This is a genomic window from Paenibacillus tepidiphilus, from assembly GCF_008635795.1.
In the GTDB taxonomy this organism is placed as follows: domain Bacteria; phylum Bacillota; class Bacilli; order Paenibacillales; family Paenibacillaceae; genus Paenibacillus_AQ; species Paenibacillus_AQ tepidiphilus.
Genome location: NZ_VWRQ01000021.1, coordinates 56,145 through 113,815, shown reverse-complemented (window position 1 = coordinate 113,815; position 57,671 = coordinate 56,145). Strand labels below are relative to the sequence as shown.

Annotated in this window: 36 protein-coding genes (2 of these 36 cut by a window edge); 21 read left to right on the top strand and 15 right to left on the bottom strand. The window is 53.4% G+C overall.

What is annotated here, in order from left to right; all coding sequences use genetic code 11:
* Positions 1-9,608 carry the 3' portion of a calcium-binding protein gene (locus tag F1379_RS30585; RefSeq protein ID WP_162551262.1) on the top strand. The gene continues 4,747 nt to the left of window position 1, outside the view, so 9,608 of the gene's 14,355 nt are visible here — the last part of the coding sequence; its start codon lies off the left edge, out of view; the stop codon is at positions 9,606-9,608.
* A 190-nt stretch (positions 9,609-9,798) separates the two neighbouring features.
* On the opposite strand, the gene F1379_RS23100 is transcribed toward F1379_RS30585, so the two are convergent.
* The 3 genes from F1379_RS23100 to F1379_RS23090 form a co-directional block, all read right to left on the bottom strand.
* On the bottom strand, positions 9,799-11,838 hold the full coding sequence (locus F1379_RS23100) for an ATP-dependent DNA helicase (protein WP_150274477.1): 2,040 nt from the start codon (positions 11,836-11,838) through the stop codon (positions 9,799-9,801).
* 124 nt (positions 11,839-11,962) lie between these two features.
* Positions 11,963-12,493: a PadR family transcriptional regulator gene (locus tag F1379_RS23095; protein WP_150274475.1), complete on the bottom strand. Its 531-nt coding sequence runs from the start codon at positions 12,491-12,493 to the stop codon at positions 11,963-11,965.
* A gap of 131 nt (positions 12,494-12,624) precedes the next feature.
* Positions 12,625-14,559, bottom strand: a complete 1,935-nt coding sequence (locus F1379_RS23090) for an FAD-dependent oxidoreductase (RefSeq protein WP_150274473.1) — start codon at positions 14,557-14,559, stop codon at positions 12,625-12,627.
* Between the two features lie 280 nt (positions 14,560-14,839).
* On the opposite strand from F1379_RS23090, the gene F1379_RS23085 reads away from it, so the two are divergent.
* From F1379_RS23085 to F1379_RS23075, 3 genes are all read left to right on the top strand, one after another.
* Entirely contained in the window at positions 14,840-15,232 is a 393-nt protein-coding gene (locus tag F1379_RS23085; RefSeq protein ID WP_150274470.1) for a zinc ribbon domain-containing protein, read from the top strand.
* Positions 15,233-15,579: 347 nt separating this feature from the next.
* On the top strand, positions 15,580-16,005 hold the full coding sequence (locus F1379_RS23080; RefSeq protein ID WP_338046798.1) for a MarR family winged helix-turn-helix transcriptional regulator: 426 nt from the start codon (positions 15,580-15,582) through the stop codon (positions 16,003-16,005).
* On the top strand, positions 15,977-16,861 hold the full coding sequence (locus tag F1379_RS23075) for an SDR family oxidoreductase (protein ID WP_239004775.1): 885 nt from the start codon (positions 15,977-15,979) through the stop codon (positions 16,859-16,861). The genes F1379_RS23080 and F1379_RS23075 overlap by 29 nt, the downstream gene beginning before the upstream one ends.
* Positions 16,862-17,037: 176 nt before the next feature.
* Here the strand turns inward: F1379_RS23075 and F1379_RS23070 are convergent, their stop codons facing one another.
* The 4 genes from F1379_RS23070 to F1379_RS23055 all read right to left on the bottom strand — a co-directional run bounded on the left by F1379_RS23070 (position 17,038) and on the right by F1379_RS23055 (position 21,740).
* Positions 17,038-18,114 (bottom strand): hemolysin family protein, encoded by a 1,077-nt coding sequence (locus tag F1379_RS23070; protein WP_150274463.1) that lies wholly within the window; start codon positions 18,112-18,114, stop codon positions 17,038-17,040.
* 61 nt (positions 18,115-18,175) lie between these two features.
* On the bottom strand, positions 18,176-19,480 hold the full coding sequence (locus F1379_RS23065) for a hemolysin family protein (RefSeq protein ID WP_150274461.1): 1,305 nt from the start codon (positions 19,478-19,480) through the stop codon (positions 18,176-18,178).
* Positions 19,481-19,859: 379 nt separating this feature from the next.
* Positions 19,860-20,804, bottom strand: a complete 945-nt coding sequence (gene manA / locus F1379_RS23060) for a mannose-6-phosphate isomerase, class I (RefSeq protein ID WP_150274459.1) — start codon at positions 20,802-20,804, stop codon at positions 19,860-19,862.
* A gap of 18 nt (positions 20,805-20,822) precedes the next feature.
* Positions 20,823-21,740 carry an ROK family protein gene (locus F1379_RS23055; RefSeq protein ID WP_150274457.1) on the bottom strand — a complete coding sequence of 306 codons (918 nt, stop codon included), beginning with the start codon at positions 21,738-21,740 and terminating at the stop codon, positions 20,823-20,825.
* Between the two features lie 160 nt (positions 21,741-21,900).
* Between F1379_RS23055 and F1379_RS23050 the strand changes: the two genes are divergently transcribed.
* The 9 genes from F1379_RS23050 (at position 21,901) to F1379_RS23010 (ending at position 37,566) form a co-directional block, all read left to right on the top strand.
* Complete coding sequence (locus F1379_RS23050; protein ID WP_239004774.1) at positions 21,901-22,923, top strand: LacI family DNA-binding transcriptional regulator; 1,023 nt, start codon at positions 21,901-21,903, stop codon at positions 22,921-22,923.
* A 61-nt stretch (positions 22,924-22,984) separates the two neighbouring features.
* Positions 22,985-24,133 carry a GntR family transcriptional regulator gene (locus F1379_RS23045; RefSeq protein ID WP_239004773.1) on the top strand — a complete coding sequence of 383 codons (1,149 nt, stop codon included), beginning with the start codon at positions 22,985-22,987 and terminating at the stop codon, positions 24,131-24,133.
* A gap of 271 nt (positions 24,134-24,404) precedes the next feature.
* Positions 24,405-25,658, top strand: coding sequence for a glycoside hydrolase family 125 protein (locus F1379_RS23040; RefSeq protein WP_239004778.1), 1,254 nt, complete (start codon positions 24,405-24,407; stop codon positions 25,656-25,658).
* 102 nt (positions 25,659-25,760) lie between these two features.
* Positions 25,761-27,140, top strand: coding sequence for an extracellular solute-binding protein (locus tag F1379_RS23035; protein WP_150274449.1), 1,380 nt, complete (start codon positions 25,761-25,763; stop codon positions 27,138-27,140).
* A gap of 67 nt (positions 27,141-27,207) precedes the next feature.
* Entirely contained in the window at positions 27,208-28,074 is an 867-nt protein-coding gene (locus F1379_RS23030; RefSeq protein WP_150274447.1) for a carbohydrate ABC transporter permease, read from the top strand.
* Positions 28,075-28,096: 22 nt separating this feature from the next.
* The gene (locus F1379_RS23025; protein WP_150274445.1) at positions 28,097-28,918 is read left to right on the top strand and encodes a carbohydrate ABC transporter permease; all 822 of its coding nucleotides are present in this window, start codon (positions 28,097-28,099) and stop codon (positions 28,916-28,918) included.
* Between the two features lie 17 nt (positions 28,919-28,935).
* On the top strand, positions 28,936-31,716 hold the full coding sequence (locus F1379_RS23020) for an alpha-mannosidase (RefSeq protein WP_150274443.1): 2,781 nt from the start codon (positions 28,936-28,938) through the stop codon (positions 31,714-31,716).
* Positions 31,717-32,988: 1,272 nt separating this feature from the next.
* Positions 32,989-34,044, top strand: a complete 1,056-nt coding sequence (locus tag F1379_RS23015) for a LacI family DNA-binding transcriptional regulator (protein ID WP_150274441.1) — start codon at positions 32,989-32,991, stop codon at positions 34,042-34,044.
* A 327-nt stretch (positions 34,045-34,371) separates the two neighbouring features.
* On the top strand, positions 34,372-37,566 hold the full coding sequence (locus F1379_RS23010; RefSeq protein ID WP_150274439.1) for an alpha-mannosidase: 3,195 nt from the start codon (positions 34,372-34,374) through the stop codon (positions 37,564-37,566).
* Between the two features lie 101 nt (positions 37,567-37,667).
* Here the strand turns inward: F1379_RS23010 and F1379_RS23005 are convergent, their stop codons facing one another.
* Entirely contained in the window at positions 37,668-38,468 is an 801-nt protein-coding gene (locus F1379_RS23005) for a helix-turn-helix transcriptional regulator (RefSeq protein WP_338046797.1), read from the bottom strand.
* Between the two features lie 231 nt (positions 38,469-38,699).
* On the opposite strand from F1379_RS23005, the gene F1379_RS23000 reads away from it, so the two are divergent.
* Positions 38,700-39,737 carry a glycoside hydrolase family 88/105 protein gene (locus F1379_RS23000; protein ID WP_150274437.1) on the top strand — a complete coding sequence of 346 codons (1,038 nt, stop codon included), beginning with the start codon at positions 38,700-38,702 and terminating at the stop codon, positions 39,735-39,737.
* 444 nt (positions 39,738-40,181) lie between these two features.
* Entirely contained in the window at positions 40,182-41,063 is an 882-nt protein-coding gene (locus F1379_RS22995; RefSeq protein ID WP_150274434.1) for a beta-1,6-N-acetylglucosaminyltransferase, read from the top strand.
* A gap of 85 nt (positions 41,064-41,148) precedes the next feature.
* Here the strand turns inward: F1379_RS22995 and F1379_RS22990 are convergent, their stop codons facing one another.
* Entirely contained in the window at positions 41,149-41,904 is a 756-nt protein-coding gene (locus F1379_RS22990; RefSeq protein ID WP_150274432.1) for a DeoR/GlpR family DNA-binding transcription regulator, read from the bottom strand.
* Positions 41,905-42,102: 198 nt separating this feature from the next.
* Between F1379_RS22990 and rhaM the strand changes: the two genes are divergently transcribed.
* Complete coding sequence (gene rhaM, locus F1379_RS22985) at positions 42,103-42,417, top strand: L-rhamnose mutarotase (protein ID WP_150274430.1); 315 nt, start codon at positions 42,103-42,105, stop codon at positions 42,415-42,417.
* Between the two features lie 143 nt (positions 42,418-42,560).
* On the opposite strand, the gene F1379_RS22980 is transcribed toward rhaM, so the two are convergent.
* A complete protein-coding gene (locus F1379_RS22980; RefSeq protein ID WP_162551261.1) occupies positions 42,561-42,959 on the bottom strand; it encodes a cytidine deaminase in 399 nt (132 codons plus the stop codon).
* Between the two features lie 198 nt (positions 42,960-43,157).
* Here F1379_RS22980 and F1379_RS22975 point away from each other — a divergent pair, with 198 nt between their 5' ends.
* Entirely contained in the window at positions 43,158-43,793 is a 636-nt protein-coding gene (locus tag F1379_RS22975; protein ID WP_150274425.1) for a serine/threonine-protein kinase, read from the top strand.
* Positions 43,794-43,804: 11 nt separating this feature from the next.
* On the opposite strand, the gene F1379_RS22970 is transcribed toward F1379_RS22975, so the two are convergent.
* From F1379_RS22970 to F1379_RS22955, 4 genes are all read right to left on the bottom strand, one after another.
* On the bottom strand, positions 43,805-44,440 hold the full coding sequence (locus F1379_RS22970; RefSeq protein ID WP_162551260.1) for an ABC-2 transporter permease: 636 nt from the start codon (positions 44,438-44,440) through the stop codon (positions 43,805-43,807).
* A 1-nt stretch (position 44,441) separates the two neighbouring features.
* Positions 44,442-45,305, bottom strand: coding sequence for an ABC transporter ATP-binding protein (locus tag F1379_RS22965; protein ID WP_150274421.1), 864 nt, complete (start codon positions 45,303-45,305; stop codon positions 44,442-44,444).
* A 2-nt stretch (positions 45,306-45,307) separates the two neighbouring features.
* Positions 45,308-45,685, bottom strand: a complete 378-nt coding sequence (locus tag F1379_RS22960) for a GntR family transcriptional regulator (protein ID WP_150274419.1) — start codon at positions 45,683-45,685, stop codon at positions 45,308-45,310.
* A 210-nt stretch (positions 45,686-45,895) separates the two neighbouring features.
* On the bottom strand, positions 45,896-46,786 hold the full coding sequence (locus F1379_RS22955) for an AraC family transcriptional regulator (protein ID WP_150274417.1): 891 nt from the start codon (positions 46,784-46,786) through the stop codon (positions 45,896-45,898).
* Positions 46,787-46,965: 179 nt separating this feature from the next.
* Between F1379_RS22955 and F1379_RS22950 the strand changes: the two genes are divergently transcribed.
* A complete protein-coding gene (locus F1379_RS22950; RefSeq protein WP_150274415.1) occupies positions 46,966-49,623 on the top strand; it encodes a glycoside hydrolase family 78 protein in 2,658 nt (885 codons plus the stop codon).
* A gap of 103 nt (positions 49,624-49,726) precedes the next feature.
* Positions 49,727-50,626, top strand: a complete 900-nt coding sequence (locus F1379_RS22945; RefSeq protein WP_150274412.1) for an alpha/beta hydrolase — start codon at positions 49,727-49,729, stop codon at positions 50,624-50,626.
* 100 nt (positions 50,627-50,726) lie between these two features.
* Here F1379_RS22945 and arfA read toward each other — a convergent pair whose 3' ends face one another.
* Positions 50,727-52,238 (bottom strand): arabinosylfuranosidase ArfA, encoded by a 1,512-nt coding sequence (arfA, locus tag F1379_RS22940; protein ID WP_150274409.1) that lies wholly within the window; start codon positions 52,236-52,238, stop codon positions 50,727-50,729.
* Between the two features lie 143 nt (positions 52,239-52,381).
* Here arfA and F1379_RS22935 point away from each other — a divergent pair, with 143 nt between their 5' ends.
* Entirely contained in the window at positions 52,382-53,284 is a 903-nt protein-coding gene (locus F1379_RS22935; protein ID WP_150274407.1) for an ArsR/SmtB family transcription factor, read from the top strand.
* Between the two features lie 367 nt (positions 53,285-53,651).
* Positions 53,652-57,671, top strand: the 5' portion of a protein-coding gene (locus F1379_RS22930) for a rhamnogalacturonan lyase family protein (RefSeq protein ID WP_150274405.1). 2,373 nt of this gene lie beyond the right edge of the window; only the first 4,020 of its 6,393 coding nucleotides appear in the window; it begins with the start codon at positions 53,652-53,654; the stop codon falls past the right edge of the window.

The following is a 57,671-nucleotide window of genomic DNA, read 5'->3' as shown; positions in this document are numbered from 1 at the left end:
TGGTCAGCGGCGGGAAATATGCAGTTGAACGCATCCAGTTTGCAAACGGAACGATCTGGGATCTGGCGTATATCAAGGATGCCACCCGCACGATCACAGGAAGTTCATCCAATGATACGCTCATAGGTAATGCGGACAATGATACGATAGATGGCGGAATGGGAAGTGATACCTTACAAGGCGGGGCCGGGAATGATACCTATATCTTTGGCCGCGGCTATGGGGTGGATACGATTTATGACAAAGACAGCACAGCAGGAAATGTGGACGTCATTCAGTTCAAGGACGATATCTTGCCGGAGGATATTACCTTGATTAAGAACGGAGACCATCTGGAGCTGAGAGTGAATGGAACGACTGACAAGTTGGTCGTGAATAACTATCTGGTCAGCGGCGGAAGTTATGCAATTGAACGTATCCAGTTTGCGGACGGTACAATCTGGGATCCGGCGTATATCAGGGAAGCCACACGTACGATCATAGGAAGTTCATCTGCTGACACACTGACTGGAAATACCGACAATGATACGCTGGATGGCAGAATGGGAAGTGATACCTTACAAGGCTGGGCCGGGAATGATACCTATATCTTTGGCCGCGGCTATGGGGTGGATACGATTTATGACTACGATAACACAGCGGGAAATGTAGACGTCATTCAGTTCAAGGATGATATCTTGCCGGAAGATATTACCTTAATTAAGAACGGAGACCACCTGGAACTGAGAGTAAATGGGACGACTGACAAGTTGGTCGTGAATAACTATCTGGTCAGTGGCGGGAAATATGTAATTGAACGCATCCAATTCGCAAACAGAACCGTCTGGGATTCAGCGTACATCAAGGAAACCACGCGTACGATGCTCGGAAGTACATCCAATGATACATTGACGGGTAATGCAGATAATGACACACTGGATGGCCGCTCGGGGAATGACACCTTACAAGGCGGGGCCGGGAATGATACCTATATCTTCGGCCGCGGTTATGGGGTGGATACAATTTATGACTACGACAGCACAACAGGAAATGTGGATATTATTCGGTTCAAGGACGATATCCTGCCGGAGGATATTATCCTGACCAAAAACGGTGACGATCTGGAACTGAGAGTGAGCGGAACTGCCGACAAGTTAGTCGTGAATAACTATCTGGTCAGCGGCGGGGAGTATGCAATTGAACGCATCCAGTTCGCGAATGGAACCGTCTGGGATTCAGCGTACATCGAGGAAACCACGCGCACGATGCTCGGAAGTACATCCAATGATACATTGACGGGTAATGCAGATAATGACACACTGGATGGCGGCTCGGGGAATGACATCTTAAAAGGCGGGGCCGGGAGTGATACCTATATCTTCGGCCGCGGCTATGGGGTGGATACAATTTATGACTATGACAACACAGGAGGAAATGTGGATATTATTCGGTTCAAGGACGATATCCTGCCGGAAGATATTATCCTGACCAAAAACGCTGACGATTTGGAACTGAGAGTGAGCGGAACTGCCGACAAGCTGGTGGTGAGTTGCTATCTGGCCAGCGGCGGGAGATATGCGATCGATCGCATCCAGTTTGCGAACGGAACCGTCTGGGATTCAGCGTACATCAAGGAAACCACGCGTATGATGCTCGGAAGTTCATCCAATGATACACTGACGGGAAATGCGGATAATGACACGCTGGATGGTGGAATAGGAAATGATTCCTTACGAGGCGGGGCCGGGAATGATACCTATATCTTCGGCCGCGGCTATGGTATGGATACGATTTATGATTACGATAGCACAGCAGGTAATGTGGACGTTATTCAGTTCAAGGACGATATTCTCCCGGAGGATATTATCCTGACCAAAAACGGTGACAATCTGGAACTCAGAGTGAACGGAACTGCCGACAAGCTGGTTGTGAGCAACTATCTGGCCAGCGGCGGGAAATATGCGATAGAGCGTATCCAATTCGCGGACGGAACCGTCTGGGATTCAACGTACATCAAGGAAACCACGCGTACAATGCTTGGAAGTGCATCCAATGATACGCTGACGGGAAATGCAGACAATGACACACTGGATGGCCGTTCGGGGAATGACAGCTTACAGGGTGGGGTCGGCAATGATACCTATATATTCGGCCGGGGCTATGGGGTGGATACGATTTATGATTACGATAGCACAGCAGGTAATGTGGACGTTATTCAGTTCAAGAACGATATTCTCCCGGAAGACATAAAAGTGCAGAAATACGGGAATGACCTGGAACTGAGCATCAACGGTACTGCCGACAAGCTGGTTGTAAGCAACTATCTGGCCAGCGGCGGGAGCTATGCGATCGAGCATATCCAGTTTGCAAACGGAACAGTCTGGGATTCAGCATACATCAAGGAAACCACGCGTACGATGCTCGGAAGCATATCCAATGATACGCTCATCGGTAATGCGGACAATGATACGCTGGATGGCCGCTCGGGGAATGACAGCTTACAGGGTGGGGCTGGCAATGACACCTATATCTTTGGTCGCGGCTATGGGCTGGATACGATTTATGATTTCGACAGCAAGACAGGTAATGTGGATATTATTCAGTTTAAGGGCGATATTCTTCCAGAAGATATTATCCTGACTAAAAACGGTAACAATCTGGAACTGAAGGTTAGCGGAACTGCCGACAAGCTGTTTGTGAGCAACTCCCTGGCCAGCGGCGGGAGCTATGCGATCGAGCGCATCCAGTTCGCTAACGGAACCGTCTGGGATTCAGCGTACATCAAGGAAACTACGCGTACGATGCTCGGAAGTACATCCAATGATACATTGACAGGAAATGCGGATAACGATATACTGGATGGCCGCTTAGGGAATGACAACTTACAGGGCGGGGCCGGCAATGACACCTATATCTTTGGCCGGGGCTATGGGGTGGATACAATTAATGACAACGACAGCACAGCAGGTAATGTGGACGTTATTCAGTTCAAGGAAGATGTCCTGCCGAGCGACATCCTTTTGAAGAAAAGCGGGGATGACCTGGAACTGAGCATCAATGGAACCACAGACAGGGTGTTCATACGGGATTACTTTAGCGCTGGCGGAAGATACACCATCGAGCGCATTCATTTTGCAGATGGTACACAATGGGACTTCGCGTATATCAAAGAGATAACCCGCCATATGATAGGAACCGGATCGAATGATATTCTTACAGGTAATGCATTTGATGATATACTGGATGGCCGCTCAGGAAACGATTACCTGGATGGAAGAGCTGGCAATGATACCTATATCTTTGGCCGGGGTTACGGTTCTGATCGGATCTATGATAACGATAGTACAGCAGGAAATAGGGATATTATCCAGTTTAAAGACGATATTCTCCCCGAAGATATTATTCTGACTAAAAACGAAGACCACCTGAATATGAGAATTAAGGGAACCGAGGATTCATTATTTGTTAATAATTACTTTTCCGGCGGTGGAAATGATGCAATTGAACAATTTCAATTTGGAAATGGAACCGTTTGGGATTTCGCGTATATCAAGGAAAAAGCACGATATATCGTGGGAAGCGAAGTCATGGATGATACGCTGACGGGGAACGCGGACAATGATCTGCTATTTGGGCTCGGCGGCAATGATAATCTCATTGGTAAAGCTGGAGATGATGTTTTAGACGGGGGATCTGGAGAGGATGAGTTACATGGGGGGGACAATTATTGGGCGGATGAAGTCGCCGGGAATGACACTTATATCTTTGGCCGCGGTTACGGGGTAGACACAATCTATGACAACGATAGTACAGCAGGGAACATAGATGTCATCCGGTTCAAGGACGACATCCTTCCGTCAGATGTTGTCCTACAGAAAAGCTCAGATAATCTGCTATTAAGCATTAATGGTTCGAGTGACAAGTTGATTGTCAACAACTTCTTTTACGGCGACGGTAACCATATGATAGAACGCATTGAGTTTACGGATGGCACCGTATGGGATCTTGCGTTTATTAAGACCAAAACTGCCCGCATAGTAGGCAGCGATCTGGATGATGAATTGTATGGTAATGATGATAATGACAACATTGTTGGTCTCGGTGGCAATGATTTGTTGTTTGCGGGAGGAGGAGATGATGTGCTGGAAGGAAGTTCCGGCGATGACACTATCGTGTTCGGTACCGGTAATGACCTTATGATTTATAATGTCGGAGATGGTCATGATACGGTAGAGAATTGGGATTATCAGGGGTGGAATACGCTTAGTTTCGGGCGAGGGATTACTCCAGAGGATGTTTCCATTATAAGAGAAGGCTCAAATTTAATTTTCAAGGTATTGGGGAATACTGGATCGGTTACGATAGATAATTTTTACTTTCATCCCCAGTTAAACCAGGTTAAATTTGAAGACGGTACTTTATGGACCTATGAGGATATATATGATCGGGGATTAACCGTGCTCGGTACAAGCGAAGACGACCAAATAGATGGGTTGTATGGTATCAATGATAAGTTATATGGCTTGGGTGGCAATGATGAGCTAAACGGTCATGGCGGCGATGACGTACTGGACGGGGGGGCAGGAAACGATACATTATACGGCGGAGAAATGGGTGCTGTCCAATTTGTCTTCGGACGAGGATACGGTAAGGATACGGTTGTTATTAGTGATTGGGATAATAGCAATATTGCTACCATTAAACTATTGGTAAATCCTGCAGATATTGAGGTGGGGGTAAACAATAACTCGCTTGTTCTTGCCATAAAGGGTACAAATGATCAATTGATTGTAGATTCATACTTTACAGGTGAAAGTAAAAAAATAGAACAAGTGGTCTTTTTGGATGGAACAGTGTGGACTAGAGAAGATACTTTAGCTCAATTGTATGACTTTACTGTTCTTGGGACTGTAGACAGCGAGATGCTGGAAGCCTGGGAAGATGAAGATAGTCTGCTGTATGGGTTTAATGGAAATGATAACTTAATCGGTAAGGGTAGAAATGATGTTCTGTATGGAGGAAACGGGTACGACAATCTTTATGGTGGCGCAGGAAACGATGTGCTCGATGGAGGTAGCGGTAATGATCTGCTATATGGAAATCAAGAGTCTGCAACTTCTCCTGTTCACTCCGGAAATGATACTTATGTATTCGGTAAAGGTTATGGAAACGACATCGTCTATGATTATGACGTTAGTACTGGAAACATCGACACCATTCAGTTACTGGTCGATCCAGAAGAAATTGAAATATACCGGGAAACAAATAATTTAATTTTTCGGATAAAAGAGACAAACGAACAAATGACAGTTAATTATTATTATTCCAGCGGCAACGATTACAAAGTTGAAAGAGTTTTATTCGCCAATGGAACAGAATGGTCTCAGGCAGAACTGGAATCAAACTTAATTATCCGCGGAACGCAGAGCGATAATTGGTTGTACGGTTATTACGGGATCAATGACAAAATTTACGGTTTGGAAGGGAATGATACTCTATCCGGATACAGTGGCCATGATGTATTGGATGGGGGTACAGGTAATGATACATTATACGGAATGGATGACAACGATACATTATATGGAGGTGCGGGGACTGACCAATTAGATGGCGGCGAGGGAGATGATGTACTCTTTGGAGAAGCAGGAAATGATCTGCTGATCGGAGGGAAAGGTTCTGACATTCTGAACCCTGGAAAAGGAACAAACCGGATTATTTATAATCGCGGAGACGGAATAGATACAATAATAGCCGGTGACAATACCGGCGTTGATGGCGATACCGAATACTTTAATTATAACTGGGGCTGGAAGGCGACGCAGGATTGGAATGGATCCTATTGGTCTGACGGCGGTAATGATGCTTTTGACAATTTTGGATCAACTACTATCCGGTTCGCAGGGGTATCCTCCGGAATCTACTTCGGAGCTGCGGACGGAGTTACTCGGGAGACTGTTGTCGCAGGCAATACGTTCGCAACACGTGCCCGTTTTCTAAGTGACAACATCCTGGAGCTGTTCATTAAGCAGAACACGGAGAATGCACTCTTTTCAGTAAGCACTGGAGGTAATTTGGGTTCGGATGGTAGAGAGCAGTTTGAAGTAAGGACGGTAAATATTGGAGGAAATGAAGTTCGATATGCCCACTCCAAAGACTTATCCGGTTCTGATCCAGATGTATATTTGTTTATAATTCCTGAAAGTAGTGTTGGCAGCGCAGTAAATTATACAAGAAATAATGACAATATTTACGGGTCGACAGCTGATATGTCCGGAGCAGTCAGGATTTTGATAATTCCTACTTATCTTGGCTTTCAGACCATACAAGATTTGCTGCGGGATAACCTTTTCAATAATAAAGCAAGGAACTCTTTAAGTTTCGGTGAAGGGATTACACCGGAGAATGTTTTAATTGTCAGAAGGGGGAACGATCTGGTATTGATAACCTCGGCTGAAGGGGAAGTCGCGGTTTCAGATTGGTACTCCGGAAACGCTCTTGAAAAGGTTGAGTTCTCCAATGGGACTGTATGGAGCGCCTCTGAGGTGGAAGCTAACGTTAAACAAGAGATACGTGGAACAGAAGAAGTTAACGAAATTATGGGTTCCGATAACGATGAGATCATATTCGGTTTAGGTGCAGACGACATCATTTATGGGAATGGCGGCGCGGATATAATTGACGGCGGAGGAAATGAGGATGTTATTTATGGTGGTGCCGGAAACGATAAGTTAAGAAATGGCGCATACTTATTTGGCGATCAAGGGGAAGATTACTTGGAAGCCGTTGAAGATGGCTCTTCTCTTCACGGTGGGGATGGAGAAGATATCTTAATGGGTAAATCCTCAAACGACAGTATTTGGGGAGATGCCGGCGAAGACTTTATTGATGCCGGCGCCGGCGATGATAATCTATACGGAGATACCGGAAACGACACCATATATGGCCAGGATGGAAATGATCTGCTAACCGGCGGAGAAGGAAATGATTATTTATATGGTGGAAAGGGAAATGATTCTATTTCAGGCGGAGACGGGAATGATATTATTTTTGGGGAGGCAGGCGATGATATCCTTGCCGGAGGCAAAGGGTCTGACATTATAAACTCTGGAAAAGGAATAAATACATTCATCTACAATCTCGGAGACGGGAAAGATACATTAATAGTAGGTCACATTCTTGACTCCGGACTCCTTCAATATAACTGGGGCTGGAAAGCGATACAGGATTGGAATGGATCTTATTGGTCTGATGGCGGTAGAGATGCTTTTGATAGTTTTGGAGTTACTACCCTCAGTATCGGGGGGGTATCATCCGAAATTAACTTTGGCCTTGCGGATGGAGTTACTAGAGAAACAGTGGTCGCAGGTAACACCTTCGCCACACGTGCCCGTTTCCTGAGTGACAATATTTTAGAGCTTTACATTAAACAGAACGATGAGAATGTCCCATTTTCAATAATTGCTGGAGGCAATTTAGGGTCGGATGGAAATGAGCAATTTGAAGTAAGGACTACAAGCATCGGGGGGGTTGAAGTTCAATATGCCCATTCCAAAGACTTATCCGCTTCTGATCCTGATGTGTATTTATTTATTATTCCTGAAAATAGCGTTAACGGCACAGTGAACTATACAAGAAACAGGGACAATATATTCGGATCAACGCAAGATATTTCCGGAGCGGTCAGAATTTTAATTATTCCCACGTATCATACCCCTCAGGAGATAGACGATTTATTGTGGGATGGTCTGTATACCCAATCAAATAATACACTTTGCTTGGGGGACGGAATAACACCTGATAGCGTAAGTATATACAGGGCAGGATCAGATCTAGTCTTGAAATTTCAGGATGACGGTGAAGTTAAACTGGAGAAATGGTATGACGGTCACCAATTGGAATCCATAAAGTTTAGTAACGGAACGGTGTGGGATGCCGCAAACGTTGAGTCTAATGTGGAGTTGCCTGTTACGGATGGTCCAGATGAACTCTATGGTACGGATGGAAGTGATACCATTGATGGATTGGGCGGAGAAGATGTGATTTATGGTCTGGCCGGTGACGATACTCTTAAAGGTGGAGAACAGAATGATACCCTTTATGGCGGTAAAGGGGATGATACTTTGTTTGGCGGCAGTGGAAATAATACCTTTATTGGTGGACTTGGGAATGATACCATTGTTGTCGAAAGTGGTGATAATTCAATCGTCTATAATTTGGGTGATGGAACGGATACCGTTATTTCGGCAGAATCGACTCTAGTTCGAAATTATCTGAAGCTCGGTGAAGGCATATGGCAATACCTGCGTATCTTAAGAAATGATAATGATTTATCCATAGTTATCTCTGAAAATGAAAAGATTATTATAAGCGGATGGTACTTGAATAATGCTCTCGCAGGTATTGAATTCGCTGACGGGATAGTCTGGACCAAAGAGATTATTGAAGGAAAAGTAAGGCTGCCCGGGGAGATTTACGAATTCTGGGGAACCGACGAATTCGATGTGATGCACGGTACTGAAGGAAAAGATGAAATGCATGGATTAGGGGGCTTTGATGTATTTTATGGTTATGGCGGAGATGATACGATAGACGGCGGGGGAAACGGGGATGTGGTGTATGGCGGATCCGGGAACGATTTGTTGAAAAATGCTGCTGTTCTATACGGTGAAGCCGGTGATGATGTTTTGCACAGTCAGGAAACTGGATCGAATTATATGGGAGGTGGCGAAGGGAATGATATTTTGTATGGCTGCGACTTATATGACAACATTTATGGAGATGCTGGGAATGACCAATTGTTTGGCCGCTTAGGAGATGACTATCTCAACGGGGGGGCAGGAGACGATATGATGGACGGCGGCAGTGGAAATGATGACTTCTTCGGCGGCGACGGCAATGATATTATTTATGCATGGGAAGGAAACAATGATATATGGGGAGACCTAGGCGACGACCTGATTTATGGAGGTGGCGGGGATGATTATATATACGGCGGGGACGGAAATGACACTATATACGGCGGGGACGGAAATGACGTCCTGTACTCCAATGATGGAAATGGCTTCATAGATGGTGGAGAAGGTAATGATACCGTGTATGGAGGATATGCAGGCTCTACTATTTATGCTGGTGCCGGAAACGATACTATTTTCCAAAACAGTGCATCATTAGTTTGCGGCGGTACTGGTAACGACACATTTTTCTTATCTTCTTACGATGGGGATATCATTAGCGGAGGGTCCGGAGACGATCTATATGATGTTTGGACGATCTCCGGTGTTGCACAAATTAACGATTATGATACAACAGCAGGAAATACAGATACCGTTCGGTTGTCATATAATCCGGCAGATATCGTGTTTGCTCAAGACGGCGAAGACCTGGTTGTGAAAGTGGTTAATACCGCAAATCAACTTGAAGTCACTGGATGGTATAACGGTATAGAACAGCAGACTGAGGTTTTTATGGCATCAGATGGAACAAAGCTTCTCAGCACTCAAGTCAACCAACTCATTCAAGCCATGTCTTCCTTTACGGAATCGACAGGAATAGACTGGTCGGAGGCGGTCAGCCAGCGCAGAGAGGAAGCTATGCAGGTGCTAGCACAGTATTGGACGGCAAACGTTTAGCTGGAAACACTTGAATTTAATATGTTGTTAAGGAACGGAAAACAGGCCATCACTTTAGTTAGTGATGGCCTGTCTTCTTCCTAAGTTGGTTCAAGATAGACTTTAGTATCTTGACTAAGCCAAATCTAAGAAAGGTTTGCGCCGCCCCCCAGCCCTGACCCGCATGTTAGTTGGCTCACCGGTCAAGGTACTAATTGCCGGGCCCACGCTTAATCCCCTTCTCCCGCACGAACCGCTCCAGCACCCGGAAATCCTCGGTCACCTGCTTGAACGGCAGCGTTTCCAGCACCTTATGCCGGTAATCCTTGCCCGCAGCGGCGGACAAACGGGAATCGAGAATGCTGAGTACGCCGAGGTCCGTCTCGCTGCGGATCAGGCGACCGGTGCCCTGTCTTAGCCGCAGCAGCATGTCCGGTACGAATACCTCCTGAAGCGGATGCTTCGACATAGAGGCCTTATATTCATAGACCGGATCGGCCGGGACTGGGAAGGGGAGGCGGAACACAATGACCTGCGACAGGTCGGAGCCTTCGATATTGATGCCTTCCCAGAAGACGCCCGTGCTGAGCAGCACGCCATTGCTGCTCCGGAATTCGGCAATGACCTCATCCTGCGACGAGCCTTCCCTCTGCACATGCACCGCCCAGGGAAGCTTGTCTTCCTCGGCAATCAGCTTGCCGTAAACCGCCTTCATATCCTCCTTGGCCGAGAAGAGCACCAGCGTCCGGCCCTCGGTGAGCTTGCAAAGTCTCAGCATTTCCCGGTATGCCGCTTCAAGATAGCCTTTCCGGTTCTCATGGTGATAGTGGGGGATTTCCCGGGCAATGTACATCATGGAATGGCTGTCATAATCGAACGGCGAAGGCTGCCGCTCCATATAATCGCCCTTGTAGCCAAGCGCTTGTGTCAAGTAAGCATACTGCTCCTCCAGCGTTTCTCCGCCCTGGCAGAGCGTTGCCGATGTTAAGATCACAGAGGTTTTGCCGTTAAATAAGGCGGATTTCAGAAACTGGCTGATGTTCTTGGGGCAGATGCTGATGGTGGCTTCCCGCTGGGGCTTGCTTGCCCAGAGCAGATAGCTGTCCTTCGTTCCGCCGAGTACCGCGAAGAGCTCGATCAGTCCGTTTACAGCTTCATAGTCGTCATCGATCTCCCGCTCATTCCGTGAGCTCAGCACGGAGAGGCTAAGGCGGGCTTCTTTGAGGATTTGCACTCCCCGGGTGAACGGTATTCCGTGCATCTCCGAGACTTTGATCCGGTCATTCTCCTGCTTGGCGTTCTGCAGGAGATCGGCTTCCACGTGCTTGAAGATGCCGACGAGGCAGCCTTTTAACCATTTGAATTGCGAGTGCAGCCCCCGGTCTGCCGTTTGCTTGAGCAGAATCTGCAGGGTATCATCCAGCGCGCGGCAGGCTCCGCGGAAGGTGAATTCTAGCGTCCGCGCATCCCTGACCTTCGCCTCCAGATTATGCGCTTCATCGATGACAATCAAGGCCGGCCGCTCCGTAATTAATCCCCTGGTGCCTTCCTTCTTCTTGATCAGGTCGCGGATCAGCAGATCCTGGTTGACGATAATGAAGTCCATGTCGCCGGGTCTGGCGTTAATCTTTGCCCGCATGTCATAGAAGGAGCAGGTGGTTCTGTACCGGCAGTGTTCAAATTTGCAGTCGTTCACACAAACACCCGACCATACCGCATCACTGACGCCGCCCTTGATATCCGCCCGCTCGTCAATTTCATAATTGAGAATACGCTCTGCAAGGCTGGTCAAGGGAGAGCTTGATTCGCTTCCGGCTTCTTCGGGCTTGATCAGGCCTGCTGCCCTGTAACGGCAGGCATATTGTCCCATGCCTTTCCCGACGACGGAACGTACGGTTGTAAAGCCGAGCCGGCTGCCGATGACCCGCAGATCTTTATGGATTTGTTCAGACAGCTGGATGGAGGAAGTTGCAATAATGACCGGCTGCCGCGAGATATGGTTGATGAGCAGGCCGGGGATAAGGTAGGCAAAGGACTTGCCGATGCCGACGCCGGCTTCGATCATGGCATTGCGGCCCTGGATATAAGCGTCCGCGATATCGAGGGACATATTCTGCTGGCCGGTCCGTTCCCGCAGGCCGATCCGCGGGAAGCGGTCATACATCCGGAAGATGGCGTTGACCAGAGAGGCTTCAATGTCCTTGTCCGGCTGACGCTGCCGTAATTTATAGAGCTCATTTAACCCGTTCATGACGATCGCCTCTTTTCCTGATCTATGATCCTCGTCTACAGATTCTTAGCGAAATTATAATTATCTTCGATGCTGCCGGAACAGTCAAGGATGCAGGACAGTTTACCGTAAGATCAATCCTGTTCTATTCCTGTGTCTGCTTCAGGGCTCCTTGCAGCTGCAGGAAGAAATCCAGCTCCGTGCTGGCAAGCAGCATGGAATAGTTATAAATGTAGGGGGAGAACGGCAGGAAATCCGTATCCGCCTTGATCTGATTGAGATTGTCCAGCGACTGGATTTGCTCTTGCAGATGCGCTATGCGGCTGTCCACGAACTTCTTGCGGGTCTCCACTTCAAGCAATTCGAAAAAAGCCAGCCGGTTAAAAATCTCGTTGTTATTGGCGGCATACTCCGGCGGGAAATCATTGAGCATGTCATAGAACATTGTCTGCCCCAGGTCTGTCAGAGAATACATATGCCGATTGGGGCGGCCTTCCTGGGTCTCCAGGCTCTTGGTGATGGCGCCCTTTTCTTCAAAGCGCTTGAGCGCCGGATACAGGTAGTTATTATTGATTGAATTCGATTTGCCGAGCATGAAAAGTACGTTTTTCTTGATCTCGTAGCCGTGTTTGGGGCCGTTCATCAGTTGTGAGAGTATTAAAATATCAATATACAAGCAAATCCCCCGTTCGCGTGTTCACTTACAGAGTAAGTATACTATCCTCCTCCTGATGGCGGCAAAAGAAAAGGATACAGCCCTATGGCGTATCCTCTTCTCCAGGTACAGGCGGTTTAAGCAATGCCTGCTTAAATCATCTGCGCTACCATTGCGCCTTCATAGATCGCCTCCAGTGCTTTGCGGGGCTGGAGGGCGTCGCCGATGATATGGAAGGGCAGGCGCTTCTCCTCCAAAAGGCCGCTTAGCTGATCCAGTGACCTGGAACCTGTGGCCATAACGACCGTGTCGATGTCCTTCAGCTGGAAGCGGGTTCCCGCTTGCTCCAGTGTGATATCTGTCTCGCCGATGGCGATGCACTTGGTATGAACATAGACCGGAACACCCTGTCCGGCGATGAACTCCATGGCATATACCTTCCGGGAGGATACCAGCTCCTTGGCCACTTCATTGAGCATTTCCACAATAATCGGATGCTTGCCTTGTGACACCAGCAGCTCGGCAACCTCCATGCCTACGAGTCCGCCGCCGATAATGGCCACCCGCTCACCGGTTGATCCGCCGCGCAGCACTTCATGAGCCGTCTTCACATGACTGCGCTCATTCCCCGGGATATTCGGAATGAAGGGCACCGAGCCTGTGGCGATGATGACTTCATCGGGCTGCAGAGCCTCAATCAGCGCTGCGTCAGCCGGCGTATTCAGCAGAATTTCTGCGCCGCTGCGGCTGATCTGTCTGCCCATCTGCAGTGCAGCCTCCGCCATTTCTGCCTTGGAAGGCGTTTGTCCGGCAAGATACAGCTGGCCGCCCAGCATATCCGTCTTCTCACAGAGCGTAACCTGATGTCCCCGGTTCTGCAGCCGCAGGGCTGCGGTCATACCCGCTGCACCGCCGCCGATGACCAGAATCCGCTTGGACTCCCCGGCGGGCTCGTCTGTGAAGAGATATTCCCGTCCCGTGACCGGATTCCGCAGGCATACCGGACCGTAATTGCGGTCCGCCTCCGGATCGGGACGCTGGCCGCTGATGCAGGACTGGTTGCAGCCGATACATTTTATGATATCATCGCTGCGGCCTTCCCTCGCCTTGATACAGAAGGCCGGGTCGGCAATCAGGGTCCGGCCCAGCGCCACGAAGTCCGCTTGACCGCCGGATACAATCTGCTCCGCTACGGCCGGATCGTTGATTCTTCCTACGACCATAACCGGAATGCGGACGGCTTGTTTGATGCGTGCGGAGAACCCGGCATTGAAGCCGGCCGGCTTCTCCAGCGGGGCAATCGTCTCATGAACAGTCTCCAGTATGCCGCTGGTAACATGAATCACATCGGCTCCGGCCTGCTCCAGCCAAGGGCTGACTTCAATAATATCCTCGGGAACGAGCCCGCCCGGAACATGCTCGTTAATGGTGACCCGGTAAGACACCGGGAAGTCGGCACCTGCCTTCTGCTTAATGTTCTGTATGACCTCCATGGCAAAACGGGCCCGGTTCTGCAGACTGCCGCCGTACTCGTCCTCCCGGGCGTTGCTGTAAGCGCTCATAAATTGATTCAGGAGATAACCGCTGGCGCCGTGTAGCTCCACCATGTCGAAGCCAGCTTGCTTCGCCCGCAGCGCTGCGTCGCCGAACGCGTTGACAATCTCTTGGATAGACTCCCGGCTCATTTCTTCCGGCATTTCCTGATATACAACGCTCGGTACAGCGGAGGGGGCGATGATCGCCCGGCCGGTAATCCGGCTGCTGGTCTGCCGTCCGGCATGCCACAATTGAACTCCGATTTTACCGCCTGCGGCATGGACAGCTGAGGTTAACTGCTGCATACCCGCAATAAAGCGGTCGTCATACAGCGAGGGGATTCTGGCATTTCTTGTGGTCGGATGAACGGCTGTGTATTCAACGATATTAAGTCCGACGCCGCCTTTGGCCCGCAACACATGATATTGAATGAAAGGTTCCGTAATCATCTCCTGGTCGGCCATGCCGGAGCCCATCGGTGCCAGCACAAAACGATTCTTGAGCGTGAGCGTCCCGATTTGACCGGGAGAGAAGACATGTTCCAGTGCCATTCATAAAACCTCCTAAGATTATGGGTTAAAAATACCTATGTTAAAATAACCTATAAACAGTATAGAGGATGGTATCATTATTTTATGTGAAATATTTCACTAAAAGAATAACAGCGAAGTTGATCCAGTCTAACTTGCTTCAGCAGAGCGGAAATTGACTCTGCTGGAACCGCTAACTTATAATTGGGCTTGCCTGCGTCGGTGAAGTGCATGGGGCGCAAAGGAATGAGATTGTTGCCGCAAAGCCTATTGATCTGTAAAAAGGAAGGGATCCGTAAACATGAAAGAACGATTGCGCCACTGGATGTCGGGCCGCTACGGAATGGACAAATTCGGGCAATTTATTAATATTGCTGCAATGATTGTGCTGATATTGGGAATATTGTTCTCCGAGCTGCTGGTTTCTATTGCTTTTGCGGCGGTCCTCTATCAGAACTTCAGAATGTTCAGCCGTAAAACTGGTGCACGCAGCCGGGAGAATCTGGCTTTTATCTCAATGCAGCGGCGGCTCAAAGCCCGCTTTCAGTCAGCCGGGCAGCAGACCCGGCAGCGGAAGACCCACCGATTCTACCGGTGTCCCTCCTGTAAGCAGCAGCTGCGGGTACCAAAGGGCAAGGGGCAGATCAGACTCACTTGTCCGAATTGCAAAACGCAGTTTGAGAGAAAGAGCTGAACCGGCAGGGTGGGCTGCGACTGAAGATGCTCCCTATTTACGGTAAAGGAACAGGTCCGGAAATTTGGCGTGAAAACGGAAGAGAAGGTTATCCTCGCCGAAATGTCGGAGGATTTCCAGGTATACATAGCTGTCAATATCGGAAAAGGTAAACCCTTCGACGGATATGCGATCCGGACAGTGATAAGTCCAGCCCCCGCTATCTGAGGGGGGGTTGTTATGAAGAGAGGCTGGTCCGTCTGGCTTCCGTGGTGTGGGGTGACCCGCCTGCCCATTGACAGACCCTGAAGGCAGATGCCAAAATATAGTTAGCTAGGCTAACTATATTTTGGGGGTTATTCACATTGATGTATGAGAGGTTAAGCGACAGCGCCGATACCATCGGTTTATTTTGCCGCTTGCATATGAACGCCAAGAAGAATTTACCGGTCAGATCCAGTGAAATGGGCGTGCTTATTTACACGGACAAACAGGAAGGGCCCGTTACACCCTTGATGGTCAGCAGCTTCTTCAAAGTGTCCAAGCCTACCATAACCGCCTTAATTAACTCGCTCGTCCAGCAGGATTACCTGTCCAAAACCATGTCGACCACCGACGGAAGAAGCTATACCCTCTCGTTGACCTCTAAAGGCAGCGAGCTGGTCAGAACAACAGCGTCTGTGTTTTTTGGTAATCTGGAAACGCTGGAGGAGCAGATGGGTACCGTGGAGTTTCAAACGTTCATCTCGCTGATGAAGCAGGCGAATGAGATCCTACTTAAAGAAGAGGGATGATTTCATGGAGGTGCTGGTTACCGGGGCGTCCGGCAATGTCGGTGCTTATGTTGTTGAAGAGTTGAGCCGCAGGGGCGAGCGGGTGGTGGCCGCCGGAACGGATGTGGACAAGCTTAAGCGCAGATTTGGCGAACAGGCCAGGCCTGTTGTTCTTGATCTGACCGATCCGGGCACATACCCCGGTGCGCTTGCGGGTGTTGACCGGGTGTTCCTGATTCGCCCTCCCCATCTGGGGAAGCCCGAGGATTTGTATCCGTTCATTGATGCGCTTAAGGAACACGGCATTCAGCTTGTCGCTTTTCTATCCTTGATGGGCGTGGAGAAGAATCCGTTCCCGCCGCATCACAAAATAGAGAAATATATTGAGGCCGCCGGCCTGCCTTATGCGCATATCCGCCCGGGCTTCTTTATGCAGAATCTGTCGGGGATTCATGCTGCAGAAATCAAGGCAATGAATCAGGTGTTCATCCCTGCGGGGAAGAGCAGGACCAGCTTTATCGACGCGGCCGATATCGGGCTGGCGGCAGCGACGGTATTGCGTGACCCGAAGGTCTACACGAATACATGCTACACTTTAACCGGCGCTGAATCGCTTGATTACGACCAGGTAGCGGAGATTCTCAGCCGGGTAACCGGACGGAACATTACATATGCCAGACCCGGTTTATGGAAATACAGACAATACTACATCCGCCAGAGAAAGCTGGACCCGTCATATGTCAACGTAACAGTCGCGCTTTATCTGATGACACGGCTCGGAACGGCTGCGGCGGTGACCCCCGATTTCACCCAGTTGACCGGACGGGAGCCGCGATCCTTGGAGGATTTCGTTCGGCGTCATGTGGATTGCTTCTGATCAGGAGAGGAGCGTACTGGGAAGGGAAAGGACGGGATCGGAAGGGAATAGCACACAAACAAGAAACTGTTCCCTCAGCCCTTCCTGGCCCCGAAACGCAAACAAGAAGCTGCCCATCAGCCTTTCCTGGCTTTCGGGGCAGCTTCTTTTGACGTAGCTTGGTTACAGCTACTACTCTAGTTCAATTCACTGTGAGGCGGAGGCACATTCACATTCAGCGACTCGTCGCGGATGTCCCCGACGATCTCCTCCAGCAGATCCTCCATCGTTACAATGCCGATGGTAGCTCCGGAAATGTCCGTAACCTCGGCCATATGGACCCGGGTGTGCTGCATCCGCAGCAGGACGTCGCGGAGGTTCTCGGTTGCCACGAATTTGGGGATTTCGTGCATGAATTTTTGCCAATCGGCAGCTCTTCCTGCAGCAATGCTGGTCAGCATTTCCTTGGTATTAATGTAGCCGGTAAACTGTGTGCTTCCAGGTTGATTGACCACCGGATAACGGGTATAGTCATGTTCACCCAGCACTTCGATCAGCTCCTCCACCGGCATTTCCCATTGCAAGGTCACCACATTGCCCAGCGGCACAATAATCTCGCCGAGCGTCCGCTCGTCAAAAGCGAAAATATTGTTCAGGTAGACAAGTTCGGTCTTGTTGATCTCTCCGCTCTCGTAGCTTTGGTCAACAATCCATTTCAGCTCCTCTTCGGAGTGCACGCTCTCATGTCCGGCAGGCTTCACACCGAAGATGCGGAGAAGCAGGCGTGCAGATCCATTCAGGGCAACGATGAACGGATAGGTGATTTTGCCGAACCAGTACAGAGGCGGGGCAAGCAGCAGGGTCATCTTCTCGGCGAACTGAATCGCCATTGTCTTCGGGGCCAGCTCTCCGATCACGACGTGCAGGAAGGTAATGACCGAGAGGGCAATCAGATAAGACAGAAGGGTGGACACCGCAGCCGGCATTCCGAGCTGGTCGAATAACGGATGGAGTATCCGCTCGACGGTCGGCTCACCCAGCGCACCGAGCACCAGGGCTGTAATGGTTATCCCCAGCTGGCAGGCCGACAAATAGTAGTCCAGGTCATGAGCGACCTTCTTGGCGGTCAGTGCTTTCTTGTTGCCTTCACTGATCAATTGATCAATACGGGACATCCGCACCTTCAGGATGGCGAACTCAGCCCCGACAAAGAATGCGGTAAGCCCGATAAAGATGGCAACCATAATTAAATTGATTGTTATAACTCCGTCCAAAGTTTTCCCTCAAAGCGAGGGATTCACCTCCAAAGTTGATAGTTATGCGCTTTCACGATTTTTACACTTGCGTGTGTTTGAGAATAACCTTCTTGATCTGCAGATTATCTGTCTCTGTAATGGTCCAGTGCTGTCCGCCATCCAGGAATTCATACCCCGGTTGCAGGTCGGTGCCCGCCCGGAACTGAATCCAGCCGCCGATGGTATCAATGTCCTCGCTGTTCTCGAATACCAGACCGAATTGCTCCTCGATATCCTCCAGCAGAACACGGCCGTGGATCACATAGGTCTGTGCGTCAATCCGCTGGATTTCCGGCACCTCATCGGCATCGAATTCATCGCGGATCTCACCGACCAGTTGCTCCAGAATATCCTCCAGCGTCAAAATACCGGCAGTGCCGCCGTATTCGTCGATTACCAGCGCCATATGCATTTGTTCCTGCTGCATTTTCAGCATGGCCTCCTTGATGGGAGTGACAGACGGGACTGCGGGAAGGCTGCGCACAAAATCCTGCAAATGACGCTCACGGCCCGCTATGATATGCGGAAGCATCTTTTTCACATTGACCACGCCCAGCACCATATCCTTGTTGCCGTCCTCGATGACTGGATAACGGGTATAGTTGTTGGCATCGAGTATCTGCACGATTCTCTCATAAGACATGCCGTAATCCAGCGTAACCATTTCAATTCTCGGAATCATAATGTCCTTGGCCATCCGCTCATCGAAGGCAAAGACATTCTCCATATACTCCAGCTTGGTTTCGTTCAGCTCGCCGCCTTCAAAGCTTTGGGCCATAATGATCCGCAGCTCTTCCTCCGAATAGTGCTCCTCGTGGCCGGCAGGCTTGACGCCGAACATCCGCAGAATGACCCGTGAGGTTCCATTCAGCGCTATGATGAACGGATGCATGATTTTGCCGAACCAGTACAGCGGAGGCGAGAGGAGCAGCGTCAGCTTCTCGGCATACTGAATGGCCAGCGTCTTGGGCGCCATCTCCCCGACGACCACATGCAGGAAGGTTACCAGGATAAAGGCGATGGCATAGGAAGCGACGGAAGCAGTGGCTTCCGACAAACGGAGGAAATCGAACACCGGGTATAGAATCCGTTCCACGGCCGGCTTGCCGATGGCTCCGAGACCCAAAGCCGTAACGGTAATTCCGAGCTGACACGCGGAGAGATAATAATCCAGATCACCGACAACTTTCTTGGCGATGACCGCTTTCTTGTTCCCTTCATCAATCAGTTGTTCGATCCGCGACATGCGGATTTTGACGGCAGCGAATTCCGAGGCCACAAAGAATGCCGTCATTATAATTAATACTGCAAGAATAATTAAGTTCGTAATCGTTATTAGGTCCAAGCCTTTCCCTCCGAAAGAGGGGTTCACCTCCAGATTTGAATTGAATTCACTGCATCCATTCGGTCAAAGTTACAAAAGCACCGTCTGAGAAGCGGATCAACTCAGGAGCACAATCCATTTGCAAAATCGCCTTCCCATTATTGTTCAGCCTCCCCTCGCAATAGTTAGAGAAGAGTATAACACAGACGGGTATAAACCATCCAGTTTCACGTTATGGTTTGGCAGAGAATAGCGGTTGGCTGGGGCCGCAAGCTGCAGCCCTTACGAACACAAAAAAAGTATCTCCATTAAATCATGGAGATACTTATATAAGTTCAGCCAGTACAGACACTTCGGCCTGCTGTCTGTGGAATTATGACGCCTGGTGCCGTCAGTCCCGCTACTCCCGCGAAACGATGAGCTGGAGCTCTCCCGCCAAGGTGTAAGGTCCGAACCCGGCGGGCAGGATGAGATGGTCACCCTTGTTCAGCGTATATTCGCCGCTTGCGGTGCGAAGCTGACCGCTGCCCTCGATGACGCTGACGAGGGTGTATTGCGCTTGTTCCGGCTGCTCGGCACTGCCGGACAGGTCCCACTTCTCCACGGTGAAGAACGAATTGGACACAAAGGCGGTAACGCTCAGGCTGCCAAAGGTGGCGGCGCTGTAAGCGGCAGGCTCGTATGCCTGGGGAATGGAGGTGACATCGACAGCCTTCTCCAGATGAAGCTCACGCAGGTTGCCGTCTTTGTCCCGGCGGTCATAGTCGTAGACACGGTAGGTGGTGTCCGAGCTTTGCTGGGTCTCCAGCACGACAATCCCTTTGCCAAGGGCATGCACCGTACCGCTCGGCACATAGAAGAAGTCCCCGCGCTTCACCGGAACCTTGGTCAGCAGCTCCTCCCATTTCCCGTCTTGAATCATCTGCTCAAGCTCAGCTCTGGTAGTCGCCTCATGGCCGTAGATAATGGCCGCACCGGGCTCGGCATCGACAATGTACCAGCATTCTGTCTTGCCCAGCTCGCCGTTCTCGTGCTCGCCGGCGTACTCATCATCCGGGTGAACCTGCACCGACAAGTCATCCGAAGCGTCCAGCAGCTTGATGAGCAGCGGGAACACCGGAGATTCGGAGCGGAACAATTCCGGATGCCTGGTCCATAATTCGCCCAGCGGCAGTCCCTGATACGGACCCTCCTTCACGATGCTCTGGCCGTTCGGATGGGCCGAGATGGCCCAGCATTCGCCGGTGGAATCATTGGGGATCGGATAACCGAACAAGTCTCTCAGCTTGGTTCCGCCCCAGATTCGTTCCTGGAATACTGGCTGCAAAAAGATAGGTTGATTCATAGAAATCACACTCCTGTTCTAATAGTGGGTATGAATAAGCGCGGCGGCACCGATCAGCCCGGCATCCTGCTGGAGGGCGGCGGGAACGATCAGGGTGTCGCGGCCGGAAGGATTCAAGGCATGACGCTTGACATAACTGCGCACGGCATCGAACAAAGGCGCCCCCACCTGGGAAACCCCGCCGCCGATTACCACCATTTCGGGGTCGAGGGTATTGATCATCGTCACGCAGCCGATGCCGATGTAGTTAAATACGCGATTCACGAGACTCTCCATGGCGGCGTCCTGACCGGATAAGGCCAGCTCGAAGACTTCCTTGGAGGTCACCGGACGGCCGAGCAGGCTGCTTGCTTCTCTGGCAATCGCCGTTCCGGATGCGATATATTCGAAGCAGCCGCGCTGGCCGCAGCCGCAGAGTGGGCCGCCGGCATCAATGACCATGTGCCCGATATCGCCGGCATTGCCGGTTGCGCCGGTAATCAGCCGGCCGTGACTGTAAATACCCGCGCCGATGCCGGTGCTGATCGTGATGTATACGAAATGGTCCGCAGCCTTGGCGGCTCCCAACCATTTCTCGGCCAGCGCCGCCGCAGTGGCATCGTTCTCCAGCACAATCGGCGCCTGAAAGTGGCGCTTGAACGCCTCAACCACCGGGAAGTTCCACCAGCTCCGGAGGTTCGGCGGCTCGGCAATCTGTCCCAGCTTCGTGTTCAGCGGGCCGGGAGCGCCGATACCGATGCCTTGCAGGTCCGACTCCTGCAGTCCGCTGCCGGAGAGCAGCTGCTTGGCCGCTGCGGCGATCTTGTAGACCATATCGGACGGCGTCAGCGACAGATCAGTGGTAAGTGAAGTCTTCGATAGTACCTGGCCTCCGGAAGAGACCAGACCCAGGGCGGTCTTGGTACCGCCAATGTCGATGCCGATTGCGTAAGTCACTGAAAGTCCTCCTAGTTCATCATTCATTTTAACCAAATAGTATAGCCAGATGTTACTTGACAAACTTGACAAAAATAATATTTGTAAAGTAAATTTGAGATAAGCTTATCACGGATTGAAGGGATTGAAAAGAGAGATGCCCCGTAAAAAGAAGATATCGATGCAAGATATTGCCGACCGGCTGAATATATCCAAGAATGCCGTATCACTCGCTCTGCAGGACAAGAAGGGCGTCGGCGAAGAAATGCGCTACCGCATTCTGAGTACGGCGAGAGAGATGGGCTACGGTGAATACGCCGAGAAGCCGGCGGCCGGACGGAATGTGCTGATTCTTGTGCCAGAGCGGGTCATGAGCTATCAGGACAACGACCATTTCCGGTTCTATCATGACTTGATCTGGGGACTGGAGAAAAGTATCCGCAAACGCGGCCTCAGTGCGGTGATTGCCCCGATTGACCGTGAGATGGAAGCCCGTCTGCAGCTGCCGCGGCAATGTACAGAAATGGCTTACCTGGGGATTATTCTGTTCGGGATTGTCGACCGGGATTACGCCAGGCTGGTATGGGAGCTGGATACCCCGCTCGTCATGTTCGATTCCTATCACCGTGACCTGCCGTGTCCGGTTGTCGCTTCCGCCAATATGGAGGGAGCTTATGAGGCGGTGACGACGCTGATCCGGTCAGGACACCGGAGGATCGGCTTTATAGGTCCCGCCAATCTGACGACCAGTCATGAGGAGCGCTGGCTCGGCTATTTACGGGCTGTTCAGGAGGCGGGGCTTCCGCTGGAGATGCATCAGGTGCTGGCGTCCTCTGCCGGGTTTCAGTATACGGAGCAGGAAATTGCTGCTTATCTGGATGGGGCGGACGACTATCCTACCGCGTTCTTCTGCGGCAACGATCGGATTGCCTATTTGCTGGCCCGGCAGCTGCGGATGCGCGGACGGCGGGTTCCGGAGGATGTCTCCATTATCGGTTTTGACGATCTTCATTACGAAGAAGAAGAGAGCGGGCTGGCCATGACCACCATGCGGGTTGAGAAAGAAAAGATGTGCGAAGCGGCGGCCGATATGCTGCTTAGTCTAAAGAGCACAAGCAGGGAAATGCTGCGGATGTATATTAGTCCAACGCTCGTATCCCGTAGTTCTGTATCTGCTGTAACAAACCAATCTTTCCATTCCTAATATAACATGGTATATTAGTATGTGTCCCTTTAGAGAGAATGCAGTAATGGAGGTGCAGGATATGGCCAATGATTCAGGCTCGATGCCGATGTATGAAATGATATTTCAGACTCTGAAAGAGCGGATAACAAGGAATGAATATAAAGTCGGTGACCGTGTGCCCTCGGAGCAGGAGCTTTGCACGGAATTCGGCGTCAGCCGGATTACCTCAAAGAAAGCACTGAAGCTGCTGGCCGAGGAGCGGTTAATCATCCGTCAGCCGGGGAGAGGCTCGTTCGTGGCGGATGCCAATTCTATACTCCTGAAGCCGCTGGATACCCCGCAGGCTGTCCGCACATCCGGTAAGAAACGGATCATCGGGCTGGTCATTACGAACTTCAGCGATATGTACGGTACAGAGCTGATCTACGGAATGGAAGAAGCTTCGCGGGAGAATGACTGCTTCCTGGTGGTCCGGCGTTCATTCGGTATTCCGGAGCTGGAGGAGAAGGCCATCCAGCAGCTGCTGGGCCTGGGCGTGGACGGGCTGATTATTTTTCCGGCACAGGGTGAATTCTTCAGCGCAGAAATCCTGAAGCTGGTCATTCAAAAGTTTCCGTTCGTGATGATCGACCGGTATTTGAAGGGGATTCCCGCCTCGTCGGTCAGTACGGACAATATTCAGGCGGCCAAAGAGGCGACCCGCTACCTGTTCGAGCTGGGGCATCGGCAGATCGGATTTCTGGCCCCGCCGCCGGCGAATACAACAACCATCGAGGAGCGGATCGAGGGAATTATCGAGGCCTATGTGGAGCATAGCCTGATGGTCAACCGCGAGCTATGGATGGAAACGATTACTTCGACCATGCCGAATGTATTTGATCCGCAGGCCCGTATCGACGACGTGAACAGGCTGGTGGAGCATCTCCGCAAGAATCCCGATATTACCGCATTGTTCGCCGCAGAGTATAGTATTGCGCTGCTGGTTGAAGAGGCGGCAGGCAAGCTGGGACTGCGGATTCCCGAGGATTTGTCCGTGATCTGCTTCGACAGTCCCGAATCGCAGGAGGGTTGCCGGATCACGCATATGCGGCAGAATCAGTTTGAAATCGGCAAGCAGGCATTCGAGAATGTACTGGAAATGCAAGGTCATGAGCAGCCGATCACCCGGATTCTGCTGCCTGCAGCCTTAATCAAGGGCAGATCGGCGGCGCCGGTCAGAAACAACTGAGCGGGAAGCGCAGCACGCATGTAAGAGGATGGAAATAAAGCAAGGCCTTCATAACGAAGGCTTTTTTTGTTGTTTATTTTATGTGAATTAATATACTTATACCAATATATTAATTAAAAATATCATTCTATTAATATACCAATAATTATATTGACATATTAATATTAATTGTTTAATATGATGAAAGCGTTTGAAGTTGATATAATCCATCATGGAGGTGCAATATTCACCCTTGAAGCTGCAGAATGATATACCTAAGTCAGTATATGATATGATTGGTAAGGTGCAACAAGAGCTGTCCGATTCTCCGAAGCTTGCCAAGATGTTTGAAGACTGCCTGATTAATACGATTGGGACCACGATTTCCCGTAAGCCGGATGGAACGACCTTTGTGATCACCGGTGATATACCGGCGATGTGGCTGCGCGATTCGGCCGCACAAGTCCGTCCTTACCTCCTGCTTGCCGCAGAGGACCCGGAGATGGAGGCTATGATTGCAGGCCTGGTCAGACGGCAGATGGATTACATATTGCTTGATCCGTATGCCAACGCCTTTAACGAAGCGCCGAACGGCAACGGGCATCAGTCCGATCTTACGGAGATGGGGCCTTCGATCTGGGAGCGTAAATATGAAATTGACTCGCTGGCATATCCCCTTCAGCTCAGTTACCTGCTATGGAAGAACAGCGGCTGTGTAAGCCAGTTCGACGAGAGCTATCGCCGTGCTGCCCTGGAAATTATCAAGCTCTGGAGAGTGGAGCAGCATCATGAAACGGAGTCGGGCTACCGGTTCCAGCGGCTGGATGCACCGCTTACGGATACGCTGCCAAGAGAAGGAAAGGGCACGGAAACTGTCTTTACCGGAATGACCTGGTCGGGCTTCCGGCCGAGCGATGACGCCTGCGAATACGGTTATCTGATTCCAGCCAATATGTTCGCTGTAGTCGTGCTTCGTTACCTGGAAGAAATCGCGCAGGAAATCTACAAGGATCAGGAGCTGGCGGACGCTGCCAAGCAGCTGGCGGATGAAATCAACCAAGGCATTCAGGAGTACGGTGTGTATACGCACCCGGTCTATGGAAGAATTTATGCTTATGAAACCGACGGCCTGGGCCAGTATAATCTGATGGATGATGCCAATGTACCGAGCCTGCTGTCGCTGCCTTATCTGGGGTATACCGATGAGAGTGACGAGGTGTACCGGAACACGCGGAAATTCATCCTCAGCGAAAATAATCCTTACTATTATAAAGGCAAGGTTGCCGAAGGAATCGGCAGCCCGCATACACCGGAGGGTTATATCTGGCATATCGCATTGTCCATGCAGGGTCTGACTTCTCCAGAGCGCAGCGAGAAAGCGCGCCTGCTGCAGCTGATCCAGGATACGGATGCAGGCACAGGGCTTACGCATGAAGGCTTCTCCGTTGATGATGCCGGCAAGTTTACCCGTCCATGGTTCTCCTGGTCGAATATGCTCTTCAGCGAGCTGATTATGGATTATTGCGGAATCCGGGTATTGAAATAGCTTGAACTGGCTTTCTGTTTTGCGAAAAGGCGGCTCCGCCGTTCTTTTCAAGGCTGATATGAAAGCGTTTTTGAAATTAACAACAAAAGGGGCAGAGACAAAATGAAGACAAACAAACTGAAAGTATCCATGACAGCAGCGATGGCTTCCCTTCTACTCTTGACCGCGGCTTGTTCGAACGGCGATTCCGGTTCGGGAGCCGCAGCCGAAGGCAAGGAAGAAGTGACCATTACCTTCCGTTCCTCCGGCTCGGAGGACACGCTGACCAAATATTTTGAATCCGGCCTGATTGATAAATTCGAGGAAGCGAATCCTGATATCAAGATCAACATCGCTCCGGTATTGGCCAGTGAGGGCGATTATACCTCCAAGATTGTGCTGCAGATGAAGTCCCCGGATACCGCGCCGGATATTGTAGCCGAAGATACCTCTATCATTAAATCCGATGCGGCTGCTGGTTATCTGGAGCCTCTGGACACCCAGGTTGCCGGCTGGAGCGACTGGCAGGACAAGTTCATTGAGAATCTTAAGGCCGGTGTAACCGGTGAAGACGGCAAGATTTACGGTGTTCCGGCAACCTCGGATACACGGGGCATCTGGTACAATAAAGAGCTGCTGGCAGAGGCAGGCATCGAGGTGCCGTTCCAGCCTGCAAGCTGGGAAGAGGTTCTGGAAGCCGCCCGTACCATTAAAGACAAGCTTCCGGGCGTAACTCCGCTGAATATGATCGTCGGCAAATCGAGCGGTGAAGGCGTGACGATGCAGACGCTGGAAATGCTGCTGTACGGCACGAACGATACGCTTTATAACGAAGAGACCAAGAAATGGGTCGTGAACAGCCCCGGGCTGCTGGACTCCTTTAATTTCATTCATCAACTGTTCAATGTAGACCAGACCGGACCATCCATGCAGGTAGCCCTGAACGGACAAGCGGGCAGCATTGCCTTCCAGCAGCTCTTCCCGCAAGGCAAGCTGGCGATGGCGGTTGACGGAAGCTGGGCAGGCTCGACCTGGTTCGAGAACGGCGCGGCTCCAATCGAGAATGTGGCTGATAAAATGGGCTTCGCCCCATTCCCTACCCAGAACGGACAGGAACCGGGAGCCATCACCATGTCCGGCGGCTGGGCCTGGTCGATTCCGGCGCAAGCGCAGAACAAGGAAGCGGCCTGGAAGTTCCTGGAGTTCCTGATGAACCAGGAGAATGCTACAGCGCGTGTAGTAGCCGAAGGCAACCTGAGCCCGCGCAATGATTCCGTGGATGTAGCCGGATATACCGACCGTACCTTTGTTGCTGAAGCGCAAGCCCTGCTGGATGTGGCCCATTTCCGTCCGGCCAATGACGAGTATGCCACGGTGTCGGCACAGATCCAGAGCCTGGTGGAAAGCGTCGCTTCCGGCAAGCTGGCTCCGGCGGATGCGGTGCAGCAGCTGCAGGATAATGTAACCCGCTCGCTCGGCGCAGATAAAGTAGAAGTAAAATAAAGATTTGAACATCCGGATAAAGGGGAGAAGCCATTCTCCTCTTTCGGATTTGGAGGGGGAGTGACCTATGAAAAGGAAGTCGCGGGGCGCATTTCTGTTTCTGACGCCTTCTGTCTTGCTGCTGCTGATCTTTTTTATCGTTCCGATTATTCTGACCGTTTACTTTGCATTTACGAACATGGCCTTGACGGGGAGCGCCGCCCGGAATCTGGAGTTTGTCGGCTTCCGCAATTTCACCAATATGTTTCAGGACCCGGATTTCCGCATTAGTGTGTGGAGAACGCTCGTCTTTCTGATCTTCTCGGCAGTCATCGGCCAGGTCGTGCTGGGATTCATTCTGGCCCTCCTGATGAAGGAGAAGAATGTCACCTTCCGCCGGATCATCGGCATTATCGTAATCGCCGGCTGGGTTACCCCGGAGATCGTAGTGGCGTTCTGTATGGTTGCGTTCTTCAGCGACAACGGGACCCTGAATCAAATTATCGGGTGGTTCGGCATCAGCCCGGTATCCTGGCTGTTCAGCTTCCCGATGGTCAGTGTCATTATCGCCAACATCTGGCACGGCACCGCTTTTTCCATGATGGTCTACCAGTCTGCACTCGATGAGATTCCCAAGGATATTGAAGAAGCCGCTACGATCGACGGGGCGGGTAATTTTAAAATTCTCAGCTACATCACCATTCCGATGGTCAAAGGATCGATTGTCACCAACATGATGCTGGTCACCCTGCAGACGCTTGGCGTCTTCACACTGATCTATACCATGACCGGTGGCGGGCCGGGTACGGCCACGCAGACCCTGCCGGTATTTATGTACAACCAGGCCTTCGTCAATTATCAATTCGGATACGGTACGGCCATCTCGCTGGTGCTGCTGGTGATCGGAATTGTTGCAAGCTTATTCTACATGAAATCAATGAAAGTCAAGGTCTAGCCCTGAAGGAGGTGCGTCACCAGTGGTCAAGCATAGGCTTCAACGCAATATACAATATGGGATTCTGGTCGTTCTGGGACTCTGTTTCCTGGTTCCGTTATTCTGGATTCTGCTGGCTTCGTTTGATACCCATGCCCAGCAGGGGATCAAAATGCCTAATTTCACCCTCGACAACTTCTCGGCGGTGCTCGGGGACAGCGGCAATCTGCGCTCGTTCGGCGTCGGGATCATTCTCTCCGGCGGACAGGCTACGCTGGTCGTCATCGCATCGGTTCTGGCGGCCTATCCGCTGTCCCGCTATGAGATGAGATTTAAGAAAAGCTTCCTGTTAAGCATACTGTTTATGACCTCGCTGCCGATTACGGCGGTGATGGTTCCTGTCTTCCAGATGTTCCTGTATTTCAAATTACAGAACTCCATCTTCGCCACGATGCTCTTCCTTACAGCATCCTCCCTGCCTTACGGGATCTGGATGATGAAGAGCTTCATGGATTCCGTACCGATTGACCTGGAGGAGGCTGCCTGGATTGACGGTGCATCCGTGTGGGGCGGACTCCGAAAAGTGGTCGCTCCCCTGATGCTTCCCGGGATTGCCACCATTGCCATTTTCACCTTCTCGGGCAGCTGGGGCAACTTCTTCGTGCCGTATATCCTGCTGCAGACACCGGATAAGCTGCCGGCCTCTGTTACGATCTATCAATTCTTCGGCAGCCACGGCCTGGTCGAATACGGAAGACTTGCCGCCTTCTCCTTGCTGTACACCATGCCTTCCGTAGTGCTGTATATGTTCTCCCAGCGGTATATGTCCAAAGGGTTCAGCATGGGCGGAGCAACTAAAGGATAATTGGAGGGAAACCATCAATGGCCAACAAAAAAACGGCGCATATCATCTCGCATACCCATTGGGACCGGGAATGGTATATGCCTTATGAATATCATCACATGTTACTGATTGAGCTGGTCGACAAGCTTCTGGATACCCTCGATCAAGATCCGGATTACCGCTACTTCCATCTGGACGGACAGACGATTATCCGCGAGGATTATTTGCAGGTCCGTCCCGAGCAGCGGGAGCGGCTGGACCGTTACATCGCCGAGGGGCGTATTCAGTTCGGTCCGTGGTATGTGCTGCAGGATGAATTCCTGACAAGCAGCGAAGCCAATCTCCGCAACCTGCTGATCGGGCACAAGGATGCGGGGCCGTTCGGTGTCATTTCCAAGACCGGCTACTTCCCTGATTCGTTCGGCAACATGGGCCAGGCGCCGCAGATTCTTCAGCAGGCGGGCATCACCAATGCGATCTTCGGACGCGGCGTGAAGCCGACGGGCTTCAATAATACCGTAGGAGAGATGGACAGCTACGAGTCGCCGTATTCCGAGATGATCTGGCGTTCGCCGGACGGCTCGGAGGTGCTGGGTGTACTCTTCGCCAACTGGTACTGCAACGGAATGGAGGTTCCGGCCGATCCAGCCGCGGCCAAGGTATACTGGGACAAGAACCTGGCCGACGCCGAGAAGTTCGCATCTACACCGCATCTCCTGTTCATGAACGGGTGTGATCATCAGCCGATCCAGACCGATCTCTCACAGGCGATCCGCACCGCCTCCGAGCTGTATCCGGATGTTGAATTCGTGCATTCGAACTTTGATGAATACCTGCAGGCCTTGCAGGCGAATCTGCCGGAGGATCTGGTGGCGATTGAAGGCGAGCTGCGCAGTCAGCACACGGACGGCTGGGGTACGCTGGTCAACACGGCATCGTCCCGGGTATACCTGAAGCAGCTGAACCAGGCGGGGCAGACCCTGCTGGAAAAAGTAGCCGAGCCGCTGGCCGCATTTGCAGAGCTGGCAGGCGTGCAGGCCTATCCGCATCATCTGTTGACCTATGCCTGGAAGACGCTGATGCAGAATCATCCGCATGACAGCATCTGCGGCTGCAGCCTGGATGAAGTGCACCGCGAAATGATCACCCGGTTCGCCAAAAGCAGCCAGATGGCGGAGGCGATTATCGCTGAAAGCGCCGCAGCGTTGGCCGAAGCCATAGACGTTACCGGCGTAGCAGCCTGGGGCAATGCCCCGGTGCCGTTTACCGTGTTCAATACAAGCGGCTGGGAGAGAAGCGGAACCGTTACGGTCGAGCTGATTATAGCGAAGAAATACTTCCCTGAAGGTCCGAATCCGCAGGCACTTGCGCGTGAGCTGGGCCGGGAGCCGCTGGGTTCCCTGCAGGTATTGGATGAAGAAGGCCGTGTGTACGCAGCCAAGATCGAGGACCTCGGTGTCCATTTCGGCTACGAGCTGCCGAAGGACCGCTTCCGCCAGCCGTATATGGCCCGGAAGGTTCGGGTGACCTTCCCGGCGACAGAGGTTGCCGCACTGGGTTACCGCACATATGCCTTGGTTGAAGGCGCGGCGGACCTGACTGTGGCTGCTCTGGATGCCGTTAAGGTGCAGGGTCATACGATGGAGAACGGCAAGCTGAGCGTGACGGTTGCTTCTAATGGCACGCTGACGGTTACCGACAAGCTGTCCGGTGCCGAACACACGGGACTTAACGTGTATGAGAACACCGGTGATATCGGCAACGAATATGTATACCGCCAGCCGGAAGGCGAGCAGGCGCTGACTACCGAGGGCCTGCAGGCTGAAATTTCGGTAATTGAAGCATCCCCATATCGTGCAGTCATCGAGGCTGTGCTGAAGTGGGAGATTCCGGCCAGTGCCGATGAGACCTTCGTTACGGAAAAGCAGGAGATGGTGCCTTTCACTGAGCGTAAAGCACAGCGTACGGAGCAGACTGTACCGCTGGTCCTGACCACGCGCTATACGCTGGAAGCCGGAAGCGGTATGGTACAGGTCAGCACCAGCTTCAACAACCAGGCCAAGGATCACCGCCTGAGAGCCTTGTTCCCTACGGGTCTGGCTGCGGACCATCATTATGTTGACTCCATCTTCGAAGTGGCTAAGCGCAGCAACAAGCCTGCCGCGGAGTGGGTGAACCCGAGCAATGCCCAGCATCAGCAGGTGTTCGTCAGCGTTGAGGGCGGCACGAACGGTCTTGCCGTGGCCAACAAAGGCCTGAATGAATACGAGGTGCTGCTGGACGGCAAGAACACCATTGCGGTTACACTGCTGCGCTCCTCCTCCGAGCTGGGCGACTGGGGCGTGTTCGAAACACCGGAGGCCCAGTGCCTGGGCGAGCAGACGGTGGAATATGCGATTATTCCTTATGCCGGCGACGGCGCCACCTCCGGTGCGTACGCGCAGGCGTACCAGTACCAGATTCCGTGGACAGCCGTGCAGACCCATGGCCCTGCCGAGCGGGTTCCGGCGGTGAACGGCCAGCCGCTTTCGGGCGGCGTGACATTGCCGGTATCCGGGCAATGGCTGAGCTGGAATGCCGAGGCTTCGCCGCTGGCATTCTCGACCTTGAAGTTTGCCGAGGAGACGGGCGACCTTGTAGCACGCTGGTATAACCTTGGCGGGGAACCGGCAGAGCTGCGGGTGCAGCCGTCTTTTGAAGCGGCTGCCGTGTTCGAGAGCGATGTACTGGAGCGCCGTGCCGCAAGGCTGGACAGCGGGGAACAGCAGGTAGGCGGGTATAAGATTGTGACCCGGGCTTATCAGCTGGGGGACAAATAAGCAAGAGCCTGGAGAGGCGAATTAAGAGCGACTTGAGGAGCGAATTGAGAAGCGAATTAAGAGCGAGTTAAGAAGCGACTTGAGGAGCGAATCGAGGAGCGAATTGAGGAGCGAATTGAGGAGCGACTTGAGGAGCGAATTGAGGAGCGACTTGAGGAGCGAATTGAGGAGCGATGTGAGAAGCGAATTGAGGAGCGAATTGAGGAGCGAATCGAGGAGCGATTTGAGAAGCGAATTGTGGAGCGAGTTGAGAAGCGACTTGTGGAGCGAATTGAGAAGCGACTTGTCTGCGGACGAGTCGCTTTTTGTTATGGACAGGGAGCTGTCGGCTGGCTTGAAGTGGCCCATTACCAAGGAGAGCGCGGACCGCAGAAGTCATTTTAGTAACATTTGATTCATTTGTATGGAGTTAATGCGGAGCTAATATTTTGACGGCATTGAATTGTTGGTATAAACCATCTAACCTGCGAGTAAGGGTGAGAGCTGTCGGCGCATACAGTCGTACTTAAGGCACCCCCTGTTCGCACACCGCAGGTTAGTTGGAAAATCGCCACCTAATTTTACCAATATGAAGGTTTTTCACCAATCTAGTTGGATAATCGCATCTTAATATGGGCGAAAACTGATGTTCTTGCCAATTTTGGCCGAATTAAGTGGCGATAATCGAATTAATATGCTGAAATCCGTAAGAACGGCAATATTAGTGTGCGAAAATCGAACTAATCATGATGAGCTATTGAATTTCAGATGAGAGTTAGCTATGAGTGCGCGAAATGATTGCCTTCAGCCGCTACAGTCTGCCAGCTTCAGCCTCTGCTGTCCGCACCCCTCAGCGCTACAGTCCGCATGCCTCAGTCGCTACAGTTCGCGTGCTTCCAGGCGTTACAGTCCACAGCCTTGCTTCCAGACTTCAACCGCCCATAGCGGCTATGTCGGCAACAGCATATGCTTCCGATACCGGCTATTCTCCGGAAAGCCTTCAGGCAAACGCTGCTCCAGTTCCAAATTTGTTGGATCAAGTGGCACTGGTTCTTTTAACCTGTATACCGGCTAGTGATGTGTTGGACCTCCAGCACCGGAAGCGGGTTTTGAAGGCTAGGGCTTAAAACTTTCCCGCCGTTTTGGAAACAGCGGTACCATATTAGTGGATACATAGCTTGTCTGCCATCATCCGGTCCAATTGATCTGGAGCGAACAGCTGTGTCTCTTGTCATCCAAAAAGACCTACACAACGCGTATAACACGTGTTATACTCTTGTAGAGGTGCTGAATATGAGCAAGAAAAGAGTAACAAGCCACGACGTGGCCAGACTCGCCGGTGTGTCCCGCAGCGTTGTTTCCGCCGTGCTGAACGATACCCCCGGTATCGGAGTCAGCGCCCAGACGCGGGAAGCGGTGCTGCGCGCGATCTCGGAACTGAACTATCATGTCGACGCCCAGGCGCGCAGTATGAAGACCGGCCGAAGCATGACGCTGGCCGCCTTCGGAGATACCCGGCATCCGCTGTTCATCCGCCTGCTGGAAGGCATGCAGCGGGAAAGTGAAGCAAGAGGCTATCATCTCCTGCTGTGCTCGCCCGGCGGGAGGAAGAGCGGCGAAGCGAGAAACGCGCTGCTGGATCTGTATCACCAGCGGAAGATCGACGGGATCGTTACGCTGGACGAGACGAGCTACCGCAGCGCGGATTGGGCGGCCAGGGTGAAGGAGGCCGGCGTGCCCTATGTGTCCGTAGAAGGCTACTCCGATACGGCGGGCGTCTATTCCGTACTGGCCGATTACAGAGGCAGCGTAAAGACGGCGCTGGATTACCTGTGCCGTGACGGAAGTGCAGCGGGCAAGGCGCCGGTGTATGCGGAAATCTACCATGCTTCAGGCGCCAAACGGCTCAACTGGGCGGAGAAGAACCGCCGGAGCGCATATCAGGACTGGTGCCATAAGCACGGAATGGAGCCGCAGCTTCACCGCCTGGAGGAGCAGGCTGGGCGTGTGGAATGGCTGGATTGGCTCATTGAACTGCAAGAGCAGAGCGGAGGGGAGCTGCCGCCGGTTCTGGTGAACTGGTCGAGCGCCGTACCCGATCTGTACCGCGCAGCCTTCCGGCTGGGCCTGACCATCGGCGGAAGCCTGCGAATTATGGCTGCAGACAATACGATTCAGGGGGACCGCCTGAGCGTGCCTACGCTAAGCTGCGTGGAAATTCCTTATGCTGCAATGGGCGAGGAGGCTGTGCGCTGCGTCTTGCAGCAGCTGGAAAAGCAGGCGGTTGAGCCGGTGTCTCCGGGCAAGCTGTGGCTGCCGGCCGTGCTGAAGCCGGGTGAGAGTGCGTAGCCGAGGGCAGGGCTCCGGCGGCTTGACGCTGGGTGCAAGCACGGCCACGGGTACAGTGCGCAGACGCAGGCCACTAGGCCGCCTGCATGTGCAACCCGCAGGCGCAGGTCGCTAGTGCAGTCCGACGGTACAGTGCGCAGACGCAGGCCGCCAGTGCGGCCCACTGGTGCACTCCACAAGCACAGCCAGCGGCCCCAGCCCGCCACTTTCTTCGGGACCGAAGGCGCAGCTTGCAACCAGCGAAGCAACACCAAAGGCATAGCCCTACGGGGGATGCCGTTTCTTTTTAGCATATAACACGTGTTATAACCAGGGAGGATGAAGAAAATGTTCTGGACAGAAGAGAAGCTCGGTGCGCGAATTGCCGAATTGGAGCCTTACCGTTACCGTGATGCCGTGATACTGGAGGAATGGCTGGGATTGGAAGACAAGGAAGGGGCAAACGGTGTGTATCCTCCGCCCTTGGAAGGCGGAGCGCCCTACCGGGTGGGGGATTACTGGACCGGGCGTAACCTGTACCTCTGGCTGCAGCGGGCGGTGGAGGTGCCGGAGCAGTGGCGGGGCCGGCGTATCGTAGGCGTGTTCGACTTTGGCCGGACAGGGAGCGGCAATAACAGCGGCTTCGAATCGCTGCTGTTCCTGAACGGCAAGCCGTATCAGGGCGTGGACTCCAACCATCAGGAGGTGTTCCTTGAGCCGGACACGGCAGGAACGACGGTGGATTTCACTTTCCGGCTGTGGTCCGGACTGGAAGGCGGCGGCAAACCGGTCCTCCAGGAGCACCGGATCAAGCGGGCGGAGCTGGCCTGTCTGGATGAAGCGGCCGACAACCTGTACTACACGGGCCGGGCGGTGCTGGGCGTATCACAATCGCTGGCCGGCAGCGATCCCCTGAAGCAGGAGCTGCTGATGGCGCTGGACCGGGCGTTCCGGCTGCTGGACTGGTCCAGACCGGGCAGCGATGCCTTTTATGCTTCTATGCAGGAAGCGGATGCGCTGCTGACGGCTGCGCTGGCGGCCATGAAGCAGGAGCATCCGGTGACAGTAACGGCCGTAGGGCATACCCACATCGACGTCGCCTGGCTGTGGCGGCTCACCCATACGCGCGAGAAAGCGGCACGCTCCTTCTCCACGGTGCTGCGGCTGATGAAGCAGTATCCGGAATATGTTTTTTTGCAGACCCAGCCTCAGCTGTACGATTACATCAAGCGCGATTATCCGGAGATGTACGAAGGGATCAAGGAGCGGGTAAGGGAAGGACGCTGGGAGGCCGGGGGGGCCATGTGGCTGGAAGCCGATTGCAATTTGACGAGCGGGGAGTCGCTGGTGCGGCAGATTTTGTACGGGACAAAATTCTTCCGTGAGGAATTCGGGGTGGAGTGCAAGTATCTGTGGCTGCCGGATGTGTTCGGCTACAGCTGGGCACTGCCGCAGATCCTCCGCAAATCGGGCATCGACACGTTCATGACGACCAAGATCAGCTGGAGCCAGTACAACCGCATGCCGCATGATACCTTCCACTGGAGAGGCATCGACGGCAGCGAGGTGCTTGCCTATTTCATCACGACGCCGGAAGGACCGGACTCCAGTGCCTGGTACTACACGTACAATGGCCTGATCGAGCCGTTCACTGTGCAGGGAATCTGGGACCAGTACCGGGACAAGAATCTCAACCGCGAGCTGCTGCTGGCATACGGCTACGGTGATGGGGGCGGGGGTGTGAACCGCGAGCATCTGGAAATGCGGCGGCGCCTGGACGCTATTCCGGGTGTGCCGAACGTCAAGACGGGGCGTGCGGACGATTATTTTGAGCGTCTAAATGAGACCATTTCCAGAACCGACCAGTATGTCCACACCTGGGATGGCGAGTTGTATCTGGAGTACCACAGAGGGACCTATACCAGCCAGGCCTACAATAAAAAAATGAACCGCAAGCTGGAGCTGCTGTACCGCGAAGCCGAATGGCTGCAGATGCTGCTGGCAGCGGAATCGGGCAGTCTAGCCCAGTATCCGGGAGAGGATTTCGCCGAAGGCTGGAGGATCATCCTGCGCAACCAGTTCCACGATATTATCCCCGGCTCTTCGATCCGTGAGGTCTACGAGGATTCGCGGCTCGAATATGCAGAGGCAGAGCGGCTGGGAGCCGGTGCGGCGGAGGCGGCGGTGATGGGCTTGACGGTGGCTGTAGAAACGGTCTCTGCGGAAGACGGTGCTACAGAAGCTGTCGCTGCACAAGGTACGAAGTACACCCTTTTCAATAGTGCGTTCTTTGACTGGCGAGGCTTAGTATCTATAACCGGCGGCGGTGCGGAGATTCAGGAATGGCGGGACAGCAGCGGGCGTTTGCTCCGTTCGCAGAAGCTGGAAGGGGAATGGCTGATTGAAGCGCCGGAGCTGCCGATGCTGTCAGCGGCGGTGATTACGGCCTTCGATTCTGCAGACGGCGGGCAAGCAGACCGCGAAGCGCTGGAGACAGCTTTTATATGGGAAGATGGCCGCCTGACAACTCCACATTACATTATGGAATGGAATGAAGCCGGGCAGCTCAGCCGTCTGCATGACCGGGAGGCCGCTCGGGAAGTGCTGGCGCCGGAGGAATGCGGAAATGTGCTGCAGGTGTTCGAGGATAAGCCGAAAATGTACGACGCCTGGGACATCGATCTGTATTATCAGGAGAAAAAACGTGAAATCACCGATTTACGCTCGGTAGAGCTGCTGGAATCCGGTCCGCTGACCGCAGTTGTGCAGTTCTCCTGGCGCTATATGGATTCGTCCGTGATCCAGAAGGTGAAGGTGTACGCCGGAAGCCGCCGGATTGATTTCGAGACGCTGGTCGACTGGCAGGAGCAGCAACAGCTGCTTAAGGCGGCTTTTCCGGTCGCGGTGCGTTCAACGGAAGCCACATATGATATCCAGTTTGGCAACGTGAAGCGTCCGACCCACTGGAATACGAGCTGGGATTACGCCCGCTTCGAGAGCGTCGGCCATCAGTGGGCCGACCTGTCGGAACGCGGCTACGGCGTCAGTCTGCTTAACGATTGCAAATACGGCTACGACATCAAGGACCATGTCCTGCGGTTATCTCTGATCAAATCGGCGACGGCGCCGGATTGGCAGGCCGATCAGGGCGAGCACCGGTTCACGTATTCGCTGCTGCCGCATACGGGAGACTGGATTGCCGGAAGAACGGCGGAGGAAGCCTGGATGCTGAACAATCCGCTGCGGACTATCCCGGGAGCTTTGCAGGGCGAGGCCGGCAGATCGCTGCTGCGGACAGATGCGGAAGGAATCGCCATCGACGCCGTGAAGCTTTCGGAGCAGGGTGACGGCTGCGTAGTGAGACTGCATGATTATTTCGGCGGCCGCCGGAAGGTAACGCTCAGCAGCGGCTATAACGTGACTTCGTGGCAGGTTTGCGATTTGCTGGAGCGTCCGCTGGCCGATCCGGTTCAGGGCAACGAAATCGAGCTGGAGTTCAAGCCATTTGAAATTCACACCGTGCTGGTGAAGTTCTCGGGATAGCCAGGCTGCCAGGGTGAAGAAGGGGAGGTGCGAAGGAACAGAATACTGAAAAGGCCCCCCGGCGAAAAGCCGGGGGCCCTTGGCCTGGCTTCATATAAGTTTCACTTGTGCAGTTTACGATAGTCGCGGGGGGATAGACCGGTATGCACTTTGAACACTTTGCCGAAATGGGTCAAGCTCTCAAAGCCGCATCGTTCAGCTACCAGAGTGATGCTCCAGCCGGTATCCCGCAGCAGCCGCTCCGCTTCCCGCACCCTGGTGATGTTAATGTACTCTGTATATCCGAAGCCGGTAAACTTCCTGAATACACGGCTTAAATGGCTTGCGCTGATGTAGAATTGTTTGGCAATGTCGTCCAGCTGCAGCGGTCCGGCAAAATGATGATTAATATGACGGACGATATCCGTTACCTTGCGGTGGACCGGAGACGGCTCCTGAACCGGCGGAATGCCCCGTTTCTGGATCAGCCGGGAAATATACAGCAGCAGCGATACTGCTGTATTCCGGATGTGCAGCGCATATCCGGGGGGCTGTTCGGTCAATTCTTGCAGCAGGGAGAACAGCAGGTTCTCCACGGCCATTTTTTCCTGAAGATTCAGGGTATGGAGCGGATTTCCGCCAGCAAAGGGTAACAACAGCAGCTCTCTCTCCTCCGGCGCAAAAGCTTCAAAGAAGGATGGCCCGTAGTAGAGCACAATCCGTTCATTCGTTGGCTCAGCCAGTCCGGATGTTCTATGCAGCACATTCGAATCGATCAGCACCAGGTCGCCGGAGCGTATATCATAGACGTTGTCCTTAATGAAGAATCTCCGCTGCCCTTCGAACAGGTAGAAGACCTCCATTTGGTTGTGGTAGTGGCTGTTGTGCATGGAGAAATGACCGTCCCGCCGGTCAAACTCGATTTTGAAAGCATCGTTTCAAGAGTCCAATCGCAGCATCTTCGGAAAAGGTAAGCCTGACATTGCGCACTCCTTTCTGCAGAATGACTTAGCTGTATTCCTTGCTGTATTCATTGTAGCAAAATAAATGGAATTAGCGGAAAAATGATCGAAATTTGCGGAGTATTCCATAATTTATTGTGTTAGTCTGATTAACAAATGTAAGAAATAAATGAAGCAACGGGAGATGAAAGCGTGCGCAAATTTGAAATTGATGAACAAGAGGTCCTGGAGCTGATTGACAGGGTTGTCAAGCGGACGATGAATATGGATTTTACCTGGAACTGGTCCTGCGGGGTCGCTTATTACGGCATCTGCAAAGCCTGGGAGGTGACCGGGAAACAGGAATATATTGATTTTCTGGTCCGCTGGGTCGATGAATATCTGGAGCTCGGCCTGCCGCCGCTCATGGTGAATTCCTGCGCAATGGGGCACACCATGCTGACCTTGCATGAAGCTACCGGTGACTCCAAATATTTGGATTTGGCTCTGCTCAAAGCCGAATATCTGCGCAAGGATGCCATCCGCTTCGGAGAGGGCGTCTTCCAGCATACTGTCTCGTCGCGGAATGATTTTCCGGAGCAGGCCTGGGCGGACACGCTGTTCATGGCGGCCTATTTCCTGCTGCGCCTCGGATTCAAGCTGGACAACAAGGAGTATATCGACGATGCGCTTAACCAGTTCTACTGGCATGAGGAGTATTTGCAGGATACGAAGACGAATCTGTTCTACCATGCCTGGGACAATGTCAGAGGAGACCATCTGTCCGGCGTATATTGGGGAAGAGCCAATGCATGGGCCGCCTACACCATGGCGCAGGCCTACAAAATGCTGAATCCCTTCATGCCGATGTGGATGCGGCTCGGCGGCGCGCTTGGCGACCAGCTCAGCGCTCTGGTCCGGCTGCAGTCGCCGGAAGGCCTGTGGCGGACCGTTCTCGATGACGAGACCTCCTATGCCGAAACGTCGGCCTCTGCCGGGATAGCCGCTGCCATCGTGGTTAACGGGCATCCGCTGCATCAGAATGCGATGGCCAAGGCGTACGAGGGGATTATCGCCAGTATCGACGAAGACGGCTCGGTCCGTAATGTATCGGCGGGAACGGCTGTGATGCACACGGTTGAAGATTATAAGGTGATCTCAACCAAGCGGGTCCAGGGTTGGGGACAGGGGCTGACCCTGGCCTATCTGGTGGCGCTGCTGCAGAACAGGGAGCTGGTAAGCAAAATTTGATGGGTTAAAAGGCTGGCCCGGACGGCAGGCTGGTCTGTGGAACAAAGTAGCGCGGCGATTCTCCGGTTATTGGAGGGTTAGCTGCGCTGCTTTTTTTTGGTCTGCGGCAGCTTGCGGGCAGAGGCTTCAGCCTGTTCGTGCCGTGAACCGAGAGTTGCCGGAAGCTCAGGGCCCGGTCTGCTCTCGGGTTCAGCACTCTTTCTGGTTCTGTGGGTCGGTAATAGGCCGAAACGGGAGGGCTTACGCGAGGGCTTGCGGACCGTACAGCTCTTCTTTCAGCGAAAGGAGCAATTTTGCGGAGCTACGCCCGCCCCGTCCCGCGCCCGCCCCGTCCCGCGCCCGCCCCGTCCCGCGCCCGCCCCTTCGAGCTGCAGAATACTCAATGACATCATTTTTTACTGCTTCCATTATAATATTGGAAAAAATGAGCGGGAGGAGAATATCATGCAGCATTTCCGAATGGCATATGTTATCCTTTGTCACAAAAATCCCGAGCAGATCAACCTGCTGCTGGACGTATTGACCGATGAGCATGTCGAATTCTTCCTGCACGTAGACCGCAAAAGCGGCATTGAGCCGCAAATTACGCATCGCGGGGATATTCACTTTGTAAAGCAGCCGGTGGAGGTCCAGTGGGGGCATTACAGCCAGATTGAATGCATTCTGAAATCCTTCGCGCTGATCCGGGAGCACGGCAGCTATGATTATATCCATATTATCAGCGGGCAGGATTTGCCGCTCGTTCCGAATAAGCAGATCGTCGATTACTTCATGGAGCACCGCGGCCAGGAGTTCGTGAAGCATCTTCAGCTGCCCAATGACGCAGAAATGTGGGGCTGCCTCTACCGGGTGTCCGTCTATTATCCGCGATTTCTCGTAACACGGGCCAAGGCCGTCTCGGAAATCCGCAACCGCTATATCAACATGGTCATGTCGGTGCCTCTGCTGAAGCGTAGCCTGAGGAATTTACCGGCGGATCTGTATAAGGGCTCAAACTGGATGTCGATTACGGGGGAGTGCATGGAGTATATTCTGGAGTTTATCGGGGCTAACCCGGGGTATGTCAAATTGTTCAAGCATTCCTTCTGCGGTGATGAGATCTTCTTCCATACGATAATCCTGAACAGCAGGTTTAAAGCAAACGTAGTCAATGAAATCAAACGCTATACGGATTGGGATACCGGGCCGGAATTCCCGCGGACGCTCCGGGCGGAGGATATCAGCCGAATCCGGCAGCAGGGAGCGGAATGCTTCTGGGGCCGGAAGTTCGACCTTGACGTCGACCGGGCGATAGTCGAGGAAATTCTGCAGCGGCAGCTGGCCTGATGGCTCTGGCAGGACCAAGAAATCGCCCTTTGGAGATGGCCGGACGGCCATATACCCGAACGGGCGATTACTTTATGCTTTCTGATTACCCGAACTCAATCGAAATCCCCGCTTGGCGGTATTGCCCTGCGACCTCTGCAGCAAGTCCGTTGTCGGTCAAAATGGCATCCACTTGGTCCAGCGAGGCGAAAGTACGCAGGGCAACCTGTCCGAATTTATGGTGGTCGGCTACGGCGTATACCTGGCGAGCAGTCTCGACCAGCGCTTGCTTGAATTCAATCAGCTCACCGGTATAAATCGTAAGCCCGTGCTTGATATGGATAGCGGTGGCGGAGAGGAACGCTTTCTGGATATTGAGCTGCCGCACGTAAGCGGCTGCTTCCGGTCCGGCCAGCATGTTGCGCACACGGGCGCCGCCCGGTACGACAAGCCGGATCTGATCCTTGTGCACCAGCTCGCTGATGATATAGACATCATTGGTGATGACTGTGAGCGGCAGATTCTCCAGCCGCCGGGCGATTTGCAGGGTTGTGCTGCCCCCGTCCAGGGCGATGATATCCCCCTCTTCGATATGGGACAGGGCCAGCAGGGCAATCGCTGTTTTCTCCGCCTCGAAGGTATCCAGCGGCTGCCTCGAAGGCAGAATGCCGAACTGGTCACTTTGGGCCAGCACAGCCCCGCCGTGGACGCGCTTCACCAGTCCTTGCTCCTCCAGCTTGCTTAAATCCTCCCTGACCGTTTTTCCGGTGACCTGCAGCTGTTCGCTCAGCTCGTTGACGGTGACCTCCTTCCGGTTCAGCAGTACTTCCATAATCCTTTCATGACGGCGCATCGGGTTCATACGTCTGCCTCAACTTTCCTTAACGTTTTACTCTATTCTATGCCGGGAGAGGTTGACGGTCCAGAGGAATGCATGGTCCAGCGGTCATATTGTTTGTTTTGGTTTAAATATTCTTCAAAAATGTTCATTTATCAACTATAATGTTCATTATAGTTCATTTATGTATTTTCAAACCCATTATGTCTGGAGTGCTGACAAGTGATCAGAAAAGCAAGCATTATGCAGGTTTACCCGGATTGTTATGAAGAGTACCAACGACGCCACGATGAGCTATGGCCGGAGATGGCGGAAGAGCTGAAGAATCACGGCGCACACAATTATTCTATCTTTCTGGATGAAGAGACTGGGAATTTGTTCGCTTACCTGGAAGTGGAGGATGAAGCGAAGTGGGATCAGATGTCCCAGACGGAGATTTGCCGGAAGTGGTGGGTATATATGGAGCCGCTGATGAAGACCAACCCGGATCACAGCCCGGTATCCAAAGCCTTAAAAGAAGTCTTCTATCTAAAATAGCCGCTGTCTGCAAGGTGCCCTGTTCAGCAAATACAGAGCACCTTTCTTATTGCGGGGGATACCTGATCAAAATAATTTAACATTGGGATCAATGTTGAAATTAAAAACGCGTACCTGATCAGAACAGGTACGCGCGTTTTATTTTACATATCCAGGTCAGTAAAGGCGTAGGGCAGTAAATCCTTCAGCTTCAATTCCAGAATCTCCTGCTTGTCATTGGTTAAATAGACCGGCATATCCGGTAAGCAGAATTCAGCCATGACCTGCCGGCAAATGCTGCATGGCGGAAGAAAGTCTTCCGTATCTCCGGCTACGGCAATAGCCTGAAAATCGCCTTTGACATACCCGCTAGCTATCGCGGTGAAGAACGCCGTCCGTTCGGCACAGTTGGTCGCACCAAAGGATACATTCTCTACGTTGACCCCGCTGATCACCTTTCCGTCCTTCAAGAGCAACGCGGCTCCAACCGGAAATTTGGAGTAAGGCGCATACGCAGCCTTCTTCACCTTGCGTGCGCATTCCATTAATTGCTCTTTGTTCATAAAATCCACCCTTTGCCTAAGAATGAACTTTGCAGTTCCCTTGACGCCAATATTGAGTTGGCAGGACTTCTAATACTATAGGGACGAGGCCGCTTTGTCAAGATGAAGCCTTAAAGCTTAGAGGATATGCATTTTTCCTGTTTTGACGTAAACTGAGCATTAGGATATTTGCACAAATGAGCTCGGGGAGCGTTAAGCATGGAGAAGCTGGTGGAACGGGTACAGGATGAGCTGCTGCCGAATGTAACTATAGAAAGCGTTGATGAGAGGGAGCCGGTAAAAGTGCACCGTGTGCCCGGGTCCTGGAGATTGCTCGGAGCCGGGAATTATGCCGCCGTCTTCTGCCATCCGGAATATGAGAACTATGCAGTGAAAATATACGCCCCGGGAAGGCCCGGCCTCGAGCAGGAGCGGGAGGTATACCGGTGTCTCGGGAGCCATCCCGCTTACGCGGAATGCTATGATGCCGGCAGCGATTTTCTGATTCTGGAGCGGCTGCGGGGAGTGACCTTCTATGATTGCATGAAGCGCGGGGTGCTCATTACCGAGCAGGCCATTCGGGATATTGACGACGCGCTGGATTATGCCCGTTCCAGGGGGCTGAGTCCCCATGATGTCCATGCCAAGAATGTCATGCTCCGTGACGGCCGCGGGGTGATTGTCGATGTCTCGGATTTCCTGAACCGGGAAGTCTGCACCATGTGGGAGGATTACAAGAAGGCGTATTACCGCCTGTACAGGCCGATTGCTTCCCGGTGGATGTTTCCGGTTCCGCGCGTGTTCCTGGAGGCGGTCCGTAAAGGCTACCGGCTGTGGAGCCGCCGGAAGAGCTGAGCCTGCTCCCGTCAAAATTCCTTGTTGCGCTGAATCCGCGCCGATACCCCATAAGACACGGCAAACATCAGGACGGCAACCAATGTGGACACGATGCCAACGGTAACGCTGTTAAAGCTAATGGCATCATTAAACAGGTACAGCAGATACCAGATGGCCATTTTAATTCCAATCGACAGTCCCGCGCCCGTAAGGAGCAGAACATCGCTTTTCTCTGCCCCCAGCTTGAGGATCAGCGGGTAGACAATGGCGACCGTCGTAATGGCCAGCTGCAATCCGAACAGGTATCCGTGAACCAGTGCGGCGGCATCCAGCCTGCCGAGTGAACCATGAAGCAGCAGGGTCACCAGGCTGCTGGCCAGGCCCATAACAATCAGAAGGATAAAGGAAAGGTATTTGGCGTTGATAATGGCCGTTCTTGTGACCGGCAGGGTCAGCTCCCACTTGTTCCATTTCGAGGTCTCATCCATTTGCAGAGAGGTGCCGATATTCGAAGCGAAGACAAACGTCTGTACTGCAATGATCATCGAGAGAATCTTGGGGTCTGTTGCCAGGAGCGGGATAATGACAACCGCCAGGGCAATGCCTGCCGACAGCTTGATATTATCCTGCATGGAATAAAAGTTGTTGATCACTAGCCCTTTCATCTTATTGTTCCCCCTTAATAAGCAGCAGCATAATTTCGTCAATGGTGCCTCTGTCGACAATGACATCCCGGTATTTCCGTTCGAAGGCTCTCCGGTCGTTCACCAGCACATCAATCTGATAATCCCTTCTCCGGTAGGCCAGCCGGTCTGCCGGGTCCATCTGCTGAAACTGTTCCGACTTGCAGCGGGCAATGCCGTACTCATAGATCAGATGGTCCTTCTTCTCGGTCAGAATGACCTTTCCTTGGTGAATGAAGGTGATATAATCGGCGATCTTCTCCAGATCGCTGGTGATATGCGAGGACATGAGAATCGAACGGCTCTCGTCTTCAACAAATTCCAGGAATACATCGAGAATTTCATCGCGGACGATGGGGTCAAGGCCGGCAGTCGCTTCATCCAGAATGAGCAGCTTGGGCTGGTGGGATAAGGCCACGGCCAGAGCCAGCTTCATGGTCATGCCCCGCGACAACTGCTTGATCTTCGTATTCAGCGGAATATTGAACCGCGCTACCGTGTTCAGGTAGATCTCCTGGTCCCACTGTCTGTAGACACCTGCAATCACCTTCGATAATTTAGCCGGGGTCAGCACGCCGGAGAAATTGACGGCATCGAAGACTACGCCGAGCTGTTCACGCAGATCGGTATCCTGATCCTTCATCTCCCGGCCGAAGAAGGTCACGCTGCCGCTGTCTTTCTTGACCGTATTCAGAATGGCATTCATGGTGGTGGTCTTTCCCGCACCGTTCTCGCCTACGAAGCCTATAATCGTTCCGCGCGGAATGGCGAAGGATACATTGTCCAGGCGAAAGCCGGAATGGGGATAGCTCTTGGTGAGGTTCTTGATTTCCAGGCTGTAAGTCATTCTTATTCCTCCTCGGTGTAAAAAATAGTCAGCAGCTCGGTCAGCTTCGCCAGCGGAATGCCGCCGCTGCGGGCCGTCTCGGCCGCCAGCTCCAGGTATTGCTCGACCTTCCTCTGCAATTCCTCTCTCATGAAATCCTTGCTCTGCGCGGCCACAAAGCTGCCGCGCCCGACGGTCGTCTCGATATAGCCGTCCCGCTGCAGATCCTCATAGGCCTTCTGGACCGTAATGACACTGACATGAATGGATTTGGCCAGTGAACGCATGGAGGGGATCGGGTCGCCGGTCTGCAGCTCTCCGTTCATGATCATCGCTTTGATCTGTGAAGTGATCTGCTCGTAAATCGGCTTGCTTGAGTTGCTGCTGATAATGATCTCCACATAAACCACCTTAATGTATCATAGTGTACTTATACAATAAGTACACTATGATACATTGTTTTGTTTTTGTCAACCGCCAGATTGCAGAACAATTCTCGGGCTTGTCCCGGAAACAGCAAAGCACGCGTCTCGTCCGGGGACAAGTACGCGTGCTGTAAGAGGTGGTAAGTGGGGCGACGGTGAATTGCACCCGTCTGCAGGCTACTTGCTCTATCTGTGGGGTCCTTCTTCCGCCAACGCCGCATTCCGGTACTGCCGGGGTGTCATACCGATCTTCTGCTTGAACAGCCGGTGGAAGAATTTCAAATCCGCATACCCGACTCCGGCAGCGATCTCCGCGACCCCGGCCCGGCCCGTGCGGAGCAGCCGGCAGGCGGCTTCCATGCGGATGCTCTGCACATAACCGGTGAAGCTCATGCCGGTCTGGGCCTGGAAGAGGCGGCTGAACTGCCGCTCGCTGAGATTGGCGCCAGCGGCCAGTGCGCCAAGCTTCAGACTGCCGGCATAATGGCTGCGAATGTAGGCGATGGCTTCGTCTACCGCAAGCCATTGCGGCTTATCCCCGGCAGGCGCGGCGGTCTGCAGCCGGTCTCTGTACATACCGGTCAGAATCCGGACGATGAGCGAGGCGAGGACCGCCAGATATCCCGGCGGCTTGGCCGAGAATTCCCGGTACAATTCCTGGAACAGCAGGTGATAGGCTCCGGCCGTATCCTTCACCGAGAACCAGTGCAGGCCCTCATCCCCAAAGAATCCGCAAATTTCTTCAGCCTGGGGAAAGGCTGCCCGGAGCCCGGACAGATAGCTTACCGGGAACAAACAGTTGTATACAATTAAGGGGCGCTCTTTCTGCGGCGTCTTCGGCCGGAACACATGGCTGTGTCCGACCGGGATGAAGAACAGGGTACCCTGTTCGGCAGGTACCGCCTCATCGGCAATATAATGCATCCCGGCGCCTTCGCTGACATAGGTAATCTCCACAAATTCATGGGAATGGGTGTGCATCTCGAAATTTTCATAGGCCCGGTTTACAAAGATCGGAATCTCGGATGCAAAAAAATCCGCTCCCGACATGACAAATGAGCTTCGCTTGATACTCATGCTTGTTGCCTCTTTTCTAAAGTCCGCCGTATTGATTACAGCGTATGCAATCGGCAGCGGAATGTCCAGATGAAATGTCCGGATCGGCCCATATAAATGTCTGTAAGGCCCCCCTTCAGAAGCCGCTTAGCCCCTTACAATAGACTTATTACTTATTCGTATGAGGAGGAGCGACAGCAATGGCGAATGTAACCGTCTCGAATGTGAAGGTGAATTATAGAAGCAGCCCTCTGGGAATCGACGATCCCCGTCCCCGTCTAAGCTGGCATATCCATTCGCAGTCAAGAGGTGTTGTGCAATCGGCTTATCAGATCCAGGTGGCCTGGACACCGGAATTCGAAGGGGAGTACGTATGGGATACCGGTAAGGTACAGTCGGAGCGCAGTGTGCACGTAGAATACAGTGGTCCTGCCTTGCAATCCCGCACCCGTTATTGGTTCAGGGTCCGGGTGTGGGACGGCCAGGAAGAGGGCTCGCCCTGGAGCGGGGCGGCAGCCTGGGAGACAGCTTTGCTGTCCGCCGGGGAATGGCAGGCCGACTGGATTGCGGCCCCGCCGGTGCTTGCGGATGACGGTGCGGACGCCTGCGATTATTTCCGCACGGAATTCACCATTCCCGACCAAGTGGTCTCCGCAAGAATCTATGCGACCTCGCTGGGCCTCTACCGGCTGTATGTCAACGGCATTCCGGCGGATGATACGTTATTTAACCCCGGCTGGACCAGCTACAGCAAACGGCTGCAATACCAGACCTATGATGTGACAGCCTTGCTCGCTGCCGGCGCCAATTCGCTCGGCTGCATCGTGGGAAACGGCTGGTATAGCGGAAATCTGGCCTGGGACGGCAAAAACGGCTTTTACGGAAACACCCGGGGACTGCTGCTGCAGCTGCACATTACACTGTCTGATGGCTCCGAGCGGATTATTGGGACAGACGGCAGCTGGCGAACGTCCACCGGACCGCTGCTCATGTCGGAAATCTACCACGGTGAAACCTATGATGCGCGGCTCGCGCTGGATGGCTGGGCTTCTCCCGGTTACGCCGATCAGGCCTGGTCCGGTGTGGCTGCTGCGATTCCCCCGGCTGCGGCCCTGGTCGCCCAGGAGAATGAGCCGGCCCGGATAGTTGAGACTCTGAGTCCGGCCGCAGTCCTGACCACGCCCAAAGGCGAGACCGTGCTGGACCTGGGACAGAACATGGTCGGCTGGGTCCGGTTTACGGTCTGCGCTGAGGCCGGAGCAGTGATTACGCTGCAGCACGCCGAGGTGCTGGACCGTGACGGTAATTTCTATACCGGGAACCTGCGCGCCGCGAAGCAGACCGTGACCTATATCTGCCGGGGCGGAGGCGCCGAGAGCTTCGAGCCGCATTTTACGTTCCAGGGCTTCCGCTATGTGAAGGTTGACGGCGTTGCCCCGGATCAATTGCTGGAGCATTTCACCGGCTGCGTCATTCACTCGGATCTGGAGCCGAGCGGCCGCTTCCGCTGCTCGGATGATCTGGTGAACCAGCTGCAGCATAATATTCTCTGGGGCCAAAAGGGCAATTTCCTGGACATCCCGACTGACTGCCCGCAGCGGGATGAAAGACTGGGCTGGACGGGGGATGCGCAGGTGTTTATCCGCACCGCCGCTTTTAATATGAATGTGGTGCCCTTCTTCGAGAAGTGGCTTAAGGATCTGGCAGCGGATCAGCAGGCGGACGGAAGCGTGCCGCATGTCATTCCCGACATTCAGCCGGCGGGCTACGGCTCCTCGGCCTGGGGAGACGCTGCCGTCATTTGCCCCTGGACACTGTATCAATGCTATGGCGACATCCGCGCGCTGGAGACGCAGTATCCCAGCATGAAAGCATGGGTTGAATATATCCGCGCGCAGGGCGATGACGAATATCTGTGGAATACAGGCTTTCATTTCGGGGATTGGCTGGGGCTGGATGCCAAGGAGAACAGCTATGTCGGTGCTACGCCAAGGGATCTGATCGCCACCGCGTTCTATGCCTATTCAACGGAGCTGCTGGCGGAAACCGCCGCCGTACTCGGAAAGGCAGAAGAAGCGGAGCAGTACCGGATGCTGCACGGGAATATTGTTAACGCCTTCCGCCATGAGTTTGTTACGCCAAGCGGCCGGGTTGCATCACCGACCCAGACGGCGTATACGCTGGCCCTGATGTTCGATTTACTGGAGGAGAAGGACCGTGCCCGGACAGCCGGAATGCTGGCTGCGCACATTGTGGACAACGGCAAGCACCTGACGACCGGATTTGTCGGGACCCCTTATCTGTGCCTTGTCCTTTCTCGCTTCGGATACACGGACCTGGCCTATGAACTGGTGCTGCAGCGGGAATATCCGTCCTGGCTGTACTCGGTGCTGCAAGGGGCAACCACCATCTGGGAGCACTGGGACGGAATCAAGCCGGATGGCACGTTCTGGAGCGATGATATGAACTCTTACAATCATTACGCTTACGGCGCGATTGGCGATTGGCTGTACCGTGTATCCGGAGGTATTGAGCTGCTGGAGCCGGGCTACAGGAAAATGCGGATTCAACCGCAGCCCGGAGTGCATTTTAGCTGGGTGGAAGCGGCCTATGATTCTGTCTACGGCACCATCCGGTCAGCCTGGAGAAGGCGGCAGGACGGATCGGCGGAGATGGATGTAGAGATACCTGCGAATACGACGGCGGAGGTTATCCTTCCGGCGGCCAGAACAGGCAGTGTCCTGGAGGGCGGGGCCGCATTGGAACGCGTGGCGGGAATAAGCGGTGCAGAACCGGTCACTGATGGCCTGAAGCTGCAGCTTGGCTCTGGAAGCTACCGCTTTACATTTGCGCTGTAGTCCGCAGAGCCGCATTGTTCGCACAGCCAACTTGTATATAAGTATGGTAGTATATTCGGGATAGCATATTTGCTTTATTCCAATATACAAGGAGTTGTTGCCTGTGGATCAGAGAGCAGCCGAGCTTGCAGCCTATGAGACGCCCGAAGGTACGCAGATTCTTTATGGGGATTTCGCGGAGGGAGGGTCCTTTTATTCCTGTACCTACCGGCCCGATGTCGTGTATGCAACGTATGGCGATGTGGATCGAAGGCTGCAGATTATTATGCCGGGCGGAGGTGACTGCAAGTTCCCGCTTGTTGTCTATATCCAGGGTTCTGCGTGGAGAAAACAGGATGTATACGCCGGCCTTCCTAATCTGTCACAAATTGCAGCCAAGGGGTATGTGATTGCAAGTGTGGAAATCAGGGACACGGATATTGCCCGTTTCCCCGCCGCTGTGGAGGATGTGAAATGTGCGATCCGCTTCATGCGCCGGCATGCAGAAGAATACGGGGTGGACGCGGAGCGTGTCGCGGTGTGGGGAGACTCCTCCGGCGGCCACCTCTCCCTCATGACGGGGCTGACCATCGGTGAGTATAACAACGGCCTGTACAGTGAACAGCCGGATGCCGTCAATGCAGTCATTGATTATTACGGGGTCACGGACCTGCTGACCTTGGGGAAATACAATGATATTCTGGACCACGATGCAGCCGATTCCCCGGAAGGCCTGTTTATCGGGGGTAAGGTGAAGGAACATACGGAGCTGGCGAAGCAGGCGAGCCCGCTTCATCAGGACCTTGATAAAGCGCTCCCTCCATTTCTTATCATTCATGGAGACAGCGACGGAGTGGTACATATTAACCAGAGTATCGAGATGTACAAGGCATTGAAGGCACATGGACAGAATGTGCTGTTCTACAAGGTGGCCGGTGCAGATCACGGACCGGGCTTCTGGAGCCCGCAGGTGCTTGACATCACGGCGAAATTTCTGTCCGCGCACTTGAAGCGGCCGCGGTGAGAGGGAGCTTCAAGCTGCACGCAGAGAGGAATAATGACAAAGATAAAGAGTCTGCCCCTGGGGGACAGACTCTTTATCTTTGTTCACTGCTGCTCTCCGGTCAGCCTCTTGCCGCCTGCAGCCGGATCACGTTCCAGGAAGCCCGGCTCAGCCCGGAGGTTACCACGCCCTGATCCACCTTCGTCTGCCCGCCGCTGCGCGGGAGTACCCGGTTCGGCTGCTCCTTGGTGTTGGCCGCCTTCAGATCATCGCTTTCCAGCACGATATGTTCAATCAGCTGCAGCTCGCCGAAGCTGCGGACATCAATGTCCAGCGCCATGAATTCCTCCAGATGCCGGTTCACCGCGAAGATAGTCAGCTGCCCTTCCTCCTCGTTAAACACCGCCACCGATTCAAGATAAGGGACATCCGTGAAGTCCTTGGAATCGTATTTCGGCGAGCTGACATTGGAGAGCAGCACGGTTCCTCTGCCGAAATTGGAAGCGTGCAGGAACGGATAGTAGGTTGTCTGCAGCCAGAGTGCGCCGCCCGTATCGGTCATGATCGGTGCAATGGTATTGATCAATTGCGCCAGGCAGGCCATCTTCACCCGGTCCGCGTGCTTCAGAATCGTGATCAGGTAGCAGCCGACGGCAAGCGCGTCTTCGTGATTATAAGTGTCCTCGAACTCGGGCGGAGCGATCTGCCAGCGTTCATTGGCACGGCTGCTGCCGACTGTCTTCCACACATTCCATTCATCCAGGGAGAGCATGATCTTCTTGTTGCTGCGCTTCTTGGCTTGGGCGAAATCGCAGACAGCGGTCACGCTGTCAATGAACCGGTCCAGATCAAGGGAGCTGGCCAGGAAATTGCCGGTATCGCCGGCATTGTTGTTGTAATAAGCGTGCAGCGAAAGATAGTCGACCTGCTCATAGGACAAGTCCAGCACCGTCGCTTCCCAGTCGGCGAAGGTCGGCATATTCCTGGAAGAGCTGCCGCAGGCCACCAGCTCGATGGTCGGGTCGACCCAGCGCATGACCTTTGCAGTCTCGTTGGCCAGGCGTCCATATTCCACCGCAGTCTTGGCTCCGATCTGCCACGGACCGTCCATTTCATTGCCCAGGCACCAGGTCTTGAACCTGTGCGGCTCCTGATAGCCATGCGAGATGCGCAGATCGCTCCAGTAGGAGCCTGAAGGATGATTGCAGTATTCGACCAGATTGCGGGCGGCATCCATACCGCGCGTGCCAAGGTTGACGGCCATCATCACTTCGGTGCCGGCCAGCTTGGCCCAATCGGCAAATTCATTAGTGCCGACCTCGTTGGTCTCGGTTGTCCACCAGGCCAGCTCGAGCAGACGCTTGCGCTCCGCCTTCGGGCCCACGCCGTCTTCCCAGTTGTAGCCGGACACGAAATTGCCGCCGGGGTAGCGGATAATCGGCACGTTCAGTGCCCGGATGGCCTTCAGCACATCCTGGCGGAAGCCGGCAGCATCGGCTTCGGGATGGCCGGGATCGTAGATTCCGCCGTATACTGCGCGGCCCAGATGTTCGATGAAGGAACCGTATACCCGCGGGTCTATGGCGGATACGGTGAAATTGCGGTCAATATGCATGCTGGAGCGAATGGTCATGGGATGAACCTCCATTTTAGAATTAGTGTATGAATTAATCCAATGTAATTGAAATCCTACTATATTCGTATCATAATGGGATTTGATAGGGCAATTGATTCTTTTAGGATTCACCCAAAACATAATTCAAAGAGGTGGGGGAAATGCAGCTAACCACGAATGCCAATTCGCTTCGCGTCTATGAAGCACTGGCCAGTGAGGTGCGGCTCAAGATTATCGACAGGCTGTTCGAGAAGGAGAGCCATGTCAAGGAATTGGCGGGGGAGCTGTTTCTCAGCAGCGCCGTTGTCAGCGGCCATATCCGCAAGCTTGAGGAAGCGGGTATTGTCGGAAGCCGGATGGTGCGGGTGGACGGCGGTACCTACAAGGTGTGCTACATACGGACCGAATTCATGCAGATCAGATTATCCCCCGCCAGCCCGGAGACGCTGTCTTTCCATGAGCTATCCCTGCCGATCGGCCAATACACCGACTATGAGGCCTGGCCGACCTGCGGTCTGGCGACAACCCGGGCGCTTATCGGCCAATATGACAATCCGGCCTGTTTTATGGACCCGAAACGCGTGGATGCTGGCATTCTGTGGTTCGCCAAAGGCTGGATCGAATACAAAATCCCCAACTATCTGCATAACGGCGAGTCCCTGCATGAGCTTGAAATCTCGCTGGAGCTCGGCTCGGAGGCGCCCCGGTTCAATGAGAACTGGCCTTCGGATATCCGGTTTTGGCTGAATGGGCAGCTGCTGGGTTTATGGACAAGTCCGGGTGATTTCGGAAAAAAGCGGGGGCAGCTGACGCCGGAATGGTGGTATTCGGATGTGAACCAGTATGGACTGCTGAAGGTGCTGCGGATTAAGAGGACAGGCACTTACGTGGACGGTCAGAAGATCTCTGACATCGGTCTTGGGGATATCGACACAGGGGCGATGAAATGGACCTTCCGCATTGCTGCAGAGGATCAGGGCCGAAGGCGGGGCGGACTTACGCTCTACGGCAAAGGCTTCGGCAACTATAACCAGGACATCATGGTACGCATGTATTATGTTTAGAATGCAGTGAAATATTATTCTAAAAAACAAAGCAAACGCAAAAAAAGCGGGTTTTCCGCTTTTTTTGCGTTTTAACGCGGGGAACTTTATACCATTATTTGATACACTCTGTGCATATTTGGGAGGCAGGCCTGAGAACAGTTTGACATCAGTATACACAAGCCTGCTAAACATGCCGATTTCCCCGAATATGCAGTATCTCCGGAAGAAGTCTAAGGAACAGCGGGTGTTGAAGAAGGAGGGGATGATCGAAGGGCCTGTACATGAAGAGGACAAGAGCTTTGGTGTACGCTGCTATACTGGTTACGTGTTCGGAGGTTCCCCTGATTGCTGCACTGAATTTAGGTCAATAGGAGGAGTTAATTAGATGGGTATAAAAGCTGTCTCCATCAAAAAACCGATGGTTGCATTCTGTATGGCATTTCTGATGCTCTTTTCCCTGATCGTTCCCCCGGCTCCGGGATACGCGGAGTCTGACTCCGGGGCGCCCGGCCGTCAAGCGGAGTATCTGGACCGCGGATTGGTTGCGGTTCTGGTTGACAACGGCGTGTATTTGAGCTGGAGATATTTATATTCGGACCCGGATGAAATCGCTTTCAATGTGTATAAAAACGGATACAAGGTCAATGCGGCGCCGATCAGCGACTCCACGAATTATGTGGACACGACAGGCGCAGACAGCTCCCAGTATCAGATATCGGCCATTGTTGCCGGCAAGGAGGAAATGCAGCCGGAGACGGTATCGGTGTGGCATAACAGCTATTTGCCGATACCGCTGGATAAACCGGCCGACGGCCGCACCAAAGACGGCGGGACTTACTCCTACTATGCCGGCGATGCTTCAGTAGGCGACCTGGACGGCGACGGCGAGTATGAGATTGTTTTCCTGTGGAGTCCAAGCAATTCCAAGGATAACTCACAGGCGGGTTATACCGGCAATGTCTACATCGACGCCGTCAAGCTTGATGGAACGAAGCTGTGGCGGATTGACCTGGGGGTCAACATCCGGGCCGGAGCGCATTACACCCAGCTGATGGTGTATGATCTGGACGGCAACGGCAAAGCCGAAGTCGTCGTCAAGACGGCGGACGGCACGAAGGACGGCCAAGGTACGGTGATTGGCGACGGCAGCAAGGATTACCGCAATGATGGCGGGTACATCCTGACAGGCCCGGAATATCTTACGTTGTTCGACGGACAAACGGGAGCAGCTGTATCCACCGTTGATTACATTCCGCCTAGAGGCGATGTCAGCTCATGGGGCGACGGATACGGAAACCGTGTCGACCGATTCCTGGGCGGCATTGCCTATCTGGACGGCGTGAAGCCGAGCGTAGTGATGGCCCGCGGTTATTATACCCGCACGGTGCTGACAGCCTACGACTATACCGGCGGGCAGCTGGTTCCACGCTGGACGTTTGATACTAAGGAAGCCGGCCAGCAATATGAGGGTCAGGGCAACCACAACTTAAGCGTGCTTGACGCCGACGGCGACGGCAAAGACGAAATCATATACGGCGCCCTGGCCATCGACGACGACGGCAGCCTGATGTACAGCACCGGACTCGGCCACGGTGACGCCTTGCATGCCGGCAAGCTCGATCCGAACCGGGACGGCTACCAGATTGTCAGTGTGCACGAGCATACGAATGCCGAATACGGGCTGGAAATGCGCGATGCCGCGACTGGCGACATTCTCTGGGGACAGTACACCGGTATAGATACCGGACGCGGCATGTCCGCCGATATTGACCCGAATTATCCGGGCTATGAATCCTGGGCCTCCAATATTGTGAATGGCCAGATGGACCCGGTCACCCGCGTCTATGCGGCCAACGGAGAGGTCATTTACGAAGCGAACGAAGTGCCGAAGAGTGCCAACTTTGCGATCTGGTGGGACGGCGATCTGCAGCGGGAGCTGTTCGACCATCAATGGGACAATGCTGCGGCCAAGGGAATTCCGCTCGTCTACAAGTGGGATTACGAGAACAAGCAGCTGAAGGAGATTTTCCGGGCAGCCGGCACCTTGACTAATAATCACACTAAAGGCAATCCGGCCCTGCAGGCGGATATTCTGGGCGACTGGCGCGAGGAGCTGCTGCTGCGCAGCGAGGACAGCTCGGAATACAGATTGTATTCAACAACAATCCCTACCAGCTACCGGATTCCTGCCCTGATGCAGGACCCGGTATACCGGCCGGGTATCGCCTGGCAGAATGTGGCTTATAACCAGCCGCCGCATACGGGATTCTATCTCGGGGCGGAAGCGACGGAGTTCCCCAAAGCGAGTCTGGCGCTTACCGGCGGGAGCACTATGACGGAGCAGGTCTATCACTTTGGCTTCGGCACGAATCCGGCCGCAGGTACGACTGCTGTACAGGATACTCCGTATACAGCTGAAGCGGGATATGGCTTCGAGAACGCAAGCGGAATCAACGTCGGCGCGGGCAGTGTCTCCCTTCCCGAGAACGCCAAGTTTGCCGTTGATCTGCCGAATGCCAACTACAAGGTCACCCTGAAGCTGGGCGACGCAGCCCGCAGCTCGAACGTTGGCGTTAAATCCGAGTTCGTCCAGAAGCTGGCAGTGTCGAATGTGAACGCAGGAGAAACGAAGGTGTATTCCTATGACGTTGCGCTGGTGGACGGTCAACTGGAGTTCCTGTTCACCGGAACCGCCATCGACGTGCAGGAGCTTGTCATTGAGAAGTATCCGGACAAGGTGCCGGGAGCCGCGACGACCATCTATATGGCCGGCGACTCAACCATGCAGTCCTACAGCGGCATGCAGGCACCGCAGGAAGGCTGGGGCCAGGAGTTCGGCCGTTATTTTGCGAACGGTGTCGTGGTCCAGAATGAGTCGATCGGCGGCAGAAGCAGCAAATCGTTCATGGTGGACGGCCGCCTGGACAGCATTCTGCAGCGGATCAAGCCTGGAGATTACTTCTTTATCTCCTTCGGCCATAACGATGCCAGCGCAGGCATTCCGGACCGGTATGCGTCGCCGGCGGATTATAAAACCTATCTGGCCCGATATGTAAACGGTGCCATTCAGCGCGGCGCAACGCCGGTGCTGCTTACTCCGGTAGGGCGCAGAGACTTCAATACGATTACCCAGGAGTTTAATGTAAGCTTCCCGGAATATGTGCAGGCGGCCAAGGAAGTGGCGGCGGAACTGAATGTTACACTTGTTGACTTAAGTCAGCTGAGCGTCGCCTATTACGACAAGATTGGCCTTGCGGCTTCGGAGAAGCTCTTCCTGTACGCCAATCCGGGCGAATATCCGAAGTATCCGAACGGCGTGAACGACAATACGCATTTCAGCGGCTATGGCGCGCAGGTCATTGCCGGCCTGGTTGCGGGAGCGGTGAAGGAGCTGGAGCTGGGCATTTCGCCGTTTGTGATCGATCCGGACCTAGAGGAGCCGGAGCCGGAACCGGAGATTCAGGTGTATGAGGAAGACTTCGAAGGTGATCCTGCCGCCGCCGAATATGCGATGGTCAATGCCACGGGGATCGGCGGAACCATGGCGGGAACGGTTGTAGACCAGAACGGTAACAAGGTGCTGTCTGTTGCCGGTTCCGGCTCCGGGCACCGTGCCAAGGTATTCCGTCTGTTCGATGCGGTGAACGGCGACATTGTCCATGTGAACTTTGACTGGCATTCCGGCAATGTGAGCGCCTTCCCGTCGGAAGGTCATCTGACGCTGCAGGATGCGAATGAGAATATTATATTCACACTGTTTACGAAGACAGGCACCACAGATCCGGGTACGAAAATCCATTATTACTCCGGTCCGTACACAGCGGATTATGGAACCGGAAGCACGGCCGTTCCGGAAGGCGGAACAGCTACAAGCATTGCGAAGAACCAATGGGTCAATGTGGATGCCACCATTAATTTTGCCGAGAAGACCATTGATTTGACGTTGACGAGTCTGGCGGACCCGAGCGTTACGCAGACCATCGAGGGTATCGAGATGTATCCCGGTGCCTATGCCAATAATGTAAGGGGCATCCGCTTCCTGGGCACAAGAAAAGGCGGCGGCGGCACTTTGAACTGGACAACGCAGATTGACAATGTAAAGCTCGAAGGCACGAAGCTCGATGCTGAAGCGGGCGATCAGACTGCGCTTATAGCCCTGCGCGATGAGGTGAAAGCACTTGATCTGTCGGCGTATACCGAAGCGTCTGTAGCAGTGCTGAACAAGGCTTTGGCAGCGGCCGAAGCACTCATCGGCACAGAAGCAACGCAAGCCCAGGTCGATCATGTCTTTAACATGCTGACCGTTGCCAGAGACTCGCTGACCAGCGAGCCTGCCGGTGAAGTCAGCGCGTATAGCTTTGACTTCGGCTCCGGAGCCGCTGCCGATGGATACCTGAAAGTGGAT

Coding starts and splice junctions, on each gene's coding strand:
- F1379_RS23100 (WP_150274477.1), bottom strand. CDS start 11,838: ATGAACGGGTTAAATGAGCTCTATAAATTACGGCAGCGTCAGCCGGAC.
- F1379_RS23090 (WP_150274473.1), bottom strand. CDS start 14,559: ATGGCACTGGAACATGTCTTCTCTCCCGGTCAAATCGGGACGCTCACG.
- F1379_RS23085 (WP_150274470.1), top strand. CDS start 14,840: ATGAAAGAACGATTGCGCCACTGGATGTCGGGCCGCTACGGAATGGAC.
- F1379_RS23080 (WP_338046798.1), top strand. CDS start 15,580: ATGTATGAGAGGTTAAGCGACAGCGCCGATACCATCGGTTTATTTTGC.
- F1379_RS23075 (WP_239004775.1), top strand. CDS start 15,977: ATGAGATCCTACTTAAAGAAGAGGGATGATTTCATGGAGGTGCTGGTT.
- manA (WP_150274459.1), bottom strand. CDS start 20,804: ATGAATCAACCTATCTTTTTGCAGCCAGTATTCCAGGAACGAATCTGG.
- F1379_RS23050 (WP_239004774.1), top strand. CDS start 21,901: ATGCAAGATATTGCCGACCGGCTGAATATATCCAAGAATGCCGTATCA.
- F1379_RS23045 (WP_239004773.1), top strand. CDS start 22,985: ATGGCCAATGATTCAGGCTCGATGCCGATGTATGAAATGATATTTCAG.
- F1379_RS23040 (WP_239004778.1), top strand. CDS start 24,405: ATGATTGGTAAGGTGCAACAAGAGCTGTCCGATTCTCCGAAGCTTGCC.
- F1379_RS23035 (WP_150274449.1), top strand. CDS start 25,761: ATGAAGACAAACAAACTGAAAGTATCCATGACAGCAGCGATGGCTTCC.
- F1379_RS23030 (WP_150274447.1), top strand. CDS start 27,208: ATGAAAAGGAAGTCGCGGGGCGCATTTCTGTTTCTGACGCCTTCTGTC.
- F1379_RS23020 (WP_150274443.1), top strand. CDS start 28,936: ATGGCCAACAAAAAAACGGCGCATATCATCTCGCATACCCATTGGGAC.
- F1379_RS23015 (WP_150274441.1), top strand. CDS start 32,989: ATGAGCAAGAAAAGAGTAACAAGCCACGACGTGGCCAGACTCGCCGGT.
- F1379_RS23010 (WP_150274439.1), top strand. CDS start 34,372: ATGTTCTGGACAGAAGAGAAGCTCGGTGCGCGAATTGCCGAATTGGAG.
- F1379_RS22995 (WP_150274434.1), top strand. CDS start 40,182: ATGCAGCATTTCCGAATGGCATATGTTATCCTTTGTCACAAAAATCCC.
- F1379_RS22990 (WP_150274432.1), bottom strand. CDS start 41,904: ATGAACCCGATGCGCCGTCATGAAAGGATTATGGAAGTACTGCTGAAC.
- F1379_RS22980 (WP_162551261.1), bottom strand. CDS start 42,959: ATGAACAAAGAGCAATTAATGGAATGCGCACGCAAGGTGAAGAAGGCT.
- F1379_RS22975 (WP_150274425.1), top strand. CDS start 43,158: ATGGAGAAGCTGGTGGAACGGGTACAGGATGAGCTGCTGCCGAATGTA.
- F1379_RS22970 (WP_162551260.1), bottom strand. CDS start 44,440: ATGAAAGGGCTAGTGATCAACAACTTTTATTCCATGCAGGATAATATC.
- F1379_RS22965 (WP_150274421.1), bottom strand. CDS start 45,305: ATGACTTACAGCCTGGAAATCAAGAACCTCACCAAGAGCTATCCCCAT.
- F1379_RS22955 (WP_150274417.1), bottom strand. CDS start 46,786: ATGAGTATCAAGCGAAGCTCATTTGTCATGTCGGGAGCGGATTTTTTT.
- F1379_RS22950 (WP_150274415.1), top strand. CDS start 46,966: ATGGCGAATGTAACCGTCTCGAATGTGAAGGTGAATTATAGAAGCAGC.
- arfA (WP_150274409.1), bottom strand. CDS start 52,238: ATGACCATTCGCTCCAGCATGCATATTGACCGCAATTTCACCGTATCC.
- F1379_RS22935 (WP_150274407.1), top strand. CDS start 52,382: ATGCAGCTAACCACGAATGCCAATTCGCTTCGCGTCTATGAAGCACTG.